The organism is Gemmiger sp. (genome assembly GCF_057431175.1).
The window spans coordinates 1-50,397 of the sequence record NZ_DBMDDV010000021.1 but is presented as its reverse complement, the minus strand read 5'-3'; the positions used below and the strand labels follow the sequence as shown (position 1 = coordinate 50,397).

The following is a 50,397-nucleotide window of genomic DNA, read 5'->3' as shown; positions in this document are numbered from 1 at the left end:
AATACACCGCCGCCCAGGCGTTGGAATACGAGGCTCTTGTCTACACCGGCCGCAGCAGTGCGGCGGAAACGCTCTACTTGCCCGGCTATGCTCACACCCGGCCCGCCGAAACGCTGCTGGCCGGCGAGGAACAGACCGAGTGGCTTCCGCTGCGGCTGGGCCGCCTGGCGCTGCCCGCCTGTATCTGCCGCGTGACGACCTGGGAGCAGCAGACCCAGCCGGTGCGCCTGACCGACACCGCAGCCGTCGCGCTGGCTGTCCGCACCTGCCGCGCCCAGCTTTTGCGGGACTTCCCAGATGCGGAAATCGAAGCCGAACAGCGTGAAACCACCACTGAAAACGGCACCGCTGCCGCCGCTGTGACCTATATTTTTACCGCCGACATTGCCCGGACGCGGTAATTCGACAATTTTTGCGGACAGTGACGAAATGAAACGCAAAATTTTGTGCAATATTCACAGTTTCTTTTGCGGAAAACTGTGATATAATCTAAATGTATAGCTGGGCCTATAACCAACTATCCCATGGAGGAACGTATATTGGCAGAACGATCTCTTGAACTGGACAGCATTGAACTGGCTGCCGCCATCTTTGGCAGCGGCGACCAGAATATCCACCTGCTGGAAAAAGAATTCCGCGTTACAGCGGTATGCCGTGGCTCGGTGCTGCGCTTTACCGGCGAGCAGAAGGATGTGGACGCCGCCGCCCGCGCGGTGGAGGGCATGGTCACGCTGATGGAAAACCACACCCCGCTGGAGGAACAGACCGTGCGCTACTGCATGAGCCTGGCCCATGGCGGTGAGGAAAAACGCCTGCGGGAGCTGACCGACGACTTTGTCGCCGTCACCGCCAAGGGCCGCCCCATCCACCCCAAGACCCTGGGGCAGAAGGAATACCTGGCGGCCATCCGCAAAAACGCCATCACCTTTGGCGTCGGCCCGGCTGGTACCGGCAAAACCTATCTGGCCGTGGCGATGGCTGTCAAGGCGTTCAAGTCAAAAGACGTCAGCCGCATCATCCTGACCCGCCCGGCGGTCGAAGCGGGCGAGAAGCTGGGGTTTCTGCCCGGCGATCTGCAAAATAAAGTTGACCCATACCTGCGCCCGCTCTATGACGGCCTGTTTGACCTGCTGGGCGCGGAGACGTTTCAGAAATTGTTTGAAAAGCAGGTCATCGAGGTCGCGCCCCTTGCCTATATGCGCGGCCGCACGCTGGACGACGCCTTTATCATTCTGGATGAAGCCCAGAACACCACGCCTGAGCAGATGAAGATGTTCTTAACGCGCATGGGCGTCGGCAGCAAGGTCGTTGTCACCGGCGACGTGACCCAGATCGATTTGCCGGATAAGGTTCGCAGCGGCCTGATCGACGCGCTGCATGTCCTGCAGGATGTCGAGGGCATCGCGCAGGTGCGTCTGACTGAAAAGGATGTGGTGCGCCACCGGCTGGTGCAGCAGATCGTAAAAGCCTATGAAAAAGCCGCCGAGGAGAAGACCCGCGGCGAAGCAAACCATAAATAAAAAACGGAGGTCGATTTCCATGTCCAATAAGGTATTGATCACGAACGACCAGAATGTGGTAAAGGTCCCTTCCGGCCTGCGCATCCTGATCCGCCGCAGCTGTAATGCGGTGCTGGATTTCGAGCATTTTGACGGCCCGGCCGAGATCAGCGTGACTTTTGTGGATAACAGCCGCATCCATGAGCTGAATCGGGAGTACCGCGGTAAGGACTCCGCCACCGATGTGCTCAGCTTCCCTCTGGGGGAAAACGGCGAGTATGACATTGACGAGGACAACGGCTGCAAGCTGCTGGGAGATATCGTCATCTCGATGGAGCGCGCGATGGAGCAGGCTGAACTGTACGGCCACTCCCTGCAGCGCGAGGTCGCCTATCTGACCGTACATTCCATGCTGCACCTGCTGGGCTACGACCATGAGGCCGGTGGTCTGGAGGCTGTGCGCATGCGCGAAAAAGAGGAGGCTGTGCTCATCCAGCTCGGCCTGCCGCGCACCGTTTCCTATACCAGCGATGAAATTTGAGCCGCTGACCCGCTTCGCCCGCGGCTTTGTCTACGCCTACAACGGCATACGCGCCGCCATACGGGAGGAGCGCAATTTCCGCTTTCATCTGTGTGCGGCGCTCTATGCCTTTGTGGCAGCCTACTGGGCGCAGCTGCCTGCGGTGGAAACAGCCCTGATCGCGCTCTGTGTGGCGGCGGTGCTGGCGCTGGAGCTTGTCAACTCCGCAATTGAGCGCGCGGTGGACAAGCCCGATACCACCCACTGGTGGACTGCGGGCGCGGCCAAGGATATGGCGGCAGGTGCGGTGCTTGTCATGGCCATCGGCACGGTCGTTGTGGCGGTATGCCTGTTCTGGCCGCGGCTGGACATTCTGTGGGCGGCCTTTACCGCGCGGCCGACACGCCCGCTGTGGCTTCTGCTCACGCTGATTGTATTTTACAAATTTATTTTCCGTTCTTCCAACTCAACAGAGAAAGGCAAACAACCGAATGGCAAAACCGATTCCTGAAATGCCGTCCAGCGTCTTTGTGGCGCTGGTCGGCCGCCCCAATGTGGGCAAATCCAGCCTGACCAACTACCTTGTGGGCGAAAAAGTCGCAATCGTGACCAAAAAGCCCCAGACGACCCGCAGCCGCATCACCGGCGTCATCACCAAAGGCCCGGTGCAGTATGTGCTGATGGATACCCCCGGCATCCACGCGGCCCGCAACAAGCTGGACGCCCGCATGACCCAGACCGCCGCCGCCAGCCTCAAGGATGTTGATGTGACGATGATGCTGTTTGAGCCGGCAGGGGAGTTTACCGATGCAGAGCTGACGATGGTCAAGGCGCTGCAGAAGGGCGGGCCTGCCATCGCCGTTATCAACAAGGTGGACCTGCTCGACAGCTTTGCTGCGCTGGAGGCCCGCAAAAAGGAAATTGAAGATTTCGGCTGCTTTGATCATATTGTCACGATCTCAGCCAAGGACGGTACCGGCTGTGACGATCTGTTTGCCATGCTCAAGCCCTACGGCAACGAAGGCCCGCACTATTTCGACGATGACGCCTTCACCGATATGCCGGAGAAGGAACTCGTCGCCGAACTCGTACGCGAGAAGGCCCTGCTCTTCCTGCGGGAGGAGGTCCCCCACGGCATTGCCGTTGTGGTCGAGCGCTTTAAGGAGCGCCCCGACAAGGACCTCATCGACATTGATGTGGACATCTACTGTGAGCGCAAGAGCCACAAGGGCATGATCATCGGCAAGGGCGGCCAGATGCTCAAAAAAATCGCCTCTGCCGCCCGGATGGATATTGAGGAGCTGCTCGGCGTCAAGGTCAACCTGCAGTGCTGGGTCAAAGTCCGCGAGGACTGGCGCGACAACGAATTGCAGCTGAACTCGCTGGGGTTCGCCAAGCCGTAACAAAATGCCACGGCTGCTGCGGCGGTCAGGGGACTGACCGCCCTACACCGGAGGCAGCCCCTGTAGGGCGGCCAGTCCTCTGGCCGCCGTTGGGGGCATCCCGTTATTTCTTCCGACACCGTATTCCGCCAACATCCCCGCCGCGCCTGTGCTATCCTGTTGCCATGGGGGTGACGGCATGGACAATGCGGCGGACGGCTGGCGGCGCTTTGCGCAGACCGGCAGCATTTATGACTACCTAACGTATAAAACACAGCAGAACGCAGCACGGGAGGACGTATATGCAAATTGCAACAACGGGTCTGGTGCTGCGCCAGGTCAAGGTGGGGGAGGCCGACCGAATCCTGACGATCCTGACGCCTGACCTGGGGGTCATATCGGCCTCGGCCCGGGGCAGTCTGCGGATGAAAAGCCCGCTGTTCAGTGCCACGGGCCTGTTCTGCTACTCTGAATTTTCCCTGTCCAGCGGCCGCAGCCACTTTTTTGTGGACGCGGCGCAAATCAAAAAAGTGTTTCATGGCGTATCTGCCACGGTCGAGGGTATGGCCCTGGCCAGCTATATGGCGGAGATCGCCATGGAGCTTTCCCCTACACCGGCGGAAGGTGAGGCCGACGCCCAACTGCGTCTGCTGCTGAACTGCCTGTACCTGATCGGTGAGCGCCGCTATCCATGGCGGCAGCTGAAAGCCGTCTACGAGCTGCGTGCTCTGTCTAAGGCGGGCTATATGCCGGATCTGCGTATGTGCGCGGGCTGCGGCAAATACGAAGGGGGAGAATTCTACCTGGACACAGTGGGCGGGCTGCTGCTCTGCGCTGACTGTGCCGAGCGGCAGCGCCATATCCCGAACCTGGACGCAGGGGCCTTGTATGCCATGCGCCATATCTTCTGGACGGTCGAGGATAAAAAAGTATTCGGCTTCAAGATTTCACCTGAGAGCCTGAAAGATCTTTCCCGTGTCAGCGAGCAGTACACGCTGGCGAACCTGGAACATGGGCTGAAAACGCTGGACTTTTTAAAAACTGTACTTGAGTAAGGAGACCAAAACCCTGTATGGATACCGCTTATAAAACAACACTGGAACTGGACAAGGTCCTTGCCCGGGCTGTGCAGCTGTGCGCCTGCCAGGAAACCAAGGAGATGATGCAGGCCCTGGAACCCGCCCCCACCATTGAGGACGAGCGCTACGACCTGGCTCAGACCAACGCCATCAACGCGCTGCTCATCAAAAACGGCAGCCCCCGCTTCGGCAGCGTGCGCGAGGTGCGCCGCATCGTCGCCCACGCCCGCAAGGGCGGCATCCTCTCGATGGGCGAACTGCTGGAAATTGCCGCGACGCTGCGCAACTTTTCGGGCCTGAGCCAGTGGTACGGCCTGAGCGAGCACGAAATGCTTCCCACCGACGATTTGTTTTTTTCGCTGGCCCCGCAGCCGGTGCTGGAAAAACAAATCAGCGAGAGCATTCTTTCCCCGGAGGAAATGGCCGATACCGCCAGCGTAACGCTGCACGATCTGCGCCGCAAAATCCGCCAGACCGAGGATTCCATCCGCACCAAACTCGATAACATCATCCGCAACTCCACCACCAACAAATTCCTGCAGGATGCCGTTGTTTCGCTGCGCAATGGCCGCTATGTCGTGCCGGTCCGCGCCGAGTACCGCGGTGAGGTGGGCGGCGTTATCCATGACGTTTCCTCTACCGGCGCGACGGTGTTCGTTGAGCCGACGGCGGTTGTCGAGGCCAATGCCCGCATTATGCAGCTGCGCGCCCAGGAGCAGGAGGAAATCACCCGTATCCTGACGTCCTTCTCCACACAGGTCGGCTCACTGGAGCCACAGTTCACGTATAGCTACGATGCTATGCTGAAAATCGACCTGCTGCTGGCAAAAGCGCGGCTGGCTGTCGAGCAGAACGCCTTTATGCCTGCTGTCAGCGACAAGGTCTATTTCAAGCTGAACAAGGCCCGCCACCCGCTCATCGACAAGAAAAAAGTCGTGCCGGTGGACATCGAGCTGGGCAGTGACTACGACACGCTTGTCATCACCGGCCCCAACACCGGCGGCAAGACGGTGTCCTTAAAAACCGCAGGCCTGCTCAACGCCATGGCCCAGTACGGTTTCCTGATTCCCGCCCATGAGAGCAGCATCGTCTGCCACTTTGAGGAATACCTCGTGGATATCGGCGACGAACAGAGCATCGAGCAAAGCCTGTCCACCTTCTCCGGCCACATGAAGCGCATCAGCGGCATTCTGGATCTGGCAGGCCACGCTACCCTGACCCTGCTGGACGAGCTGGGTGCGGGCACCGACCCCGCCGAGGGCGCAGCGCTGGCTGTCAGCATTCTGGAACGGCTGCGCCGCCAGGGCAGCTTGCTGATGGCGACGACCCACTACGCAGAACTGAAAGTCTACGCGCTGGAAACTCTCGGCGTCGTCAATGCCAGCTGCGAATTTAACGTGGAGACGCTGATGCCCACCTATAAACTCAGCGTCGGCGTGCCGGGCAAATCCAACGCGTTCCTCATCAGCTCCAAGCTTGGCATCCCGGAAGAAATCATTGATGCCGCGCGCAATCATATGTCCAACGATGACAAGCGGCTGGACAGCGTGCTTTCCCAGCTGGACGATCTGAAAGTCCAGCTGAAAGAGGCCCAGGCCGAGGCCGAACAGGCCAAGTACGACGCCGAGCACGCCCTCGAAAGCGCAGAAAAGAAGCGCGACGCCTTAATTAAAAAAGGTGAGGAAGAACTCGAAAACGCCCGCCGCCAGGCCCATGACCTGATGCAGCAGGTGCAGAACGAGGCGTACAGCCTGACCGATGAATTGCGCCGCATCCAGAAGGACGAAAAGACCAGCGCCGCCCAGCGTGCCGTGCGTGCCCGGGAAATTGCCCGCAAGGACACCGAGACATTGCTCAAAAAGACCGACGCCAAGCCGAAGCCGGTCAAAGAGTTCGTCCCACTCAAAGAAGTGCAGATCGGCCAGGAGGTCGTCATTGCGGATCTTGGCCAGACGGCCACCGTCACGGCCCGCCCCGACCGCAACAATATGGTCGAGGTTCGCGCAGGTATCATGAAAACGAAGGTGCCGCTTTCCAACCTGCGCGCACCGGACAAGATGGAGAAGCGCAAGCCCGCCGAACCCCACCGCTCCACCCGCGTGCAGCTGGATAAATCCCGTAAGGCCAGTATGGAAATCAACCTGCTTGGCTACACGGTGGACGAGGCCCTGAACGAGGTGGACAAGTTCCTGGACAGCGGTATGCTGCGCGGGCAGACGACGCTCTACATCATCCACGGCAACGGCACCGGCGCACTGCGCACGGCCATCCAAAAGCACCTGCGCACCCACAAGGCGGTCAAGAGTTTCCGCCCCGGCCGCTATGGCGAGGGCGAAAACGGCGTAACTGTGGTGGAATTAAAGTAAAAATTCAAAACAATCCTGCATTTTTGTCTATGGCAATCATTCGCCACATCTGCTATGCTAAAGGTATCATGATGAGTGTCTGAGCATTAAATCAACAAGAAAGCGAGTGAACGCTTTGGCAATGGATTATAACAGCACGCGCAGCTTTACGATGACGCTGGCGCACCGCGCGGTGGGGGATATCCGCCGCGGGGGCTTCCGGCAGCTGCGCAACTATGTGGATATGTGCGCCACACTGGCAAAAAAGCCGCAGCAGAAAGACTTCTTTGCCTACGCGCAAAAGGCTTTGCAGCGCACGGACAGCTGCTATTACAGCATGATCCACCGTCTGCTGGACTCGGTGGAGGAGGACCGCATCTGCACCGTCGGCGTTAATATGGGCTTCGGCGGGCTGATCTACGGTGCCAGCGAAATGAAAAAGCAGGCGGACGTGGACGGCAAGCCCATCGCCTGGATCACGGCGGCCCGCTGCGGCGACGAACGCCTGGCAGATATGGTACCCAAGGCGGTAAAAAAAGGCAGCTTCGTCTGGCTGCTGGACGCCACAGCCAACGACCCTGTGCAGGCCGTATCGCTTGCTAAGGCCAACCCGCAGAGTGCTTTCGGCCTGTTGGCCGACCCCGCCGCGCTGGATGATGCCTGCGTCAACGCATTGACGGCCTGCCGCAACCTCGTCGTCATGCCGCTATTGCAGACGCCGGAACTGACGGCGGAGGCCTGCCGCGCCGCCCGTCGCCTAAAAGCGCAAAAAATGTTCTATGCTCTGACGGTGCTTGTGGACGATGACACCGTTGATGAGGTCACACAGGACGATTGGCTCGAGAGCATTGCTCAGGAAACACTTTTCTGTATGTGCGCCCGCAAGCCCGGTATTTCGGCGGAAAGCTCCCACAAGCTGCGCCGCAGCATCGTGGATGGCCGCATGGAGACCGGCAAGCCGGTTCTGCTGCTGGACTGGGACGGCGATGTCAAATACCTGAACAACCGCATTTTCGAGCATATGACCTTCGGCTCCGTGCTGGCAGAAGGGGAGACCTTCCCGCTGCAGTTGGGCTGAAAAGTTCGCATACTTCAACAAAAAGCGACCCTGTACCGATGGTAAAATCGGGTACAGGGTCGCTTTGCTTATTGTGTTTCGCCGCGCAGCAGGCTTTGCATGATCTCGTGGTTAAACAGCGGAATGGACAAATCGGATACCGCCGCCAGGGTGTTGCTCTTCATCCCGCCGAACACCCAGGGAATCAGCACGCCCATCATCGCGCCGGAAAAGAACTGGCCGATTTTTGCTGCCTCCTCGGCAGGAATATCCGCTTTCAGCTCCCGCGCATTCTGCGCAAAGATGGAGCAGAGATAATCGAACATATATTGCTGCAAGCTGTTCTGTCCGTTGTAGGCCAAGGCGTTGCAGTAGAACACTTTGTTTTCCAGGAAATAGGCTTTCAGTGCTGTTAGCAGGGAATCCCAGCTGGAATAGGCGCTGCGCTCTACCAAAAACTGGGTGATGCCACTCTGGAAATACCAGTTCACTAAGTCGTATTTATCCTCAAAATGGTAGTAGAAGGTGTTGCGGCCCACCCCTGCGTGGTCAACGATATCATTGACCGAGATCTTTTCCAGCGGGGTCGTAGCCATCAATTCCTGCAGGCTCTGGGCCAGCAGATGTTTTGTCTGATTGGAACGCGGCATAGCAATTCTCCTGCTTTATCGGTGGTAAAATTACGTATAATCATTATAGCACATTTCCGACAAAAAGTCCAAATATTTCACTGCCACGCCGCAAAAACTGCGGCGGGTTTTGTATGACAATTCAGCCAGAATGTTTGGTTTTGCCCATAGCGGCGCGGTTTGCGGGCTTTAAATTGAACACTCCCCGGCTTTTGTCTATGTACACAACGCCGCGAAAAAGCATAAAATAAGGCCATAAAACGGAGAAAGAAAAGGAGAGCAATCTATCATGCCGATGAATAAAGTGGTTCATGCCGCCCAGCGTGCAGCGTTCAGCGCTGCCATTGATGCCGCCATCAACGCAGTGCGCGGCAAAGGCCCTGAAAATATGGCCGCGCAGGCTGTCAAGCTCGTCAACCTGGCGCAGCCCCTGCTTGCCCACCGCTACCCCGATGCCGACTGGGACAAGGTCCGCTCCTTCGTGTCCGACCCCAACAGCAAGTGGATGGAGTACGCCTACAAGGCCATCAATGAGATCGACCCCCATATCCTGAAGATGAACACCCTGAACCTCGTGTACGAGGGTATGTTCGCAGGCTACAACTACGTCATGGAGCTGCGCAAGAAGTACGACTGCAACATGCCGTGGATTTTGCTGTTCGACCCGACTTCCGCCTGCAACCTGCACTGCAAGGGCTGCTGGGCTGCTGAGTACGGCAACCGCCTGAACCTGAGTTTTGAGGATATGGATCGCATCGTTACCGAGGGTGAGGAACTGGGCATCCACTGGTATATGTGTACCGGCGGTGAGCCGACCTGCCGCAAGGAGGACCTGTTCAAGCTGGCCGCCAAGCACCAGAACTCGGTGTTCCACCTCTTCACCAACGGCACGCTGATTGACCAGGCCTTCTGTGACCGCGCCAAGGAAGTCGGCAACATGGCCTTCTTCATCTCCATCGAGGGCATCGGCGATGCCACCGACGATCGCCGCGGCGAGGGCGTCTATGACCGCGTCATGCACGCCATGGATCTGATGAAGGAGAATGGCCTGCTGTTCGGTACCTCCATCTGCTACACCAGCGCTAACTACAAGGCCGTCACCAGCGATGAGTTCATGGATATGCTCATCAGCCATGGCGTGCGCTTCAACTGGTACTTCCACTATATGCCCATCGGCGACGGTGCCAATGTTGACCTGATGCTGAACGCTGAGCAGCGCGAGTATATGATCCACCGTGTCCGTGAGATCCGCGGCTACACCGGCGGCAAGCCTATCTTCTGCATCGACTTCCAGAACGACGGCGAGTACATCGACGGCTGCATTGCCGGCGGCCGTCAGTATGCCCATATCAACCCGGCCGGTGATGTGGAGCCCTGCGTGTTCATCCACTACTCCAACGCCAACATCCACGACAAGAGCCTGCTCGAGTGCCTGCAGCAGCCGTTGTTCAAGGAATACCACAAGGGCCAGCCCTTCAACCACAACCACCTGCGCCCCTGCCCGATGCTCGAAAACCCCGAGCTGCTGGGTGAGATGGTCAAGCGCAGCGGTGCCCACAGCACCGATATGCAGCAGCCGGAATCTACGGATGATGTGTTCCGCCGCTGCCGCCCCTATGCCGACCAGTGGACTCCCTCCGCTGACCGCATCTGGGCCGAGGAGCACCCCGACTGTGCCTCCTGCGCCAGCTGCTCCGCCTGCGCATCCAAGTAAAATAGCATAAGCTCCTGCGCCCCGCTGTATTTTGCAGCGGGGCGTTTTTGCGTTGAAAGGCATCCTCCTTGGGGGAGGCACCGGGCTTGTCATGTTTTCGGACATTTCACCGTTCCCGGATTTTCTCACCCGGCCGCGCATATAGTGGTAACAGAGCCAATGCAGGGGAGGTGGGCCTATCAAAACGGTAGTGTATCTGGATGTGCTGCTGCTGACGAATTTCCTCATGGCCTATTTCCTGTTGCTGGCGGCAGGGGCGCTCAGCGGGCAGCGGGGAGGGTTCGTGCGGATGCTGGCGGGCAGTGGGCTGGCGGCGATGTCGTCGCTTATTTTGTTTGCGCCGCCCCAGCCCTACCTGGTGCAGGTCGTCTACAAAATCACCACGGCACTGGCCATCACGGCGGCGGCTTTCGGCTGGCGCAGCAAACGGCGGCTGGTCACGGCGGCCTGCTGGTATGCAGCGCTAAATATCGCCCTGGCGGGGGCGGTGCTGCTGGCCGTTCTGCGCACCGGCACGCGGGCAGCGGATACGGCCAACCTGACGGTGTATCTGCGCGTTTCGCCGCTGCTTTTATTGGCGCTGTCGGGCGTCTGCTGCGGCGCAGTGGATCTTGGCCTGCGGCTGCTGATGCGGCGGGACGCCCCGATAAAAACTGTCGGGCTGGAATTTGAGCTCTGCGGCCAGCCCATCCGGCTGCGGGCGGCACCGGACACCGGCTGCCACCTGCGCGACCCCATCACCTGTCTGCCGGTGCTCGTCGTCAGCTACCCGGATGCCAAGGCGCGGCTGCCCGGGCCAGCGGTGGATTTTTTGGAGCAATGGTTCGCCGGAGCCACCCAGGCAGATCCGCCGCCCGGCGCACGGCTGCGGCTGGTGCCCTGCGGCACGGCGGCAGACAGAACCCTGCTGCCCGGCTTTGCGGTGCCGGGTATTGGCCTTATCACCGAGAAAGGTGTGCTGGGCCTGGGCCGCAGCGCCGTGGTGTTTGCACCGCGCAGCTTTGGCAGCACCGCCTACGAAGCGCTGTACGGCAATGATTTTTTGTGACAAAGGGGGAGAACATCATGCTCAAAGAACTGTACCTGCTGTGGCTGCGGCTGGCCGCCCCGCAGGAGCTGCACTACATCAACGGAGCGGACACATTACCGCCGCCGCTGCCGCCCGATGAGGAACGCGCCGCCCTGGCCGCACTGGCAGCGGGCCGGCCCCAAGCGCGGGATCTGCTCATTACACATAATCTGCGGCTTGTCGTGTACATTGCCAAAAAGTTTGAGACACCGTCGGCTGGCATTGAGGATATGATCTCGATAGGCACGATTGGCCTTATCAAGGCGGTCAACACCTTTGAACCTACGAAAAACATCAAGCTGGCGACCTACGCCAGCCGATGTATCGAGAATGAAATTTTGATGTACCTGCGGAAAAGTTCCAACCGGCGGCAGGATGCCAGCATTGACGAGCCGCTGAACACCGACACCGACGGCAACGAACTTTTGCTGATGGATGTGCTGACCAGCGACGACCCCCAGGTGGGCGAGGAACTGGAACGCAATGCCGAACGTGCGGCCCTGCGCGGCGCAGTGCAGCGGCTTTCCCACCGGGAACGGCGTATCATGGAGCTGCGCTTCGGCTTGAACCACGAGGAAGAACACACCCAGAAAGAAGTCGCCGACACGTTGGGCATATCCCAGAGCTATATCTCGCGGCTGGAAAAGCGCATTATCCGCAGATTACGCCGGGAGTTGGAGGCAGTGGGCTAAAAAATCTGCAGCTTCGTAGGGGCCGGGCATGCCCGGCCCGCGGCCTGCCCGTCAGCAGGAGTCCCCGGAAAGCCGCGGGCCGCACATGTGCGGCCCCTACAGGGCAATGCCTTCTACACCACCGGCTCTGCCCGCGTATTCGTCACAAACTCCACGGCCAGCCCGACGACCATGTTCATTTCGGGCTGCATTGAATACAGCAGATACTCGTACCCATCCCGCGCCCAGCTGATGCCGGTGATACGCCCGGCGTTCTGCCGCTGTGTGACCGTGATGCCGTCGATCTCATACTGCTGCACATCCTCAAACGCCAGGTCAAAGAACCCGGCGGGGTATAACATCTGCCCCTGCTTCGCGGTGCGCAGGCTCATCCGCCGCCCAGGTACAATGTTGTAATCGATTTCCGAGACGCATCCCTCGATGAGCCAGTAGCGGTAGGGAATGATGATTTCGTTGTTGGGCGTGGACGCGACCCGGAACCCACCCGTCTGCCCATAGTTGGGCTGCAAATACTCGGTGCGGGTCTCGCGGCCGTCGCGCAGTTCCTCCCGCCGCAAAACCAGCACCAGGACCAGCGCCACCGACACGACGGCCAGCAGTACCAGCACAATGACAAACCACAGGGAATCCATCATAAAAACCCCCTCCTTTTTCGTATGCTATGCGCCGCCGCAGCCCAATGTGCAAAATTTACCGGTTTGCCGCGGCGCATACCGGCCCATACTCCCGGTAAATAAAAACTGGGGGTCAACAGGATGTATGCTGGAAAAGTAGAACTCTGCGGCGTGGATACCGCCCGCCTACCGGTGCTGAGCGAAGCCGAAAAAGCCCGCCTTATCAAGGCGGCCCGCGCGGGTGACCGCCAGGCCCGGCAGGAGATGGTGCAGGGCAACCTGCGGCTGGTGCTCAGCGTCGTGCAGAAATTCGCAAGCCGCGGCGAGAATATGGACGACCTGTTCCAGGTGGGCTGCATCGGGCTTATCAAAGCCATCGATAACTTTGACCCGGCGCAGAATGTGCGGTTTTCCACCTACGGTGTGCCGATGATCGTGGGCGAGGTCAAGCGCTACCTGCGGGACAACAACGCCGTGCGGGTCAGCCGCTCCATCCGTGATTTGGCCTACCACTCGATGCAGGCGCGGGAGGAACTGCAAAAGCAGAATGGCCGCGAGCCGAAAATATCCGAGATCGCCGCCAAGGTGGGCCAAAGCCCCGAAAACGTCGCCATGGCGCTGGAATCCGCCGTCACGCCCGCCAGTCTGTACGAGCCGGTCTACTCCGACGGTGAGGACAGCTTTGCCCTAGTGGATCAGCTGCGGGACAACGCAGGCGAGGAAAACTGGATCAGCGATATGATGTTCCGTGACACGGTCAAGGCCCTGACACCCCGGGAACGGCGCATCATCGCGCTGCGGTATCTCCGCGGCCAGACCCAGACCCAGGTGGCGCAGGAAATCGGCATCAGTCAGGCCCAGGTCAGCCGCCTGGAAAAGGCCGCCCTGAAGCATATTAAAGAGCAAATCTGCGCGGACTAAGCAAAACAAAACCCGCGGCATCCAAATCGGACGCCGCGGGTCATTTATGCTTTACTCAATCTCGATCCCGCACGCTCCCAGCGCACGGGTGAAGGACTTCGGGTTCTTATACAAAATACCGGTGATGCCCAGGTTGTACGCGGCCTGGGCATTTGCCTTGTTGTCGTCCACAAAAATCGACTCATCGTAGGCCAGGCGACAGGTCTGCATCAGCGTTGTAAAAATCTCCGGCTCGGGCTTGCACAGGTGTACGTCGCAGGACGCAATCCCGCCGTCGAACAGTGAGAACCACTCCCGCTGGCGCAGCTCGTCCATGATGTCGGTGGGAATGTTCGTCAGGTAGTACAGCCGGTAGCCTGCGGCTTTCAGCTTGCGCATGATCTGCACGGTCGTCTTTTTTGTGCGCAGCATCGTGGCCCACTCGTCAATGCAGGTCTGCACCTCAAATATGCGGCCTGCCTCGGCGGCGTGCTCTAACATCTGCTTGTTGGCGGCCTCGCGGGTGATGGTGCCCCGGTCCAGATCCTGCCACTCCTGGCTGCCGAAAACCAGCTCGTAGGTTTCCTCCTCAGCGCGGCGGTTCATGAAATGGTCCATCAAGAAATCCTTGGGGGCAAAATCCACCACAACGCCGCCAAAATCGAAAATAATATTTTTATACATAAAAACCTCCGCAAGGTGCATAGCATATTTTCTACTATTATACACGCAATTTGCATAGGATACAAGAGAAAGGGGGCTATCTCATGACATTGCGTGATTTGAGCAACAAGGATGTCATCCAGCTGAAAACCGGCGAAAACCTTGGCCGCATCGACGATATCGTCTTTGACGAGCGGGGGGCGCGGCTGCAATCGGTCATCCTGCGCGGGCGGGCGCACTGCTTTGGTCTGCTGGGCTGCGATGATGACCTGATCCTCCCGTGGGAGAGCATCAAGACCATCGGCACCGATGCTATTATGGTCGACGCCGAGCCGCTGCCCGGTACCCGCCGCCGCTAAGGCAAGAAAATCGTATATTTTGTGTAAAATTCCGCAAAAGCGGATGCTTTTTTTAGAGCAATGTGCTATAATTAAAATTCAACAGGAAATGGGGGACACGGCCATGCAGACAACCCGGAAACTCGCAGCGCTGACGGCTGCCGCAGCGGCGTTGATTATCCTGGGGTCGCTGTTCCTCATCGCGCCTGTGTGGCAGCCGCAAAGCCCCGCAGCTGTGTATATCCCGGCGGCTGTGGCAGCGCCGACGCCGACCCCCGCCCCGGCAATCATCAACATCAACACCGCTACTGCCGAGGAGCTGACCACCCTGCCGGGCCTTGGCCCCGAGAAAGCCGCCGCCCTTGTCGCATACCGCACCGCCCACGGCGCATTTGCGTCGCTGGCTGACGCAGCCAACGTCAAGGGGATATCCCTGCGCATGACAGAAAGCTGGGCGGGCCTTGCCGCCGTACAATAAATGGAGGAGATCAACTTGGAAAAAAAGCCGGAAAGTATCTTCATCAACCGTGAACTCAGCTGGCTCGACTTTGACAGCCGCGTGCTGGCCCTGGCAAAGGAAAAGACCGTGCCTTTGGGCGAGCGCATCAAGTTTGCCGCCATCTTTGGCAGCAACATGGACGAGTTCTTTATGGTGCGCGTCGGTTCGCTCTACGACCAAACGCTCTTGAAAAACAACAAGACCGACAACGTCACCCACATGACCGCCGCCGAGCAGATTGCCGCCATCACGCCCCGCGTGGCGGAATTGCAGGCCAAGTGCGATAAATATTTCCAGCACCTTGTCACGGCACTGGCCGCCGAGGGCTACAGGAAAGTCGATTTCGCCAAGCTGTCCAAGCCGCAGGAGCATTTCTGGAAAACCTACTTCCAGCGCGAACTGTTCCCGCTGCTCAGCCCCCAAATTGTCGACTCCCGCCATCCATTCCCGTTTTTGAACAACAAGGATATCTACTACATCGCCCAGCTGCACACGAAAAACGAGGGCGTCAGCTACGGCATCGTGCCGGTCAGCAGCCAGTTTGAGCGCGTACTCTTCGTCAAGGACGGCGAGACGGCCTGCTTCGCCTTTGTGGAAGAGCTCATCGCCCATTACGCCGCCACGATTTTCAGCGCCAGCACCGTGACCAAGCAGTGCCTTTTCCGCGTGACCCGCAATGCCGATATCACGGTCGACGAAGGCATGATGGACCACGACGTTGACTTCCGCGACGTCATGAGCGAACTGCTGAAAAAGCGCCGCAAGCTCGCCGCTGTGCGCCTGCAATTCTGGCCCGACGCCCCGCAGGAAATCGTCAAGTTTCTGCGGGACAAGCTCGTCGTCCCGGCGGACCGCTGCTATACCCAGACTTCGCCGCTCGACTCCGGCGCACTGTTCAAGCTGGCCGGGCGTATCTCCGGCGACGGCGGCCACACGGAGCTGTTCTATCCCACCGCCAGGCCGATGCAGGCCCCGGCAGGGTACGACCTCTACACCGAGGTGCGCAAGCATGATGTGCTGCTGGCTTACCCGTACCAGAGTATCCGCCCGTTTATTAAAATGCTGCTGCGCGCGGGCGCGGATCCGGACGTTGTATCGATAAAAATGACGCTCTACCGCATGGCAAGCGACTCCCAGATCGTCAACGCCCTGATTGCCGCCGCCGAGAACGGCAAGGAAGTCGTCGCCATGGTCGAGCTGCGCGCCCGCTTTGACGAGCAGAACAACATCGACTGGTCGAAGCAGCTCGAGGATGCCGGCTGCACGGTTTTCTACGGTTTCGATGACTATAAAGTACATTCCAAATTGACCCTTATCACCAGCCGCGTCAACGGCCAATATAAATACTTGACGCAGATCGGCACCGGCAACTATAATGAAAAGACGAGCGAGCTGTACACCGACCTGTCCTTCATCACGACCCGGCAGGAGATCGGCGAGGAAGCCAGCGCCGTGTTCAACAATATGGCCCTGCAGCGCCTGACCAGTGAGGCCGACACGATGCTCGTCGCGCCGCTGCGATTCAAGAGCGTATTGCTCGAGGAAATGGACCGCCAGATCGCCCTTGCCATGCAGGGAAAGCCCGCGTCGATTATCCTCAAAAACAACTCCATCAACGACCCGCAGATTATTGATAAGATCAGCGAGGCCAGCTGCGCGGGCGTGCGCGTGGATATGATCGTGCGCGGCATCTGCTGCGTGCGGGCAGGCGTGCCGGGCCGCACCGAGAACGTGCATATCCGCAGCCTGGTCGGGCGGTATTTGGAGCATTCCCGCATCTACTGCTTCGGCAGCGGCGAGAATATGCGCATTTATATCGCCTCCGGCGACTTCCTGACCCGCAACACCGAGCGCCGCGTCGAGGTCGGCGTCCGGGTGGACGACCCGGCTATCGCCAAAAAGCTGCGCGGTATTCTCGATTTGCAGCTGCGCGACACCGTGAACGCCCGCGAGATGCAGCCGGACGGCACCTACACCAAGGTGCGCCCCGCCGAGGGCCAGCCCCCGGTGGACAGCCAGATGGCAATGTTCGGCTATTTCCAGTACGGCTTTGAGATGGCCCCCGAGAAGCCCAAAGCCAAGCCAAAGCCCAAAACAGCGGCCGCCAAGGCCACTGCAAAACCTGTGGCCCGCCAGCACGCAGCGCTGCGCCCCAAACGCGCCAGCCTTTTGCAAAACCTGTTTGGCCGCGGGAAAAAATAAGGAGAACCCAAACCATGAAAAGCTGTGTAGTGACCGCAAATTACGCCTGTGACCCCAACAAGGTCTGGCTCTACCTGACCAAGCCCACCCTGAACAACTGGCGCAAGGACGTCAGCGGGTACGAGGAAAGCGACGATGGCATGAAAGCCACCGAGAAGAACACCGACGGCGGCGAGACCCAAATCGTCTTTACCCGCAAGGATAAGCCCCGCTGCCTGAGCTGCAGCTTCCAGAAGGGCAAGATCAGCGGTACCTTTACGGCGCTGCTGCTGGGCGGCGGCGACTCCACCAGTGTGGAGTGTACGCTGGATGTGAACGGCCTGGGCCTGTTCACCAAGCCCGCCAAGCTGATGAACGAGCGCCTGGAAATGCTGCGCCAGACGCTGGGCGCGTAAAGAGCCTTCCCCCGATGGGGGAAGGTGGCCGAGTGTGCGAGGCCGGATAAGAGGCGGGCTTGCCGAAGCCTGACCTGTAAGGAAAACGACCTCCTGCGGAAAAGCCGTGGCCGTGTGCCGTTATAACCAATCTTCCATCCGCCTTTCGGGGCGGATATTTTTTTCCCCTCCCGCATACTGTTGTAAAAAACAGGGGAGGTGTACGCCATGTGGGAAGATGCAGCCCCGATGCAGGAGCGCGAGCCGCCCAGACCGCCCGCACGTCCGCGCAGTGAGGAAGATTTGGTCCTGTGGGCGCAGATTTTGCTGTGCCTGGCCGCAGTCGGCTTTGTGCTGGCGGCCAAACTGCTGGGCTGGCCCGCGTATCCGGTGCTGCGCCGTGCCTTTGCCGCCGCCACACAGCCAGAACAATCGCTGCTGCTGGGGGAGGAACGCGGCCTTTTGAAATTCACTGAGCAGACTGCCGAGGAACTGGCAAACTCCGCCCGCAGTATGTGGGACGACTTCACCGCCGCGCCCGAGACAGCCCGCACGCCCCACGGCCAGCCGACACCGCCCGCCTACGCCAGCGAGGACAGCTACACCCCGGACTTTGCGCTCTGCTTCCCGCTGCCGGGGCACTTTGCCCGCAAAACCTCCGGCTATGGCTGGCGCACCGACCCCATGGGCGGCCTGGGCGACGATTTCCACATTGGCAATGACCTGGCAGCGGCCCGGGGCACGGCGGTACTGGCCGCCGCAGACGGCGTGGTGCGCACGGCGGGCAGCCATAAAAGCTATGGCAACTATGTCCGCATCCTGCACGCCGACGGCGACGAGACGCTGTACGCACATATGCAATACCTGTTTGTCCGCGCGGGGGAGCGCGTGACCGCCGGGCAGACGCTGGGCACGGTGGGGCAGACCGGCAACGCCACCGGCCCGCACCTGCATTTTGAGATACTGCACAAGGGCCTGCGGTACGACCCGGCCCAGGCTTTACAGGATGCAGCGTAGGCCCAAAATCACCTGGCGCAGGCCGCTGGCGGTGCTGTTTGGCCTGACCGTGCTGCTGGCGCTGGACGGCAGCGGCCTTGTACGGGTGGGGCTGGGCTGTGCGATTCTGCACGAGAGCGGCCACGCGCTGGCCTACCGCGCTTTGTGGGGGCACTGGCCGGAACTGGAAGTGTCGCCGTTTGGTATCTGCCTGCGACTGCGCGGCCTGCCCATGACCGCCTGGCAGGAGCTTCTGCTGGCTGCCGCCGGGCCGCTGGCCAACCTGCTGGCCTGCGCGGCGGTGCTGCTGTTCATGCGCGGGGCAGGGTACAGCTACGGCGGGTATTGGTTTGCCTGCTGTAACCTGCTGGTGGGCGGCAGTAACCTTCTGCCCCTGCCGGGGCTGGATGGCTGGCGCATTGCGGGGGCACTTCACGGCATAGGGAGAACGTAGGGGCGGGGCTTTGCTCCGCCCGCAGCCGTTGCCACAAAATGCAAAACCCCGGGGACGCACGGTCTCCGGGGGTTGTTTTAATTTGGATTATTTGGATTTACGGCGCTTTTGCAGCACGCAGAGGGCGGTGATACTGCCCAGCGTCAGAATGCTGAACAAGGCGGGGGAAGAGCTGTCGCCCGTCTGGGGGATAACACCGGATGCCTGCGCGGTGGGCGCGGGTGTGGCGGTCACAGTGGGCTGTGCCGTGGGCGCCGGGGTGGCGGGGGCAGCCGTTGCGGTGTTGTCGGCAGGTGCTGTTGTAGGCGCAGCCGTGGGGGCTACGGTAGGGGCTGTTGTGGGTGCGGCTGTGGGTGCGGCTGTCGGTTCCGCCGGCTTCGGCGAAGGAGTAGGTGCATTTATACCATGTGCCGCTTTCAGCGCCGCGCCCAGGGGAAGAACGGTGACGGTATTATTTCTAGCGTTTGTTTCCTTCCAACGGTTTTCTTCGCCTTTGTCATCGTGATACCAGTCGTCAATGATTTTTCCGTCGTCCAAAACACTCCACTTTGCGCCGGGTTCCAGTGCAATGATGTTGAAGCTGTTGCCTTCTGTATTGGCATTATAAAGGTCATCGCCGGCCACTTCAGCATGGTTATTATAAACTTTGGTAGTGTTATAAAGTGTTACATGGCCATTCTCGTTGTAGATGCCGCCACCCAAGTTTTGCAGTGGAGGAACATCACTATAGCCGGGGATACCAGCTGTTTTATTGTTTTCTGCAATAAGGCCGGATTTTAAAACAAGGATGGCAGGTTTGCCGATAAAATTCGTATGAGAGTTTCCGTTCTTGATACCACGACCGTGGTTCCCAGTAATAGTAAAGTCGGCTTTTTCCTCAACGGTTGTTGTAGCACCGGGATAGTTGTCAAGACCGGTTGTAAGGTTTTCGTTCAAATAAACATGAGCACTGGGGCTAACTGTAAACATATATCCGTTATCAAAGCCATGGTCATAATTGCCGCAGGAAGACAAGGTGGCACCATTTTCTACCGTAAGGCGTCCCCAATACGCTTCATCGTCTGGGGCGTATTTTTCGGTCATGACACCAGCACCACCGAAATCACAGTTGCCTTCAGCAATGAGTTTTGCACCACTGCTCAAAATGCCCTCGCCGCTGAGAACAACGCCGAACATTCCGTTATTGAGTGCTTTGATGTCGGATGTGCCATCTACTTTAAGATTGTGGGTATATACACCGTAATAAACGCCGTTATCCTCGGAAATGACGCTGGAATGCTCAGAAATCGTGAGTGTACTAAAATAACAGCCGATGCCGCCCTCATGCTGATAAGGCTTGTTGCTATCACCGTTATTCTTTACGGTCAATACGGAATGGCCGGTTACGTTAATATCGTAAGGGTTTGCAGTGATGCCGTTATGGAAACATTTGGTTACGGTTAGAGAAGAGTTGTTAACGACGTTGATCGAACCGCAAATTTCATCATAATTCTGATCATCGCGATCCATGTAAATGCCACTGCAACCCTCAGCCATATACCCCGAAATTGCAACGTTCGTTTTATTATCGAAATACAGGCTGCCCTCGTCATATACGCTGATGCCGCTGGCGCGCTGATCTTTTTCATCGTTCTCAATCGTAACATTGGTGCAGTTACTCAGCGTCAATGTTGCGTGCCCAAAGTAGCAGGCAGAGGCAAAAACACCTGGAACCGGGTGCCGGTGGGCTTTAATCGTCAACGTGGGGCAATTCTTGATGATAACATTGCAATCCGTAGCGCCAATACCGTAATCGTTCAAAGTTATGTTGTGGTTTTGCGCATCAATAATAAAGGTCTGGCGGCTGTCAGCAGAGGCAGTGGAATCCCCTGTAAACAATAAGCCTTGATCCGTCGTGAAATCGTCGTCTAAGGTAAAGGTGGCGCTCCCGGTGGAAGTAGCAGGATTAGTATCTATCCAAGCCTGCACGTTCTGCACGGCAATTGTCCCTGCCAGAGTCATTGCGCTGCCCGCGCTGCCACCTGCAACAGGGTCATGGCTTGTACCGGGGGTTGCATTACCGTTGTCTTTTTCCTGTTCACCTCCAACAGTGGAGCCGTCATCCGTCGGCCCATCATCACTCCCATTGGGCAAACCGTCATCACTGCCGCTGGGCGGCGCATCTTTCTTCGCATTCCCGTCAGAATTCCCGCCAGGATTCCCGTTAGAATTCCCGTCAGACTGCACGGGGGCCTCGCTGCCGATCGTTGGCCCATCCGTAAGGTTTGGTTCCCCTGCAAAGGCAGGGGTTGCAAAAGCAGAAAGCGCAAAGCAGGTTGCAGCCGCAAATATGAACAACCGTTTTCTCACAAGTACCACTCCTAAAACTGTATTATACCCTGTACGTATCCCTGACAAATTCCGCCGAAAAATGCACGTACAAATGTAACCATAAATATATAATAGTGATATTAGCATGTTTAAAACCACCTGTCAACACGCCCAAAAGTCCGGGGGGGGGTATCCTGTAAATCGCGCAACAAATGCGCAACGTAACGCCGGTAACACGCAGCGAAATCAACGCTTTGCGGTCACAGCCGTGGCAGTTCGCTCAATCAAGTCTGAAAAAAATTGTGCAAACTTCCGAAAATCAACCTTTTTTACCTTTTTGGCACATACAAGGGTAAATGGTTGCAATTTTGGCGGTGGCAGCGTATAATAAATTTACTATTGCCAAAAAGTGATTTACGGCACAATACAAACAAGGATGGTTCACCAATATGGCGGAATTTTCCCCGAAATTTAAAGAGGCCCTGAGTCTGGTACAAAAGCCGGGACGTTACACGGGCGGCGAGCCGGGCTGCATCTACAAAGACAAATCCAAAGTGGATGTGCGCATGGCGTTCTGCTTCCCGGACACTTACGAAATCGGTATGTCGTTCCTGGGCGAAAAAATCCTGTACGACATTCTGAACCGCCACGAAAACTGGTGGTGTGAGCGTGCCTTTATGCCCTGGACCGACATGAAAGAACAGATGGAGCGGCTGGACATTCCGCTCTATTGCCTCGAAAGCAAGGATCCGCTGTGCGATTTTGATATCGTCGGCTTCTCGCTGGAATATGAGCTGGCCTACACAAACGTCCTGGCTATGCTGCGCCTGTCGGGTATTCCGCTGCGGGCGGCTGACCGCGACGAGCGGTGGCCGCTCATTATTGCGGGCGGCCCCTGCGTCTGCAACGCCGAGCCGATGGCGGATTTCTTCGACATTATGCAGCTGGGCGAGGGCGAACAGATGCTGCAAGATATCTGCGCAACGGTTGAACAGGGCAAAAAGCAGGGCTGGAACAAAGAGCAGCTGCTGCTGGCGCTGGCGAAGATCCCCGGCGTCTACGTGCCGTCCTTCTACGATGTGACCTACAAGGAGGATGGCCGCATTGAGGCCGTGACCCCGAACCGCCCGGGCATCCCGGCCCGTGTGACCAAGGCCATCGTCAAGGATATGGACAGTTTCACCCCGCCGGAAAACTTCGTTGTGCCGCTTGTCGGCGCGGTGCAGGACCGCGCCTGTGTCGAGGTGCTGCGCGGCTGCGTGCGCGGCTGCCGCTTCTGCCAGGCGGGCCAGCTCTACCGGCCTTTCCGCGAGCGCAGCCCTAAGCTCATCAGCGACAGCGCCCGTGCGCTCTGCCGCAACACAGGCTATGACGAACTGAGCCTGTCGAGCCTGTCCACCTCCGACCATTCCCGGCTGGAAGAAATTTTGGATAATTTGAACTCCTGGGCCGAGGCTGACCATGTCAGCCTGTCGCTGCCGTCACTGCGCGTGGACAATTTCTCGGAATCTCTGGTCGAAAAAACGACGAAGGTACGAAAAAGCGGCCTGACCTTTGCCGCCGAAGCCGGCACCCAGCGCCTGCGCGACGTCATTAACAAAAACGTCACCTGGGAGCAGATCGAGCGCGGCTGCCGCATTGCCTTCTCGGAAGGGTACACCTCGGTCAAGCTCTACTTTATGATGGGCCTGCCCACCGAAACACTGGACGATATCAAGGGTATTGCCGATACCGCCCAGCAGGTCGTGGATCTCTTCTACAAAATCCCCAACCGCCCGAAGGGCAAGGGCGTACAGGTGACGATCAGCGTGGCCTGCTTTGTGCCCAAGCCCGACACGCCGTTCCAGTTCTGCGCCCAGGACCGCCGCGAAGCCCTGCGCGAGAAGCAGAAATATCTGCTCAGCTGCGTGCATTCCCGCAAAATCAAGGTCAACTACCACGACAGCACCACCAGCGTGCTGGAAGGCGTTTTCGCCAAGGGCGACCGCCGCATGGGCCGCGTTATCGAGACAGCGTTCGAGAACGGCGCGTTCTTCGATACGTGGGAAGAATACTTTGACTATGACCGCTGGCTGGATGCCTTTAAGACCTGCGGTATCGACCCGGACTTCTACAACTACCGCGCCATCGGCCTGGACGAGGTCACACCCTGGGATCATCTTGACGTCGGCGTGACAAAGGCCCATCTGGTGCGGGAGTACAAAAAAGCGCTGGAAGCCAGGACCACCCAGCCCTGCAACCGCCAGTGCAGCGCCTGCGGTGCCAATAAACTGATCGGAGGACCGTGCTTTGACTACAATCAGGATATTCTTTGAAAAGTGCGGTGAGGCTGCGTATATCTCACTGCTGGACTTGCAGCGGGTGTTCCACCGGATGCTGAAAATGAGCAGCCTGCCGGTGTACTATACCCAGGGCTTCAACCCCCATATCTACCTGTCCTTCACCTGCCCGCTGTCTCTGGGACAGGAGAGCTTATGTGAGAGCTGCGAGGTCAAGACCGAACAGGAGACGATCGAACCGCAAACTTGGATCGACGCATTGCAGCCCTTGATGCCGCGGGGCATTGTCATCACAAAAATTGCCCCGGCGGTGGAAAAAGTCGGCGAGATCGAGACAGCGGCCTATGAGGTCACGATGCCGGCAAGCAGTGCCATTGCGCTGGATGCCTACAACAACGCCGAGCACGCCGAGGTCACGAAAAAGACGAAGCGCGGACAAAAAACGCTGGAACTGAAGAACTACCTAGACCGCATTGCCTACACGGTGGAGGGGGACACATTGCGCTTTACAGCAATGCTGCCCTGCGGCAGCGGCGAGGCACTGAGCCTGAACCCCTCGCTGCTGACGGATTTCCTGCGCACCCAGGGGGCCGCCCCGGTCTGGCAGTGCCGCGTGCTGCGCACGCACCTTTATAATAAGGCGGGCAAAGACTTCGAGTAAGAAAAGCCTTCCCCCGCAGAGGAAGGCAAAAGTTGAAAAAATCTTCGATTTTCTGTCAAAACCCCCTTGCCAAACTTCCCGCACAATGATATAATACTAAAGCGTTAGTGCCGCCGAGCCATCGGCGGGATAATGACACATCATTATACAGGCGGTCCTCTGACGAAACATCGTGTATGAACGTCGCAATAAAATGGAGGAATTTAAACCATGGACGCAATGAAGCATTTTACCGAGGGTATGATCAAAGAGAACAAGCCCCAGTTCGAAGTCGGCGACACCGTTCGCGTCTCCGTCCGTATCAAGGAAGGCGACAAGGAGCGTATCCAGGCTTTCGAGGGCACCGTTATTGCTAAGAAGCATGGCGGCATCGCTGAGACCTTCACCGTTCGCCGCACCTCTTACGGTGTCGGTGTTGAGCGTGTGTTCCCGGTCAACAGCCCGTTCGTTGAGAAGGTCGACGTCGTTCGCCGCGGCAAGGTTCGCCGTGCGAAGCTGTTCTACCTGCGCGAGCGCACCGGCAAGGCTGCTAAGGTCAAGGCACGTATCTGAGCATACTGAGAAAAGGGGAGGACGGTTGGCGTTCTCCCTTTTTTCGTATTTTTTTAGGAATGGGTGGTGGAAAGCATGGGTGCAGCGTTTGATGAATCGTTCAAAAAACGCTACCGCCGCAATAAGGAAGCGCTGGAATGGTACGACGCCCTGGCCATGGCCGTGGCAGTCATTGCCATTGTGTTCACCTTTTTTGTGCGCATCGTCAAGGTGGACGGCCACTCGATGGATCCGACGCTCTTCAACGGCGAGCGCATCCTCATCAACCTGATGAAGCAGCCCGACTACGGCGATATCGTCGTGGTGGACGGCTACACCAGTTACGGAAAGCCGCTGGTCAAGCGGGTCATCGGCAAGGGCGGCGATACCATCGACATTGATTTCGCCGCGGGCATCGTCTATCGCAACGGCGTCGCCCTCGACGAGCCGTACACCGCAGAGCCTACCTATTTATATGAGAGCGTGGACTTTCCCATCACGGTGCCGGATGGCTGCCTTTTTGTGATGGGCGACAACCGCAACAATTCCACCGACAGCCGCGATTCCCGCGTGGGCTGCGTGGACGAACGTGACATTATGGGCGCAGCCATGCTGCGCGTACTGCCCTTTGGCAAGATAGGAGCGGCCGAATGAGCCAGAGCGACATTATCAACAGCCGCCAGATCCAGTGGTTCCCCGGGCACATGACCAAGACCTTGCGCCTGATGGAAAAGGAAATCCGTAACGTCGACTGCGTTTTGCAGATTCTCGACGCACGCATCCCGCTTTCCAGCCTGAACCCCGAGATCGAGCGCATCACCGCGGGCAAACCGCATTTATATGTACTGAACAAATCCGACCTGGCCGACCCCGAAATCACCAAGCAGTGGCTGGCCTACTTTAAGAGCGCGGGCGCGGGCTGCATTGCCATGGACTCCAAGCAGCGGGGCCGCGCCACGGCGACGAAAGGGTTAATTGAGAAAGAACTCTCCGCCCTGATGGAGCGCCGCCGCAGCCGCGGCATGGTGGGTGCGGCCATCCGTGTGATGATCGTGGGCATCCCGAACGTGGGCAAGTCCACCTTTATCAACTCCTTTGCGGGCACGACCCGCGCCAAGGCTGCCAACAAGCCCGGTGTCACCCGCGGCAAGCAGTGGATCAGCGTTGACAACTTTGACTTGATGGATATGCCCGGCGTGCTGTGGAAAAAGTTTGACTCGCTGGAAACGGCGTCGAACCTCGCGTTCATCGGCTCCATCCGCGACGATATCCTGGACATTGAGGAGCTGGCCTGCGGTCTGCTCTCGAGCGTTCGCGGCATCTACCCCCAGCAGCTGCTGGCCCGCTACAAGCTGGATGCGGCGGCGCTGGAACTGCCGCCCTACGACCTGCTGCAGGCCATAGGTGCCAAGCGCGGGATGCTGATTTCCGGCGGCGAGGTGGACACCGAACGCGCCGCAAAAATGCTGGTGGGTGAGTTCCGCGCCAGCAAGTGGGGGCGGCTCTCGCTGGAGCGCCCGCCCCAGCGTGCGATTCAAGAAGACGTGGAAGAGGTGATCGACGATGCCCCGGACGACTGGGACGACGACGAGCAGTAACGAGGCGCTCTACGCCTTTGACACCGCCAAACGCGCCGAGCACGGCGTACTCTGCGGCGTGGACGAGGCCGGGCGCGGTCCTCTGTGTGGCCCGGTCTGCTGCGCGGCGGTCATCCTGAACCCCGACGACCCCATTGCGGGGGTCAATGACTCCAAAAAGCTGACCGAAAAACGCCGCGAAGCGCTGTTTGAAGAAATCACAAACCGTGCCTTGGCGTACAAAATCGTATTTATCTCGCCGCAGGAGATCGACGAGCGCAACATCCTGTGGGCAACGATGGACGGCATGGCCCAGGCAGTGGCAGGGCTGGAAATAACGCCCGATTATGCGCTGATTGACGGCAACCGCTGCCCGCCGGGGCTGATACAGCCCGCCGAGGCCGTCGTCAAGGGCGACGCCAACAGCGCGTCCATTGCGGCGGCGTCGATTCTGGCAAAGGTCAGCCGTGACCGCTATATGCTGGAACTGGACAAGCAATGCCCCCAGTACCAGCTTGCCAAGCACAAGGGCTACCCGACGAAGCTGCACTATGAGTTGATTGCACAGTACGGCATCCAGCCGTTTTACCGCCGCAGCTTTTTGAAAAAACAGGGCTACTGGCATGACTGACACCGGCCATATCGGCGAAGCGATTGCCGCTAAGTATTACCAGCAGCGCGGCTGGCTGCTGCTCAACCACAATTACCGCACCCGGATGGGGGAAATTGACCTTATTTTATATAGGGATGACACCCTCGTCTTTGCCGAGGTCAAGACCCGTACCGGTGCGATGCTGGATCGCCCGGCCGCTGCGGTGGATGCCCGCAAGCAGCAGCGATTGATTTTAGCCGCCCAGCAGTATTTGCAGTGCAGCCCCTACAGGGACGCAGCCATCCGCTTTGATGTGGTGGAAGTCACCCCCGCCGCCAAGGGCTGGCAGGTACATTGCATTCCCAGCGCGTTTGAGTGCTGAGAAGATATAGAGGAACGAAAGTACAAGAGAATAAGAGAAAGGGTGTAAACATATGCAGTATTTAAGCACCAGAGATTCCGCACTCCGCGTTTCCGCACAGGAAGCAATCGTCCGTGGTCTGGCACCGCAGAGCGGTCTGTTTGTACCGGAAACTTTCCCGAAGGCTGATCTGGAAGGTTGGAAAGACCTTTCGTACCCCGTACTGGCTGAAAAAGTGCTGGCCGGTTTCCTGACCGAGTACAGCGCTGATTTCCTGCACACCGCCACCGCTGCTACCTACGGCGAAGCCTTCGGCGGCAAGGCAGGCGAGACGGTCAAGGTTCGCGACGGCCTGTATTCTCTTGAACTGTGGCACGGTCCGACCTGCGCGTTCAAGGACTACGCTTTGCAGCTGATGCCGAAGCTGCTGGTCGAAGCCAAGAAGATGCTGGGCCGCACCGAGACGACCCGCATCCTCGTTGCGACTTCCGGCGATACCGGCAAGGCCGCGCTGGCGGGTTATGCTGATCTCGACGGCATCGAAATTGAAGTGTTTTATCCGAACGACGGCACCAGCGAGATCCAGCACCTGCAGATGGCGACCCAGAAGGGCCAAAATGTGCAGGTCTACGCCGTGCAGGGCAACTTTGACGACGCCCAGACCGGCGTCAAGAAGGTCTTTGCCGACGCCGACGTTGCCGCCGAGCTGGAAAAGCGCGGCATCCGCCTGTCCAGCGCGAATTCCATCAACTGGGGCCGCCTGGTGCCGCAGATTGTCTACTACTTCTACGCCTACTTCCGTCTGGCCGAGCGGGGCGCGGTCGCATGGGGCAAGCCGGTTGACTTCTGCGTGCCGACCGGTAACTTTGGCGATATCCTGGCCGGCTACTACGCCAAGCAGATGGGCTTGCCGGTGGGCAAGCTGGTCTGCGCGTCCAACAAGAATAACGTGCTGACCGACTTCCTGCGCACCGGCACCTATGACGCCCGCCGCACCTTCTACAAGACGACGTCACCGTCCATGGATATCCTGATTTCCTCGAACCTCGAGCGCCTGCTCTACCACGTCAGCGGCAGCAGTGAGAAGGTCGCCGCCTGGATGCAGGAGCTCAGCCAGACCGGCAAGTACACCGTCGATGCCGAGACGCTGGCGAAGATCCAGGCGAGCTTCGCCGCGGGCTATGCGGATGACGCCGAGGGCGCAGCGGAAATCAAGGCCCGCTTTGACGAGGACAACTACCTCTGCGACACCCACACCGCCGTGGCGTTCCGCGTGGCCGAAGCCCTGCGCACCGAGGCTCCCATGGTCGTGTTGTCCACGGCAAGCCCCTTCAAGTTCCCGCGCGACGTGCTGACCGCCCTGGGCGAGACCGCCCCCGCCAGCGACTTTGCCGCTATGGCGGCCCTGACCGCCAAGACCGGCGCCGAGGCCCCGGCGTCCTTAAGTGAGTTGGACAAGCTGGAAGTGCGCTTCAAGACGGTCTTGCAGCCCGCGGATATCCGCACCGCATCCCTTCGTTAAAAACAACAACTAGAAAGTGAGGGCCGTATGGCCATCTTTGCAATCGGGGATATGCACCTCTCGCTGGGAACGGACAAGCCCATGGACGTTTTCCCGGGGTGGGAGGGGTACCTGCCCCGACTGGAAGCCAACTGGCGCAAGCTCATACGACCGGAGGACACCGTTGTCCTGGCGGGCGACACCAGCTGGGCCATGAACCTGAACGACACCAAGGCGGATTTTGCCTTTATCCAAAACCTGCCTGGCCAGAAATGGCTGCTGAAAGGCAACCACGACTACTGGTGGACGACGACCCGCAAGATGGAGACGTTTTTGGCCGCCAACGGCTTTGACACGCTGCACATTCTGCACAATAACGCCTGCATCGTGGGCGATGTGGCGCTGTGCGGCACCCGGGGCTGGCCCTTTGACGATGTGGCCGCCCAGGGGGAAAAGCTCATGGCGCGCGAGGCTGGCCGCCTGCGGATGAGTTTGCAGGCGGCGGGGGAGACGCGTGAAAAAATCGCCTTCCTGCACTACCCGCCCATCTACCCGGGCGCACAGGCGCAGGAGCTTGTGGATGTGCTGAACGAGTTCCATGTGACCGAATGCTGCTACGGCCACCTGCACGGCAAGTCCATCCGCTATGCCATGCAGGGCGAGCGGGACGGCATCACCTACCGTCTGATCTCCGCCGATGGCCTGTCGTTCTGCCCCTACAAAATACGGTGAAGCCTATGAAGCAGAAAACAAAAGATATCATCGGGGCGCTGCTGCTGGGGCTGCTCTGCACGTTGGCGCTCTCCGCCGTCATCACGGTGGCGGATACCGAGACCGCTCGCACCGACCTGATGATCGGTATGCAGTACGAGACGACCGGCCTTGACCTGGACGCCGCGCCGGGGCTGCTGGTGGGGCTTGTCAAGCTGCACCAGAACTTCCCGCTGGACGCCTGGGCCTGGGGGCCTGCGGCGGCGGGGCTGGCCGCGCTGCTCTACTGGGTGCGCCGCCAGCGCACGGCCAAGCCCAGATGCGCCGAACTGGTGCTGAGCATCGTCTTTGGTGTCGCCGAGGTGCTGGGCCTGAGCATCTGCAAGCTGGGCAGCTGGGCTTTCGTCTTTAAAAATCCCTACCAGGTCTTTGTGGGCGCTGTCTGCATGGCCGGGTATGGGATGTTGTTCTACCACGCTGTCTGGGGCTTGTACGCCCTGCTGGGGCGGCCTGGCGGGGCAGAAGCCGAACCGGAAAACCGCTTCGCCCGCCGGTTCGCCAGGGCCCCGGGCCGCACGTCGTCGCTGCTCATCGGCACGGCATGGCTGCCCTGGGTGGCCGTGTTCTTGCCCGGGTCGGTGGACTGGGACTCCTGGGGGCAGATCTCCCAGGTCATCGGCAAGCAGGAAATGACCGCCCACCATACGGTGCTGTCCACCTGGCTGCACGGCTGGCTGTTCCAGCTGGGCCGCATCCTGGGCAGTGATAACCTGGGTGTGTTCTTCTACATCGTCCTGCAGTTCATCGTCTGTGCCTGGGTGTTCGGGCAGGCGGCGGCCTTTGCGGGCAAGTTGGGCTGCTCCCGCAGGGTGCAGTACGCTGTCACGGCGTTCTTTGCGCTGAACCCGATTTGGGGCGTGTTCATCCAGACCCAGGTCAAGGATACGCTTTACACCGGTCTCTTTGTGCTGTTCGTGCTGAAAACCGCCGATCTGCTGCTGTTCCCGCAGGAATGGCAGGGGAGCCGCAAACGCCTGGCCGCCTACGCGGCGCTGGGCATCCTCTGCTGCCTTTTGCGCAAAAACGGCATCTACGCCGTTGTGCCGATGGTGCTTGCTTCGGCCTTTGTGCTGACTGGTAAACAGCTGCGCAAACCACTTCTGGCGGTCATGCTGGCGGTGGTCATTGGCTCCTTCGGGTTTGATGTATTCACCGAAAAGGTCCTCGACATCCCGGCGGGCAGCGTGGGGGAGGCCCTCTCGGTGCCGATGCAGCAGACGGCTCGCTATGTCCGGAACTTCGGCTATGACGTCACCGACGACGAGAAGGCTGTCATCAATGAAGTGCTTGACTATGACAGCCTGGCCCAGAGCTATATGCCGGAACTTTCCGATGGCGTAAAGCAGTACTACAAGAATCCCAGCAAGGGTGGCCTGGCCCGCTATATGCTGACCTGGGCCAAGATGTTCTTCAAGCACCCGGTCTGCTATTTTGAGGCCCTGCATGCCAACTCCCACGGCTATTACACCATCACGAAATGCCGGGCTATCAACGATTACTACACGTTTAATAATGACACTTGCATGCAAATGTTTGAAATGGACGTCCACTATCTTGATAAATCCGGCTATCTGCGGTATGCTTTTGTACAGGCGCTCTCGGCGTTTGAAAAGCTGCCGCTGGTGGGGCTGATCACGTCCATCGGGTTTATGGCCTGGCTCACGGCGGTGCTGGGGGTCTGGCTGGCGCGGCGCAAAGCAAAGCAGACGCTGCCGATTTTTATTGGCCTGGGCATTTTCTGGCTGACCTGCATCGCGTCCCCGGTCAATGATTGTATGCGCTATTTCCTGCCGATTGCGGGGTGTCTGCCGCTGATTTTCTGTCTGGCGCTGTATTTTTGCAAGAAAAATGCAGAAAAATCCGCTTAGTTTGTTAAAATTTTAAAAACAGGGCTGGTATTTTCTGCACAGGCATGGTATAATAACTTGTATTTTTATATACATCTATTTTTGGAGGAATTTATAAATGAAACTGATTTCCTGTGAAAAGCTCGAAAAGAGCATGGTCGAACTGCAGTTCTCCATTGACGCGGAGACCTTCAAATCTGCCGTCAATACCGCTTTCAAGCGCGAGGGCAAGAAGTACGCCATCCCCGGCTTCCGCAAGGGCAAGGCCCCCAAAGCCATGATCGAGAAGATGTATGGCAAGGATCTGTTCCAGTATGACGCCATCAACGACCTGTTCCCCGAGAACTACGAGGCCGCCGTCAAGGAGGCTGGCATCGAGGCCGTCGGCCGTCCTGATCCCGAGGTCGTCTCCATGTCCGAGGACGAGGGCGCTACCCTGAAGGTCAAGGTCGCCGTCAAGCCCGAGGTCGAGCTGGGCGAGTACACCGGTTTAACCGTCAACAAAGATGTCAAGACTGTGGATGAGGCCGATGTTGACGCTGAGATCAAGCGTATGCAGGACCGCAATGGCCGTCTGCTGACCCGTGAGGGCGAGGCCCAGAATGGTGACACCGTCGATATCGACTTCGAGGGCTTCGTTGATGGCGTTGCTTTCGAGGGCGGCAAGGCTGAGCACTACTCTCTGGTGCTGGGCTCTGGTTCCTTCATCCCCGGCTTCGAGGAGCAGGTCGTTGGCCATAAGGCTGGCGAGGCCTTCGACGTCAACGTCAAGTTCCCCGAGGAGTACCAGGCTGAGGAGCTGGCCGGCAAGGACGCTACCTTCAAGATCAAGCTGCACAATGTGCAGTACAAGGAACTGCCCGAGCTGGACGACGACTTTGCCAAGGACGTCAGCGAGTATGACACCCTCGATGAGCTGAAGGATTCTATCCGCAAGGGTATCCAGACCAACCATGAAAAGCAGGCTGACCAGAAGGTCGAGAACGACCTGATCGACCAGGTCGTGGGCGGCATGAAGGCCGAGATCCCCGACGCCATGATCGAGAGCCGCATCGAGGAGCTGGTTCAGGACTTCCAGTACCGTATCTCCCAGCAGGGCCTGAAACTGGAGCAGTACCTCCAGTACATGGGCATGACCATGGAGCAGTTCAAGGAGCAGTTCCGTGAGCAGGCCGACAAGCAGGTCAAGATGCGCCTGGCCATGGAGGCTATCGTCGCCAAGGAGTCCATCGAGGCTACCGAGGAGGAGTTCGAGGCTGAGATCAAGCGCATTGCCGATGCTTACCAGATGGAGGCCGACAAGGTCAAGAGCCTGGTCGATGCCGCTGCCGTCAAGAAGGATCTGGCTGTCAACAAGGCCATCGACTTCGTGAAGGAGAAGGCTAACATCGTCCTGGGCGCTGCCGAGGAAGAGAAGAAGCCCGCCAAGAAGACCACCCGCAAGACCACCAAGAAGGCTGCCGCCAAGAAGGACGAGGAGCCGAAGGAAGAGGAGACCCAGGGCGAGTAATCACCCCGCGGCATCCGTAAACATTGAGTAAAAGGGCCGGTACGGTGCGCAGCTTTGCCGCCGTATCGGTTCCTTTATCATCACCACATTTTTATGACACCAAGGAGGGAAAACCCAATGAGCCTTGTACCCTATGTTGTCGAGCAGACTGCGCGCGGTGAGCGCAGCTATGACATTTTCTCCCGCTTGCTCAATGACCGTATCATTGTGCTGAGCGAGGACGTCAACTCCGCCTCCGCCAGCGTTATCGTGGCACAGCTTTTGTACCTTGAAGGCCAAGATCCGGAGAAGGATATCTACTTTTATATCAACAGTCCCGGCGGCTCGATCTCCGACGGCATGGCCATCCATGACACGATGAACTACATCAAGTGCGATGTCTCCACCATCTGTGTCGGCATGGCGGCCTCCATGGGCTCTTTCCTGCTGGCCAGCGGCACAAAGGGCAAGCGCTTTGCACTGCCCAACTCGGAAATCCTCATCCACCAGCCGCTCATCGGCGGACAGGGCATTTCCGGCCAGGCCACGGATATCAAAATTCACGCTGACCACATCGTGCGCATCCGTGAAAAGATGAACACGCTGCTCAGCCAGTACACCGGCCAGCCGCTGGAGACCATCACCCGCGATACCGAGCGCGACAACTATATGACCGCGCAGCAGGCGAAGGAGTACGGCCTGATCGACGATATCCTCTATAAACACTGATTCGGGGGAACAACATGGCAAATCAAACGTCCGGTAAGGACGGAAAAGGACGCGAGCTCGTCTGCAGCTTCTGCGGACGCTCTCAAAATGAGGTGGAGCAGCTGGTCATCGGCCCCGGTGTCAACATCTGCAAGGACTGCCTGGATATGTGCTGCAACGCCCTATATAAGGATGGCGAGCGCCCGGCCCCGCCGCGCGCCGGTATGCCGCCCCGGGATCGCCGCCGCAGTGCGCCGCAGCCCGGTGCCGACTACGACTATGACCCGCTGGAAAGCATCAACATCCTGACGCCTGCTGAGATCAAGGCAGGCCTTGACCAGTATGTCATCGGCCAGGATGCCGCCAAAAAGGTGCTGGCAGTCTCGGTCTACAACCACTATAAGCGCATTCTCTCCGGCCAGAACAGCGACGTCGAGCTGCAAAAATCCAACGTCCTGATGCTCGGCCCCTCCGGCACCGGCAAAACGCTGTTGGCCCAGACGCTGGCAAAGATGCTAAACGTGCCTTTTGCCATCGCCGACGCCACGACCCTGACCGAGGCCGGTTACGTTGGTGAGGACGTCGAGAACATCCTGCTTAAACTGATTCAGGCGGCGGATTTTGATATTCCCCGCGCTGAGATCGGCATTATCTATGTGGATGAGATCGACAAGATCACCCGCAAGAGCGAGAACCCCTCCATCACCCGCGACGTGGGCGGTGAGGGTGTGCAGCAGGCATTGCTGAAAATCGTCGAGGGCACGGTCAGCAATGTGCCGCCCAACGGCGGCCGCAAGCACCCGCAGCAGGAGTTCATCCAAATCAACACGAAGAACATCCTGTTTATCTGCGGCGGTGCGTTTGACGGGCTGGAAAAGCTCATCCAGAAGCGCACTGACAATGCTAGCATGGGCTTTGGCAGCCAGCTTCGCACGACGCTCGATAAGGACGAAACGCGCCAGAAACTGCTGAAAAACGTTGAGCCGGACGATCTGGTCAAGTTTGGCCTTATCCCAGAGCTTATCGGTCGTCTGCCGGTCGTGACCGTGCTGGATCCGCTGGACGAGGAAGCCCTTGTCCGCGTGCTGACCGAGCCGAAAAACAGCATTGTGCGCCAGTACAAGGAGCTGCTGCACCTGGATAACGCCGAGCTGGTCTTTACCGACGCGGCACTGCACGCCATCGCCAAAAAGACGGTGGAGCGCAAGAGCGGCGCACGCGGCCTGCGCAGCGTCGTCGAGGAACTGCTGATTCCGATTATGTACGACATTCCTTCCGACGCGACCATCACCAAGGTGACGATCGACGCCGACACGGTGGAGGGCGGCCAGCCCCACATCGAGCACGGCGCTATGCGCCCGCGCTACAAAAGTTTGACGGAACAGCAATAAAAACTACCTGCACCGGAGCCGAAACGCCCCGGTGCATTTTTGTTCACAAAAATTTTATATAGAAAACACTTGATTTTTTGCAGCAAAGTGGCTATTATATATTTAGCACTCAAAGAGACTGAGTGCTAAACTAAAAATATAAAGAGAAATCTTTTATAGGGAGGAACTTCCACTATGAAAATCAAACCTCTTGCAGATCGTGTTGTTATCAAACTGGTCGAAGAAGAAGAAACCACCAAGGGCGGCCTGATCCTGTCCGGCTCCGCCAAGGAGAAGCCCCAGGTTGCTGAAGTCATCGCTGTCGGCCCCGGCGGCAATGTGGACGGTAAGGAAGTCGAGATGATCGTCAAGGTCGGCGACAAGGTCCTGACCAGCAAGTACTCCGGCACCGAGGTCAAGGTCGACGGTGAGGAATGCACCATCGTCCGCCAGAGCGACATCCTCGCGGTTGTGGAATAATTTGATTTTTCAGTAATTTCTTTCAGATAAAAGGAGAGATTCATTATGGCTAAACAGATCAAGCAGGGCGAGGACGCCCGCAAGGCCCTTTGCGCTGGCATCGACCAGCTGGCCAACACCGTCAAGGTTACCCTCGGCCCCAAGGGCCGTAACGTCGTGCTGAGCAAGAAGTTCGGCAGCCCGCTCATCACAAACGATGGTGTCACCATCGCCAAGGAAATTGAGCTGAAGGACGAGTTCGAGAATATGGGCGCACAGCTCGTTCGCGAAGTCGCCACCAAGACCAACGATGCTGCTGGTGACGGCACCACTACCGCTACCGTTCTGGCTCAGGCTTTCGTCAACGAAGGCATGAAGAACGTTACCGCCGGTGCCAACCCCATGGACATCAAGCGCGGTATGCAGAAGGCCGTCTCTGCTGCGGTTGAGGCCGTCAAGGAGCACAGCCAGAAGGTCAACGGCAGCAAGGATATTGCTCGTGTCGGCACTGTTTCTGCCGGTGATGCTGAGATCGGTCAGCTGATTGCTGACGCGATGGAGAAGGTCACCGCCGATGGTGTCATCACCATCGAGGAGAACAAGACCACCGCCGAGACCTACACCGAGGTCGTTGAGGGCATGCAGTTCGACCGCGGCTATGTGACCCCTTACATGGTCACCGACACCGAGAAGATGGAGACCGTCTATGACGACTGCTCCGTCCTGATCACAGACAAGAAGATCAGCGTCTTCCAGGATGTGGTTCCCCTGCTCGAGCAGGTCATCCAGTCCGGCCGCAAGCTGCTCATCATTGCCGAGGATGTCGAGGGCGATGCCCTGTCCAACCTCATCATCAACCGTCTGCGCGGCGGCCTGAACGTCGTTGCCGTCAAGGCACCTGGCTTTGGCGATCGCCGCAAGGAGATGCTGCAGGATATCGCCACCCTGACCGGCGGCACTGTCATCAGCAGCGACCTAGGCTATGAGCTGAAGGATGCCACCATGCAGCTGCTGGGCCAGGCCCGCCAGGTCAAGGTCACCAAGGAGAACACCACCATCGTCGGCGGTGCCGGAGACAAGCAGGCTATCGCAGACCGCGTTGCCCAGATCCGCAGCCAGATCGCTGTTGCAACCTCTGACTTCGACCGTGAGAAGCTGCAGGAGCGCCTGGCCAAGATGGCCGGCGGTGTTGCCGTCATTAAGGTCGGCGCTGCTACCGAGGTCGAGATGAAGGACAAGAAGCTGCGCATCGAGGATGCCCTGAACGCGACCAAGGCCGCTGTTGAGGAAGGCATCGTTGCTGGCGGCGGTACGGCCACCATCAACGCCATCCCCGCTGTCGACAAGCTGGTCGGCGAGTTGGAAGGCGACGAGCGCACCGGCGCCAAGATCGTCCGCAAGGCGCTGGAAGCTCCTCTGCGCCAGATCGTTGCCAATGCCGGTTTGGAAGGCAGCGTTGTTATCGACAACATCCTGAAGGCCAACAAGCCCAACTACGGCTTCGACGCCCAGAAGGAAGAGTACGTTGAGGATATGATCGAGGCCGGTATCGTTGACCCGACCAAGGTCACTCGTTCCGCTCTGGAGAACGCCGCCAGCGTCGCCGCGATGGTCCTGACCACCGAGAGCCTGGTCGCTGACCTGCCCGAGCCGCCGGCCCCGGCTGCCCCGGCCCCTGACATGGGCGGTATGTACTAATTCAGCCCAAAAGCAAGCACAAGGTCGAAGTCTTGGCGACAAGGCTTCGGCCTTTTTGTATAGACCCAAGGCGGTAAAACGTGGTATAATAACCAAAAACAGCGGGGGAGGCAGCCATGAAACAACGGATGAAATACGCGGCGCTGGCCTTCACGCTGGGGCTGATGGCGCTGATTTTCTACTTTTCGGGCCAACCGGCGGCGGACTCCTACAAACTCAGCGAGACCGTGACCGAGACTGTGCAGACGGATGGTATCTCGTTTTTGTTGCCGCTCTGGTTCGATGCCGAGAACTTCCACGCGAACCTGCGCAAGTGGGCGCATGTGGCAATTTTTGCCGCGCTTGGTGTAGGCATGGCCCTGACTGTGCACAGCTGGCTGTCCGGGCTGACGCTGCGCCGGCAGGGAATGCAGGCGGCGGTGCTGTGTGTGCTGTATGCGGCCAGTGACGAGCTGCACCAGTATTTTGTGCCCGGCCGCGCCGCCCTGGTGGGGGATGTGGTGATAGATGCCTTAGGCATCCTGCCCGGCGTGGCGGGGGTGTGCCTTTTGGTCTGGCTGCATCAAAAGCAACGCTGATGCCCATACTCCCACCGGGGGTGAGGGTATGTCTCTGCGGCGGTTTTATGGGCTTTGCGGGGCGTTGGTTTTTCTGGCGGGGGTCGTGCTCTGCCGCACCTACTGGGTGGGGCAGCAGGCCGCCTATGCCGCCAGCGCAGGCGGCCAGACCGTCCAGACACTGGACTTGCCCCGGGCCAGGGGCGATTTCTACGACCGCAACGGCCGCAAACTGACTGGCACGCAAACGCAGTATTACGCGCTCTGCATCCCCGGCGACGATGGCTACACGGCGCTGTTTCCCTATGTTTCCTACGAAAAGCAGGGCGTGCTTTACGACCGCCGTAACCTGGCCGCGCCGTTCCTGATTGAAGTCAGCCGCGACCTGACCGGGCGGGGCATCGCCACCTGCGCGGTGCCTGCGCATACGGTGGATATTGCGCCGCATCTGCTGGGCTACCTCGACGGCGAAGGCCGCGGCGTCGCCGGGCTGGAACGCGCCTACGACGCGCTGCTGACGGCCTCCGGCGATAAGCGCACCGTCAGCTGCGTGCTGGCGGCGCACAGCGGCCTGATGGCGGGGACAAGCCCTGTATGGGCTACGAGGAAAGAAGGCACTGGGCAGGGCGTGCAGCTGACACTGGACGCCGACTTGCAGCGCGCCTGTGAGGCGCTGGCGGCGCAGCTTATGCCGCGGGGGTGCATCCTCATTATGGACGCTGCTACAGGCGAGGTGCTTGCCAGCGTCAGTGCGCCGACGTTTGACGCACAGGATGTGGCCGCCAGCATCCGCGCCGACGATACTTCGCTCATCAACCGCCCATTTGCTGCGTTCAGCGCTGGATCGGTGTTTAAAGTGGTGCTGGCCGCAGCTGCCTATGAACAGGGCTTGGACTGGTTCACCCACGACTGCACCGGTGAAATCGTGGTGGCGGGGCAGACCTACCGCTGCGCCCAAGGCCGCGCCCACGGCGAAGTCAACCTGCGCGGTGCGCTGGAAGAAAGCTGCAACACCTATTTTATCAAACTGGGCCAGCTGTTGGGGGCAGAAGCCGTCCGGGAAGAGGCAGAACACTTCGGCTTTGGCACAGCGGTACAAATTGCCCCGGGCCTGGCCGCAGCTGCCGGTACGCTGCCGGACGCGGAGACGCTGGAAAACCCCGGCCAGTTGGCAACGTTCAGCTTTGGGCAGGGGTCGCTGACCGTGACGCCGCTGCAAATCACCGCCATGATGAACACTGTTGCCAACGGCGGGGTGTATAGGACACCTGGCTTTGTGCAGGGCATCACCGGGGCCGATGGTATGTTGACCGACCCGGCGGCAGCGGAGAGCGCCCCGCGTACCGTCTGTGACGCCGCCACGGCCCGGGTGCTGCGCAGTATGCTGGCCTCGGTGGTGACGGATGGCATTGGCCATGACGCCCAGCCACGCCATGGTACAGCGGGCGGCAAGACTGGCACGGCCCAGACCGGCCAGTACAACGCCGACGGTGAGGAGCTGCTGAACTATTGGTTCACCGGCTTTTACCCGGCTGATGCGCCCCAATATACCATCACGGTCATGCAGGACGGCATCTTGAAGCCCGAAACCTCCAGCGCCGCCCTGTTTGAGCGAATAACGGAAATTCTGGATGTGTGGGCGGGGTACTAAGCCTTCTCCCCTCGGGAAAAGCCATTTATTGCATCCAATTTCCCCCAGGGTATTGCACTTTTGCGGTAAAAAAGCTACAATAATTATTATCTGTAAACCACAATGGACTGGTGCTGAAAGGGACAAACCGATGCAGCCTGTATTCATTATAAATCCAACGGCGGGCAAGCTGGATGCCAGCGTGGCGCTGATTCCGCAGATCCACGCCGCCGCCAGCCGCGCCGGGGTAAAACCCATCGTGGAGATCACCCGCCGCCCGGGCCATGCCTGCGACTTGGCCGCCAAATATGCCGCCAGCGGGGAAGAAGTAGCCCTATACGCCTGCGGCGGAGACGGCACGCTGAACGAAGTTTTACAGGGCGTCATAGGCTGCCCCAATGCCGCTGTGGGCTGTGTGCCCTGCGGCAGCGGCAACGACTACGTGCGCAACTTCGGAACCCAGGCGCAGTTTTTGGATATCGATGCCCAGCTGGCGGCAAAGCCGTTCGCGGTGGATCTGATTCAGACGCCCCAGGGGTACGGCATTGATATCTACGCTGCTGGCATTGACGCGCAGGTGGCAAACGGTATCCCCAAGTGGCGGCGCGTACCGCTGTGCGGCGGCACGACCGCTTACACGCTGTCGATCCTTGAAGCCATCTGCAGCACCTTCAAGCACCGTCTGTGCATCACGGCGGACGACCGCCGGCTGGAAGATACCTTCATGATGCTGGCGGTCTGCAACGGCCAGATGTACGGCGGTGGCTATTGTGCCGCGCCCCACGCCAGCATGGCGGACGGCCTGCTGGACGTGGTGCTGCTGAAACCCATCCCGCGCTTAAAGCTGCCCGGCCTGCTGGGCGGCTACAAAAAGGGTGAGCACCTGGCGGCAGGCGATGCCGTGACAGAAAAATTCAAACCCTACTTAACGTTTTTCCGTACAAGCAAAATTGACATAGAGGTGCTGGACGGCAACCCGCTCATCACGACGCTGGACGGCGAGTGCTCGCCCCAGCTGACGATGCACGCGGAAGCTGTGCGCAGTGCGGCGCATATTTTGCTGCCGCCCGCTTTGGCCGAAACCGCAAACAAGACGCCTGTTCTGGCAGGTTATGGGAGAGTAACGAATGTCTGAAAAAGTAAAAATCAAGATTGCCCGCAATGTGGTACATCTGCCGGCCATCGCGCTGCGCGGGCTGGTGGTGTTCCCGAACAACGTTGTCCACTTTGAGGTGGGCCGCACCAAGTCCATCGCCGCCATCGAGGCCGCCATGCACGCCAACAGCAGCGTGTTCCTGATCGCCCAGCGGGAAATGGACATCGAAGAACCGACCATTCGCGACCTGTACACCTACGGTGTCATCGCCGAGATCAAGCAGGTGCTGCGCGTCTCCGACGATCTCGTCAAAGTCCTGGTCGAGGGCAAGACCCGCGCCCGCCTGCTGGAACTGGATGCAGGGGAGAAGTATTTGCAGGCCACCGTGCGCCCGGTCGCGGTGCGCGGCATTGCCGCCGACAAGCGCAACCAGGTCGAAGCCCTTGTCCGCAGCCTGAAAGACTGCTTCGAGGAATACCTCTCGTACAGCCCGCAAATCTCCAAGGATGTTGTCTATAACATCATTTCTTCCGACTCGCCGCTGTTTTTGAGCGAGTATATGCCCGCCAACCTGCTGTTCAAGTATGAGGACAAGCAGACGATTCTGAACGAATCGACCTTGTTAGGCCGCCTTGAAAAGCTCTTGACCCTGCTGCGGCAGGAGTGCCAGATCATGGATATCGAGCGCGACCTTGACGATAAGGTCAACGCCCGCATGGACAAGGGCCAGCGCGAATACTACCTGCGCGAGCAGATGAACGTCATCAGTGAGGAACTGGGCGACGCCGAGGACACCCGCGCCGAGGCCGATACATACCGCGAGAAAGTCAAGGCACTGAACCTCGATGAGGAATCCACGGAAAAGCTGCTGAAAGAATGTGATCGCCTGGCCCGGATGCAGGGCAGCAGCGCCGAGAGCGGCGTCATCCGCAGCTATCTGGACGCCTGCCTGGCCTTGCCGTGGCATACCGCCACCGAGGATGACCTCGACCAGGCCCACGCCCGCAAGGTGCTGGACCGTGAGCACTACGGCCTGCAAAAGGTCAAGGAGCGCATCCTGGAGCTGCTGGCCGTGCGCAAGCTAAACCAGGACGTCAAGGGCCAGATTATCTGCTTGGTCGGCCCTCCGGGTGTCGGCAAGACGAGCATTGCCCATTCCATTGCCGAGTGCATGAACCGAAAGTTCGCCCGCATGAGCCTGGGCGGCGTACACGATGAAGCGGAAATTCGCGGCCACCGCCGCACCTACATCGGTGCCATGCCCGGCCGCATCATCAGTGCCATCACGACGGCAAAGTCCACGAACCCGGTTATTCTGCTGGACGAGATCGACAAACTGGCAGGCGACTACAAGGGCGACCCTTCCAGCGCCCTGCTGGAAGTGCTGGATCCCGAGCAGAACCGTACGTTCAAAGACAATTACCTGGATATTCCGTTCGATTTGAGCGAGGTGCTGTTCATCACGACGGCCAACGATGCCTCCACGATTCCCGGCCCGCTCTATGACCGTATGGACGTTATCGAGCTGCCCAGCTACACCCGCACCGAGAAGTTCAACATTGCCAAGCGCCACCTGCTGCCCAAGCAGCTGAAAAATAACGGCCTGGAAGGCCGTGTGACCCTGACGAACAGCGCACTGTACGCCATTATCGACGGCTACACCCGCGAGGCCGGCGTGCGCAACCTGGAACGCACCGTGACTTCTGTGCTGCGCAAGTGCGCCCAGAAGATCGCAGCAGGGGAGGCTGAAAAAATCAGTGTCTCCGCCGCCACGGTTCGGGAACTGCTCGGCCCCGAAAAAGTCAAGCCGACCTTTATCTCCCGCAAGGACGCCGTGGGCATTGCCAACGGCCTGGCCTGGACCAGCGTCGGCGGCGAGATGCTCCCCGTTGAGGTCGCCGTCATACCGAACGGCAGCGGCAAAATTGAAATTACCGGCAGCCTGGGCGACGTCATGAAGGAGAGCGCCCAGCTGGCCGTGACCTACGCCAAGGTCCACGCCGAGGAATACGGCATCCCCGCTGATAAGTTCAAGAACACCGACCTGCACATCCACGCCCCCGAGGGTGCCGTGCCCAAGGATGGTCCCAGTGCGGGCGTCACCTTGACCACGGCCCTGGTGTCGGCGCTGTCCGGTATCCCGGTGCGCCACAACCTGGCCATGACCGGCGAGATCACGCTGCACGGCAATGTGCTGCCCATCGGCGGCTTGAAGGAAAAGAGTATGGCCGCCTTCCGCGAGGGTATCTCCACCGTGCTCATCCCCAAGGACAACGCGAGCGACCTGTATGAGGTCGACGCCGAGGTCAAGGAGAAGGTGCAGTTCATCCCGGTCGCCAATCTGTCCGAGGTGCTGAAACACGCCCTTGTGCGGTCGGGCCGCACACCTGCCCGGGCTGCCCGCGGTGTACCGCAGGCAACCTCCCTCATCGCCAACGAAAAGCCCGCCGACGCCCACAAGGAACCCACGGCGGTGATGTAAATGATGTGCTGCAGGGGACGGCACCCTCGACGCCCCGCAATGCACCACACACCTGAACAAAAGGAACACCCATGAATTACAACAACAGCGAATTTCTCGCGTCCTACGGCCTGTCCCGCCAGCTGCCGGACAGCGACCGCCCTGAGATCGTTTTCTCCGGCCGCTCCAACGTCGGCAAGTCGAGCCTCATCAACAAGCTCTGCAACCGCAAAAAGCTGGCCCGTGTCAGTGCCACGCCGGGCAAAACGGCCACCATCAACTTTTACCACGTCGATACGGCCTACTTCGTTGACTTGCCCGGCTACGGCTATGCCAAGGTTTCCAACGCTGAGCGCGAGCGGTGGGACGACTTGATCAACAGCTACTTTGAGGCGGACAGAGCCGTCTGCCTGCTGGTGCAGCTGCTGGACAGCCGCCATGCCCCCAGCGCCGACGATGTGCAGATGCTTGAGTACCTGCACTACCACCGCATTCCCTTTGTGGCGGCGCTGACCAAGGGCGATAAGCTGAAAAAGAGCGAGATGGCCACCCGCAAGGAAGAATTTGAAAGAATCTGCGCCCCTTACGGCTGCCAGGCCGTTGTGCTGACCAGCGCCGAGAACGGCCTGGGTATGGACGAACTGCGCGCTCTGCTGGAAGCCAGCATGGCAGCAGAGGACGAGGATTGACCGATGGCCTACAACGAGTTTGCCTATTTTTACGATGAGTTCAACGGCGAGGCCGACTACGACGCGCTGTACGGCTACGTGACCGATGAGCTGAAAGCCCATGGTGTTGCCGACGGCATCCTGGCAGACCTGGGCTGCGGTACCGGTGATTTGACGCTGATGCTGACCCAGGCCGGGTACGATGTCATCGGCATCGACCGCTCGGAGGAAATGCTCAGCGTCCTGCGGGAGAAAGCCGACGAGCTGGGCCTGACTGGCCGTCTGCTGCTGTTAAAACAGGACCTGCTAGACCTGGACCTGTACGGCACTATCTGCGCGGCGGTGTCCACCTTTGACACGTACAGCCACATCGGCCCGCTGGACAATTTTGAAAAGGCCATCCGCAAGGCGGCCTATTTTATGGAGAAGGGCGGCGTGTTCATCTTCGATTTGAACACCCCCTACAAGCACCAAAAAATCCTGGCCGGGCAGACTTTTGACATTGAGGCTGAGGACGCCGACTGCCATTGGTCCAACCGCTATGACGAGGCCGCACAGCGGGTGGATATCACCATCGATATCGACTACCACGAGACAGGGGAGCACTTCCGTGAGCAGTTCAGCGAGTACAGCTATGCGCTGGACACCGTGACCGCCCTGCTGGAAAAGTACGGCTTTGCAGTGGCTAAAGTGGCCGACGGCGAGAGCTTCGGCCCTGTGCGCGCCGATAGCCCGCGCTGGATCTTCACGGCTGTCAAGCAATATACACAAGAGGTACAATAAATGGAACAGAATCATAATATGCTGCGCGGTATCTCCGAGAACGGCGGCATCGTATTTTACGGCGTAGATTCTACGGAAATAGTCCGCGAAATGGAGCGTCTGCACAAGACCAGCGCTGTTACCACCGCCGCGCTGGGCCGCCTGCTGACCGCCGCGTCAATGATGGGCATTATGCTCAAAAGCACCCAGGACTCGGTGACTTTGCAGATCAAGGGCGGCGGCCCCACAGGCCGTTTGCTGGCTGTCTCCGACGGTACCGGCAATGTCAAGGGCTATGTGGAGCATCCGGTCGTGGAGCTGCCCCCGCGGGCGGACGGCCACTTGAACGTGGGCGCAGCCGTCGGCAAAGACGGCACGCTGGATGTTATCCGCGATTTGGGCATGCGGGAGCCATACATCGGCCAGGTGCCGCTGACCTCCGGCGAGATTGCCGAGGACGTCACGACCTACTTTGCCATCAGTGAGCAGGTCCCCACTGTCTGCGCCCTGGGCGTGCTGGTGGATAAAGACCTGAGTGTGCGCTGCGCAGGCGGTTTCATCGTGCAGCTGCTGCCCGGTGCGACCGAGGAAGAAATCGAACATCTGGAAAAGAACATCAAGGCCATGCCCAGTGTGACTACGATGCTGGAAGAGGGCAAGAGCGTCCGCGATATGCTGGAGCTGGCCCTGGCCGGTTTCCAGCCCGATATCCTGGACAGCTACCACGTGACCTACAAGTGCGACTGCAGCTTGGAGCGTGTGGAAAAAATGATCCGCTCCCTTGGCAAAAAAGAGGTCGAGCGTATGCGCGACGAGGACCCCATTGCCGAGGTAAACTGCCAGTTCTGCAACAAAAATTATAAGGTGGACCTGAACGAACTACTCAAAAACTGGCCTGCCATCGATGAAAAACCTGCGGACGAAAACGCATAAAAAACTTTGAAAAAAGTTCGCAAAAAACGCTTGACTTTTCTGCTCACATAGTATATAATAACATGCGTCGCCCGGAGAGAGCGACTGAGCAAAAACTCTCCAATATGCGGCCGTAGCTCATCTGGTAGAGCGCCACCTTGCCAAGGTGGAGGTAGCGAGTTCGAGCCTCGTCGGCCGCTCCATTATGGGGAAGTTTAGCTCAGCTGGGAGAGCATCTGCCTTACAAGCAGAGGGTCAGCGGTTCGAGCCCGTTAACTTCCACCAAATGTGGCCCGGTAGTTCAGTTGGTTAGAACGCTAGCCTGTCACGCTAGAGGTCGTCAGTTCGAGCCTGATTCGGGTCGCCATTTGCCTCTGTAGCTCAGTCGGTAGAGCAGGGGACTGAAAATCCCCGTGTCATTGGTTCGATTCCGATCGGAGGCACCATTTTCTTGTATGTTCTTCGCAAAGAACATACACTATGCGGCCGTAGCTCATCTGGTAGAGCGCCACCTTGCCAAGGTGGAGGTAGCGAGTTCGAGCCTCGTCGGCCGCTCCAAAAAAAACAGCAGAAAGTGATTTCTGCTCATATGGTGACGTGGCCAAGTGGTAAGGCAAAGGTCTGCAAAACCTTCATTCACCAGTTCAAATCTGGTCGTCACCTCCATAAGACTTGCAAATTCTGCGATAATTCGTGGAAATGTAGGTCTTTTTCTTTTTTGAAAATAGCCTGTGTTGCGATGCGATGCTTGTATCGGCACGGAAATTGGCAAGAAGCCCGCATGGAGCATATTTACCCCAACGCCAAAAAAGTGACCAAGGCAGAATAAATTCCATATTTTCCCTTGCGCTTTTGCTGGAAAACAGGTATAATATTCTCTGGATAAGAGGGAGTAAGGGGCGTACTTTAGTTGAAAAACGGGTGCGCTGTGCTGCAGCGACACCCCCGGCAGAAATGCCCGATGCAGTACCGGATGCTTGAGACTTTTATCACATTTTCCCGTTTTGGGCTGGATGTGATAAAGGTCTTTTTTTGTGCCTCTGCCGCTATTATTAAAAAGGAGAGATATTATGCTGATCCCTGTTCTGTTATTTATCGTGGGTCTGCTGTGCCTGATCAAGGGCGGCGACTGGTTTGTGGACGGTGCCACCGGCATCGCCCGCCGCTTCCATGTGCCGGAGCTGCTCATCGGTGCCACGGTGGTGTCCATCGGTACCACCCTGCCGGAGGTCATGGTGTCCACCACCTCTGCCCTCACCGGTCACGGCGAGATCGCCTACGGCAACGCCATCGGCTCGGTCATCTGCAACGCTGCACTGATCGCCGCCATCACCATTGCGGTGCGCCCGGGCAAGGTTGACCCCAAGAGCCTGCGCACCCCGGTGGCCTTCTTCTTTGTGGCTGCCGCTTTCTATGCCGGTGTGGCCTACACCACCGGCTCCTTCACTCGCCCGGTGGGCCTGATCCTGTTGGCCATGTTCGTGGCTTACATCGTGTGCAACGTGCTGGCTATGAAAAATACCCCCGCCCCGGAAGAGGAAGAGCAGGCTGAGGAAGGCTCCTTTGCCAAGGAGTTGGGGCTGCTGGCCATCGGCGCAGTGCTCATTGCTGTGGGCGCTGACCTGCTGGTGGACAACGGCACCCTCATCGCACAGGCGCTGGGCGTGCCGGAGTCGGTCATTGCGCTGACCTTTGTGGCACTGGGCACCTCGCTGCCGGAGCTGGTCACCGCCATCACCTCGCTGGCCAAGGGTCACGGCGCGCTGTCGCTGGGCAACGTCATCGGTGCAAACGTGTTCAATCTAGTGCTGGTCAGCGGCGTGTCTGTCACGCTGGCACCCTTCAGCATCCCGCAGAACTCCACCATCGCAGGCATGAACGCCTCGCTGGTGATGGATATCCCGGTCATGTTTGCCGTGATGCTGCTGCTCACCCTGCCCGCTCTGATCAAGGGCAAGCTGAGCCGCCCGCAGGGCATTGCACTGCTGTGCATCTATGCCGCCTTCTGCGCCGTGCAGTTCAGCATCTGATCTGTTGTAAACGTAAAATATTTAAGGCAACACCGCATAATTCCCGCCTTACGGCTTAAGCACCGCTCCGGCGGCTGCGGCACGGCATCTGCGTTGCCAAAATGCTCGATAATACACAAAGTATTATCTGCGCTTTTGGCTTAGCAGCTGCCGCACCTCGCTCGCCGTATCGGCACTTAGAATTATGCGGTATTGCCTTAAGGCTGCTGCACAGGGGTTTGTGCAGCAGCCTTTTTATGTGGGATGATTTTGAATGCGCTCCGCGATATCTTCCCCCGGTGGGTGAAGGCTTAAGCGGTGGCGGTGCAGTTCCCGGCTGACCCGTAAAGTTTCCGGGCGTGTCCGCTCTCCCCTTGGGAGAGCTGGCGCGGGAGCGCCTGAGAGGGCGAGGCAAAACCCTGACGGCTTTGCCTGAGAGGGTAAAAAAAGTGGGTCAGAAGCGCCCACAGGCGTTTCTGACCCACAAATAGAACGATATTTTTGTTTTACAGCTGGCAGGCGGTATCGTAGCCGGTGCGGATGGCGTTGGAGATATCCGCAGCCTTGCCGGCGGCATCGCCAATGGAATACACCGGGATGCTGGCAGCTTCCAGCGCAGCAGCGTCAAATTCGTTGGAGCGTGCACCCATAGCCAGCACGATGTAATCGCAGGGAATGGTCACCTCTGCGCCGTCCTTGTTCTCGCAGACGACGGCGTCCATGCGGAATTCCTTGACCTTGTGGCTGGGGTACTGCTCCACGCCGTAGGTCTTATAGTTTTCCAGCAGGGTGGGCAGAATGGTGGTGCTCTCGCCTGCGGCGATCTTGTCCATCATCTCGATAACGGACACCTTGCAGCCGCGGGCAGCCAGATACTCTGCGGTCTCGCAGCCCACCATGCCGCCGCCGATGACGGCAACCGTGCCGTACACCTGCTGCTCACCGGCCAGAACCTTCCATGCATCGGCCACGTTCACGCTGTCGATGCCGGGGATGCGGGGTGCGGCGCTGTGTGCGCCCACAGCGTTGATGACGGCCTCGAAACCGGCATCCTTCAGCTGCTCTGCGGTGCGGGTCTGACCCATGCACAGGTGCACACCGGCGCTGCAGACCGCGTGGATCAGGTCCTGTGCGGCGCGGCGCATCTCCTCCTTGCGGGGAGGTACGCAGGCAATGTTCAGCTGGCCGCCCAGAGTGGTGGTCTTTTCAAACAGGGTCACGTCATGGCCGCGCAGCGCTGCCACACGGGCGGCTTCCAGACCAGCAGGGCCGCCGCCGAGGACGGCGATCTTCTTTTTCTGCGCTGCGGGCTGGATGCTGCGGGTGTTCTCGTAGCCGTTCTCCGCGTTCAGCACGCAGGAGAGGAACTGACGGTTCTGGATGGCATCGGTGCAGCCCTTGTTGCAGCTGATGCAGCGGCGGATATCGCAGGCCTTCCCGGCAGCGATCTTGGTGCCCCAGTCGGGGTCTGCCAGCAGCGGGCGACCCATGGCAACCATGTCGGCCATGCCGCTCTCGATGACACGCGCAGCCATTTCGGCATCCACGATACGACCCACGGCGCTGACCGGCACATTGACGGCCTTTTTGATGTCCCCGGCGATTTTGACGAAGAAGCCGTAGGGCTGTACGCCCATGGGAGGAATGGTGTCGGCCATGTTGCCGGTGTGGTTGGCCTGCGCAACGTGGAACATATCCACGCCGTCCTCTACCAGCCACTGGGCAAACTGCACGGCGTCGGCTTCGTCAATGCCGCCCTTGCCGCGCTGCGGGGTGACGATGGACAGCTTGTAGTCGATGACCATATCCGGCACAGCCTTGCGGATGGCGCGGGTCAGCATGCGGGCAAAGCGGACGCGGTTCTCCAGACTGCCGCCGAACTTATCGGTGCGGTGGTTCATGCGGGTGGAGCACAGGCAGCCGTTCAGGCGGTCGCCGTGGATCTGGATGACGTCCACACCGGCCTTCTGTGCACGCACTGCGCAGGCGCACATCTTATCGATGATGGCCATCAGCATCTCCTCGCTGACCTCATCGGTGAAGAACATCATGTCGTGATGCAGGCGCTGACGCATCTCATCAAACTTTTTCTGCATAAACAGACTGTTGATGGCGTCTACGTCGTACTCCGGGTGGAAGAGCTGGACGCCCAGCTTGGTGCCGTAGGCGTGTACGCTGTCGGCCAGTGCCTTGAAGGCAGGGATCTGGCTGTCGTCAAACAGCTTGGGGGTGGGAGAAAAGCTGTTGATGGGCGCCACATCGCCCATAACGATGTAGCCCACGCCGCCCTTTGCCAGACGGGTGTAGAAGCCCATGTCCTGCTCACTGATCATGCCGTTTTTCTCGTAGCCGGTGGTCAGCGGGGGGAACATGATGCGGTTTTTAAAGGTCTGTCCGCCCACCTCAATGGGCTGCAGAATTACGTTTTGCATATAAAAGCCTCCTTGCAGATATGCTTTGCTTTACAGATTTGCTTTGATGAATGCTGCGGTCTTTTCCTCCACGGCGGCACGGGCTGCCAGCGTGGCAAAGTTGTGGCCGCCGCCTGCAATGGTGTCCACCTCGGGTGCGGTGTACACCTGTGCGTAACGGCTGCAGGTGCCCTCGTCCACCAGACGGTCATCGTCGGCGCGCAGCAGCAGCACCGGGCCGTTGTAGCCCTTGGCCTCGGTAAAGGGGTCGGGGTGCTTGGCCATCTCGTAGTTAAAGGCCATCTTGTAGCACAGACCCTCCAGGTCGGTGTAGTCCTTGCCGGTCTGCACAACGCCGTCGGCGCGCTGTGCGCAGCCAAACCACATCCCGGCACCCGGGCACAGCAAAATCAGGCCGTGGGGCTGGATGACCGGTGCGCAGGAGGCGGCAATGTAGCCGCCCATGCTCTGGCCGGAGAGGAACAGCTTTTCGCTGTCCACATAGGGCTGCTCAGCGGCCCATGCAAAGATATCCTGTGCATCGGTGTGCAGGCCGTCAAAGCTCATATCCTCAAACTCGCCGTCGCTCTCGCCGTTGCCGTAGAAATCGAACCGGGCGCTGCCGATGCCCTGCGCTGCCAGAGCGCGGGACAGGTGGGTGTACATGGACTTGTAGCCGCTGCAGCTGCCGGCAAAGCCGTGCAGATGCAC

General features: G+C 59.0%; 47 protein-coding genes and 6 tRNA genes. 47 read left to right on the top strand and 6 right to left on the bottom strand.

Features of this window, described 5'->3' with window-relative positions; translation table 11 throughout:
• The 8 genes from ACZO0A_RS08785 to ACZO0A_RS08750 form a co-directional block, all read left to right on the top strand.
• On the top strand, positions 1 to 401 hold a 401-nt coding region (locus ACZO0A_RS08785), incomplete at its 5' end, for a hypothetical protein (RefSeq protein WP_486846218.1).
• Between the two features lie 138 nt (positions 402 to 539).
• On the top strand, positions 540 to 1,520 hold the full coding sequence (locus tag ACZO0A_RS08780) for a PhoH family protein (protein WP_302375477.1): 981 nt from the start codon (positions 540 to 542) through the stop codon (positions 1,518 to 1,520).
• A 19-nt stretch (positions 1,521 to 1,539) separates the two neighbouring features.
• Positions 1,540 to 2,040, top strand: coding sequence for an rRNA maturation RNase YbeY (gene ybeY / locus ACZO0A_RS08775; protein WP_294715098.1), 501 nt, complete (start codon positions 1,540 to 1,542; stop codon positions 2,038 to 2,040).
• Positions 2,030 to 2,530 (top strand): diacylglycerol kinase, encoded by a 501-nt coding sequence (locus ACZO0A_RS08770; protein ID WP_302375480.1) that lies wholly within the window; start codon positions 2,030 to 2,032, stop codon positions 2,528 to 2,530. Before ybeY ends, ACZO0A_RS08770 begins: the two co-directional genes overlap by 11 nt.
• Entirely contained in the window at positions 2,511 to 3,422 is a 912-nt protein-coding gene (gene era, locus ACZO0A_RS08765) for a GTPase Era (protein WP_302375482.1), read from the top strand. Before ACZO0A_RS08770 ends, era begins: the two co-directional genes overlap by 20 nt.
• Positions 3,423 to 3,703: 281 nt before the next feature.
• Positions 3,704 to 4,456 carry a DNA repair protein RecO gene (recO, locus tag ACZO0A_RS08760; RefSeq protein WP_302375484.1) on the top strand — a complete coding sequence of 251 codons (753 nt, stop codon included), beginning with the start codon at positions 3,704 to 3,706 and terminating at the stop codon, positions 4,454 to 4,456.
• Positions 4,457 to 4,473: 17 nt separating this feature from the next.
• Entirely contained in the window at positions 4,474 to 6,846 is a 2,373-nt protein-coding gene (locus ACZO0A_RS08755) for an endonuclease MutS2 (protein WP_302375487.1), read from the top strand.
• A gap of 115 nt (positions 6,847 to 6,961) precedes the next feature.
• Entirely contained in the window at positions 6,962 to 7,903 is a 942-nt protein-coding gene (locus ACZO0A_RS08750) for a hypothetical protein (RefSeq protein ID WP_486846217.1), read from the top strand.
• Positions 7,904 to 7,971: 68 nt separating this feature from the next.
• On the opposite strand, the gene ACZO0A_RS08745 is transcribed toward ACZO0A_RS08750, so the two are convergent.
• On the bottom strand, positions 7,972 to 8,532 hold the full coding sequence (locus ACZO0A_RS08745) for a TetR/AcrR family transcriptional regulator C-terminal domain-containing protein (protein ID WP_302149490.1): 561 nt from the start codon (positions 8,530 to 8,532) through the stop codon (positions 7,972 to 7,974).
• Between the two features lie 268 nt (positions 8,533 to 8,800).
• Between ACZO0A_RS08745 and ACZO0A_RS08740 the strand changes: the two genes are divergently transcribed.
• From ACZO0A_RS08740 to sigK, 3 genes are all read left to right on the top strand, one after another.
• A complete protein-coding gene (locus ACZO0A_RS08740) occupies positions 8,801 to 10,225 on the top strand; it encodes a radical SAM/SPASM domain-containing protein (protein WP_486846216.1) in 1,425 nt (474 codons plus the stop codon).
• Between the two features lie 190 nt (positions 10,226 to 10,415).
• Positions 10,416 to 11,273: a sigma-E processing peptidase SpoIIGA gene (locus ACZO0A_RS08735; RefSeq protein ID WP_302370375.1), complete on the top strand. Its 858-nt coding sequence runs from the start codon at positions 10,416 to 10,418 to the stop codon at positions 11,271 to 11,273.
• Between the two features lie 17 nt (positions 11,274 to 11,290).
• Positions 11,291 to 11,986, top strand: a complete 696-nt coding sequence (gene sigK / locus ACZO0A_RS08730; RefSeq protein WP_302375490.1) for an RNA polymerase sporulation sigma factor SigK — start codon at positions 11,291 to 11,293, stop codon at positions 11,984 to 11,986.
• A gap of 113 nt (positions 11,987 to 12,099) precedes the next feature.
• On the opposite strand, the gene ACZO0A_RS08725 is transcribed toward sigK, so the two are convergent.
• Positions 12,100 to 12,621, bottom strand: a complete 522-nt coding sequence (locus ACZO0A_RS08725) for a hypothetical protein (protein WP_302375492.1) — start codon at positions 12,619 to 12,621, stop codon at positions 12,100 to 12,102.
• Between the two features lie 120 nt (positions 12,622 to 12,741).
• Here ACZO0A_RS08725 and ACZO0A_RS08720 point away from each other — a divergent pair, with 120 nt between their 5' ends.
• The gene (locus ACZO0A_RS08720) at positions 12,742 to 13,521 is read left to right on the top strand and encodes a SigB/SigF/SigG family RNA polymerase sigma factor (RefSeq protein WP_215691866.1); all 780 of its coding nucleotides are present in this window, start codon (positions 12,742 to 12,744) and stop codon (positions 13,519 to 13,521) included.
• Between the two features lie 51 nt (positions 13,522 to 13,572).
• Here ACZO0A_RS08720 and ACZO0A_RS08715 read toward each other — a convergent pair whose 3' ends face one another.
• Positions 13,573 to 14,184: an HAD family hydrolase gene (locus ACZO0A_RS08715; RefSeq protein ID WP_215691867.1), complete on the bottom strand. Its 612-nt coding sequence runs from the start codon at positions 14,182 to 14,184 to the stop codon at positions 13,573 to 13,575.
• 83 nt (positions 14,185 to 14,267) lie between these two features.
• Here ACZO0A_RS08715 and ACZO0A_RS08710 point away from each other — a divergent pair, with 83 nt between their 5' ends.
• From ACZO0A_RS08710 to ACZO0A_RS08685, 6 genes are all read left to right on the top strand, one after another.
• Positions 14,268 to 14,522, top strand: coding sequence for a PRC-barrel domain-containing protein (locus ACZO0A_RS08710; protein ID WP_215691868.1), 255 nt, complete (start codon positions 14,268 to 14,270; stop codon positions 14,520 to 14,522).
• Positions 14,523 to 14,625: 103 nt separating this feature from the next.
• Positions 14,626 to 14,979: a ComEA family DNA-binding protein gene (locus tag ACZO0A_RS08705; RefSeq protein WP_215691869.1), complete on the top strand. Its 354-nt coding sequence runs from the start codon at positions 14,626 to 14,628 to the stop codon at positions 14,977 to 14,979.
• Positions 14,980 to 14,994: 15 nt separating this feature from the next.
• Positions 14,995 to 17,202, top strand: coding sequence for a polyphosphate kinase 1 (gene ppk1 / locus ACZO0A_RS08700; RefSeq protein ID WP_302149491.1), 2,208 nt, complete (start codon positions 14,995 to 14,997; stop codon positions 17,200 to 17,202).
• Between the two features lie 14 nt (positions 17,203 to 17,216).
• Positions 17,217 to 17,597 (top strand): hypothetical protein, encoded by a 381-nt coding sequence (locus ACZO0A_RS08695; RefSeq protein ID WP_302375494.1) that lies wholly within the window; start codon positions 17,217 to 17,219, stop codon positions 17,595 to 17,597.
• 207 nt (positions 17,598 to 17,804) lie between these two features.
• Positions 17,805 to 18,593, top strand: coding sequence for a M23 family metallopeptidase (locus ACZO0A_RS08690; protein ID WP_291210862.1), 789 nt, complete (start codon positions 17,805 to 17,807; stop codon positions 18,591 to 18,593).
• Positions 18,583 to 19,026 (top strand): peptidase, encoded by a 444-nt coding sequence (locus ACZO0A_RS08685; protein ID WP_302375496.1) that lies wholly within the window; start codon positions 18,583 to 18,585, stop codon positions 19,024 to 19,026. The genes ACZO0A_RS08690 and ACZO0A_RS08685 overlap by 11 nt, the downstream gene beginning before the upstream one ends.
• 87 nt (positions 19,027 to 19,113) lie before the next feature.
• Here ACZO0A_RS08685 and ACZO0A_RS08680 read toward each other — a convergent pair whose 3' ends face one another.
• A complete protein-coding gene (locus ACZO0A_RS08680) occupies positions 19,114 to 21,375 on the bottom strand; it encodes a hypothetical protein (protein WP_302375498.1) in 2,262 nt (753 codons plus the stop codon).
• A gap of 410 nt (positions 21,376 to 21,785) precedes the next feature.
• On the opposite strand from ACZO0A_RS08680, the gene ACZO0A_RS08675 reads away from it, so the two are divergent.
• From ACZO0A_RS08675 to ACZO0A_RS08535, 29 genes are all read left to right on the top strand, one after another.
• The gene (locus ACZO0A_RS08675; protein ID WP_215691874.1) at positions 21,786 to 23,651 is read left to right on the top strand and encodes a TIGR03960 family B12-binding radical SAM protein; all 1,866 of its coding nucleotides are present in this window, start codon (positions 21,786 to 21,788) and stop codon (positions 23,649 to 23,651) included.
• Complete coding sequence (locus ACZO0A_RS08670; RefSeq protein WP_291231436.1) at positions 23,626 to 24,276, top strand: TIGR03936 family radical SAM-associated protein; 651 nt, start codon at positions 23,626 to 23,628, stop codon at positions 24,274 to 24,276. Before ACZO0A_RS08675 ends, ACZO0A_RS08670 begins: the two co-directional genes overlap by 26 nt.
• Positions 24,277 to 24,486: 210 nt before the next feature.
• The gene (gene rplS / locus ACZO0A_RS08665; protein WP_078784112.1) at positions 24,487 to 24,828 is read left to right on the top strand and encodes a 50S ribosomal protein L19; all 342 of its coding nucleotides are present in this window, start codon (positions 24,487 to 24,489) and stop codon (positions 24,826 to 24,828) included.
• Positions 24,829 to 24,903: 75 nt separating this feature from the next.
• Positions 24,904 to 25,461 (top strand): signal peptidase I, encoded by a 558-nt coding sequence (gene lepB, locus ACZO0A_RS08660; RefSeq protein WP_291231435.1) that lies wholly within the window; start codon positions 24,904 to 24,906, stop codon positions 25,459 to 25,461.
• Positions 25,458 to 26,405 carry a ribosome biogenesis GTPase YlqF gene (ylqF, locus tag ACZO0A_RS08655; protein WP_291231434.1) on the top strand — a complete coding sequence of 316 codons (948 nt, stop codon included), beginning with the start codon at positions 25,458 to 25,460 and terminating at the stop codon, positions 26,403 to 26,405. The genes lepB and ylqF overlap by 4 nt, the downstream gene beginning before the upstream one ends.
• The gene (rnhB, locus tag ACZO0A_RS08650; RefSeq protein ID WP_291231433.1) at positions 26,371 to 27,015 is read left to right on the top strand and encodes a ribonuclease HII; all 645 of its coding nucleotides are present in this window, start codon (positions 26,371 to 26,373) and stop codon (positions 27,013 to 27,015) included. The genes ylqF and rnhB overlap by 35 nt, the downstream gene beginning before the upstream one ends.
• A complete protein-coding gene (locus ACZO0A_RS08645; protein WP_291231432.1) occupies positions 27,008 to 27,358 on the top strand; it encodes a YraN family protein in 351 nt (116 codons plus the stop codon). The genes rnhB and ACZO0A_RS08645 overlap by 8 nt, the downstream gene beginning before the upstream one ends.
• Positions 27,359 to 27,410: 52 nt before the next feature.
• A complete protein-coding gene (gene thrC / locus ACZO0A_RS08640; protein WP_302370368.1) occupies positions 27,411 to 28,859 on the top strand; it encodes a threonine synthase in 1,449 nt (482 codons plus the stop codon).
• A 27-nt stretch (positions 28,860 to 28,886) separates the two neighbouring features.
• Positions 28,887 to 29,570: a metallophosphoesterase gene (locus ACZO0A_RS08635; protein ID WP_417345678.1), complete on the top strand. Its 684-nt coding sequence runs from the start codon at positions 28,887 to 28,889 to the stop codon at positions 29,568 to 29,570.
• 5 nt (positions 29,571 to 29,575) lie between these two features.
• Entirely contained in the window at positions 29,576 to 31,477 is a 1,902-nt protein-coding gene (locus tag ACZO0A_RS08630; protein WP_486846215.1) for a DUF6020 family protein, read from the top strand.
• A 97-nt stretch (positions 31,478 to 31,574) separates the two neighbouring features.
• Positions 31,575 to 32,966, top strand: a complete 1,392-nt coding sequence (gene tig, locus ACZO0A_RS08625; RefSeq protein ID WP_291211676.1) for a trigger factor — start codon at positions 31,575 to 31,577, stop codon at positions 32,964 to 32,966.
• A gap of 117 nt (positions 32,967 to 33,083) precedes the next feature.
• Positions 33,084 to 33,674 carry an ATP-dependent Clp protease proteolytic subunit gene (locus ACZO0A_RS08620; RefSeq protein ID WP_215691882.1) on the top strand — a complete coding sequence of 197 codons (591 nt, stop codon included), beginning with the start codon at positions 33,084 to 33,086 and terminating at the stop codon, positions 33,672 to 33,674.
• A gap of 14 nt (positions 33,675 to 33,688) precedes the next feature.
• Complete coding sequence (gene clpX, locus ACZO0A_RS08615) at positions 33,689 to 35,044, top strand: ATP-dependent Clp protease ATP-binding subunit ClpX (protein ID WP_215691883.1); 1,356 nt, start codon at positions 33,689 to 33,691, stop codon at positions 35,042 to 35,044.
• Between the two features lie 174 nt (positions 35,045 to 35,218).
• Positions 35,219 to 35,503 carry a co-chaperone GroES gene (locus tag ACZO0A_RS08610; RefSeq protein ID WP_215691884.1) on the top strand — a complete coding sequence of 95 codons (285 nt, stop codon included), beginning with the start codon at positions 35,219 to 35,221 and terminating at the stop codon, positions 35,501 to 35,503.
• Positions 35,504 to 35,548: 45 nt separating this feature from the next.
• On the top strand, positions 35,549 to 37,180 hold the full coding sequence (gene groL / locus ACZO0A_RS08605) for a chaperonin GroEL (protein WP_302492569.1): 1,632 nt from the start codon (positions 35,549 to 35,551) through the stop codon (positions 37,178 to 37,180).
• A 116-nt stretch (positions 37,181 to 37,296) separates the two neighbouring features.
• Positions 37,297 to 37,758, top strand: a complete 462-nt coding sequence (locus ACZO0A_RS08600) for a VanZ family protein (protein ID WP_215691886.1) — start codon at positions 37,297 to 37,299, stop codon at positions 37,756 to 37,758.
• 28 nt (positions 37,759 to 37,786) lie between these two features.
• Positions 37,787 to 39,388: a peptidoglycan D,D-transpeptidase FtsI family protein gene (locus ACZO0A_RS08595; protein WP_302377708.1), complete on the top strand. Its 1,602-nt coding sequence runs from the start codon at positions 37,787 to 37,789 to the stop codon at positions 39,386 to 39,388.
• 130 nt (positions 39,389 to 39,518) lie between these two features.
• Complete coding sequence (locus ACZO0A_RS08590) at positions 39,519 to 40,502, top strand: diacylglycerol/lipid kinase family protein (RefSeq protein ID WP_302377706.1); 984 nt, start codon at positions 39,519 to 39,521, stop codon at positions 40,500 to 40,502.
• Entirely contained in the window at positions 40,495 to 42,945 is a 2,451-nt protein-coding gene (gene lon, locus ACZO0A_RS08585) for an endopeptidase La (RefSeq protein ID WP_215691889.1), read from the top strand. The genes ACZO0A_RS08590 and lon overlap by 8 nt, the downstream gene beginning before the upstream one ends.
• A gap of 71 nt (positions 42,946 to 43,016) precedes the next feature.
• A complete protein-coding gene (gene yihA, locus ACZO0A_RS08580) occupies positions 43,017 to 43,613 on the top strand; it encodes a ribosome biogenesis GTP-binding protein YihA/YsxC (protein ID WP_215691890.1) in 597 nt (198 codons plus the stop codon).
• Between the two features lie 3 nt (positions 43,614 to 43,616).
• On the top strand, positions 43,617 to 44,375 hold the full coding sequence (locus tag ACZO0A_RS08575) for a class I SAM-dependent DNA methyltransferase (RefSeq protein WP_444272064.1): 759 nt from the start codon (positions 43,617 to 43,619) through the stop codon (positions 44,373 to 44,375).
• Entirely contained in the window at positions 44,376 to 45,287 is a 912-nt protein-coding gene (gene hslO, locus ACZO0A_RS08570; RefSeq protein WP_486846214.1) for an Hsp33 family molecular chaperone HslO, read from the top strand.
• 106 nt (positions 45,288 to 45,393) lie between these two features.
• A tRNA-Gly gene (locus ACZO0A_RS08565) sits at positions 45,394 to 45,469 on the top strand.
• Positions 45,470 to 45,475: 6 nt separating this feature from the next.
• A tRNA-Val gene (locus ACZO0A_RS08560) sits at positions 45,476 to 45,551 on the top strand.
• Positions 45,552 to 45,556: 5 nt separating this feature from the next.
• A tRNA-Asp gene (locus ACZO0A_RS08555) sits at positions 45,557 to 45,633 on the top strand.
• 3 nt (positions 45,634 to 45,636) lie between these two features.
• A tRNA-Phe gene (locus ACZO0A_RS08550) sits at positions 45,637 to 45,712 on the top strand.
• Positions 45,713 to 45,748: 36 nt separating this feature from the next.
• Positions 45,749 to 45,824 (top strand) — tRNA-Gly (locus tag ACZO0A_RS08545).
• Between the two features lie 33 nt (positions 45,825 to 45,857).
• A tRNA-Cys gene (locus ACZO0A_RS08540) sits at positions 45,858 to 45,932 on the top strand.
• 404 nt (positions 45,933 to 46,336) lie between these two features.
• Positions 46,337 to 47,296, top strand: a complete 960-nt coding sequence (locus tag ACZO0A_RS08535) for a calcium/sodium antiporter (protein WP_207686394.1) — start codon at positions 46,337 to 46,339, stop codon at positions 47,294 to 47,296.
• A gap of 485 nt (positions 47,297 to 47,781) precedes the next feature.
• On the opposite strand, the gene bilR is transcribed toward ACZO0A_RS08535, so the two are convergent.
• Both bilR and ACZO0A_RS08525 read right to left on the bottom strand, forming a co-directional pair.
• The gene (gene bilR / locus ACZO0A_RS08530; protein WP_486846213.1) at positions 47,782 to 49,707 is read right to left on the bottom strand and encodes a bilirubin reductase, long form; all 1,926 of its coding nucleotides are present in this window, start codon (positions 49,705 to 49,707) and stop codon (positions 47,782 to 47,784) included.
• 30 nt (positions 49,708 to 49,737) lie between these two features.
• Positions 49,738 to 50,397 (bottom strand): alpha/beta hydrolase (locus ACZO0A_RS08525; protein ID WP_486846212.1); only part of this gene is annotated, 660 nt, incomplete at its 5' end.

What these genes read in the sequence shown, in the direction of transcription:
- ybeY (WP_294715098.1), top strand. Translation starts at nt 1,540, where the DNA reads ATGTCCAATAAGGTATTGATCACGAACGACCAGAATGTGGTAAAGGTC.
- ACZO0A_RS08675 (WP_215691874.1), top strand. Translation starts at nt 21,786, where the DNA reads ATGGCGGAATTTTCCCCGAAATTTAAAGAGGCCCTGAGTCTGGTACAA.
- ACZO0A_RS08740 (WP_486846216.1), top strand. Translation starts at nt 8,801, where the DNA reads ATGCCGATGAATAAAGTGGTTCATGCCGCCCAGCGTGCAGCGTTCAGC.
- ACZO0A_RS08695 (WP_302375494.1), top strand. Translation starts at nt 17,217, where the DNA reads ATGAAAAGCTGTGTAGTGACCGCAAATTACGCCTGTGACCCCAACAAG.
- ACZO0A_RS08635 (WP_417345678.1), top strand. Translation starts at nt 28,887, where the DNA reads ATGGCCATCTTTGCAATCGGGGATATGCACCTCTCGCTGGGAACGGAC.
- era (WP_302375482.1), top strand. Translation starts at nt 2,511, where the DNA reads ATGGCAAAACCGATTCCTGAAATGCCGTCCAGCGTCTTTGTGGCGCTG.
- yihA (WP_215691890.1), top strand. Translation starts at nt 43,017, where the DNA reads ATGAATTACAACAACAGCGAATTTCTCGCGTCCTACGGCCTGTCCCGC.
- ACZO0A_RS08610 (WP_215691884.1), top strand. Translation starts at nt 35,219, where the DNA reads ATGAAAATCAAACCTCTTGCAGATCGTGTTGTTATCAAACTGGTCGAA.
- recO (WP_302375484.1), top strand. Translation starts at nt 3,704, where the DNA reads ATGCAAATTGCAACAACGGGTCTGGTGCTGCGCCAGGTCAAGGTGGGG.
- tig (WP_291211676.1), top strand. Translation starts at nt 31,575, where the DNA reads ATGAAACTGATTTCCTGTGAAAAGCTCGAAAAGAGCATGGTCGAACTG.
- ACZO0A_RS08620 (WP_215691882.1), top strand. Translation starts at nt 33,084, where the DNA reads ATGAGCCTTGTACCCTATGTTGTCGAGCAGACTGCGCGCGGTGAGCGC.
- ACZO0A_RS08685 (WP_302375496.1), top strand. Translation starts at nt 18,583, where the DNA reads ATGCAGCGTAGGCCCAAAATCACCTGGCGCAGGCCGCTGGCGGTGCTG.
- ACZO0A_RS08630 (WP_486846215.1), top strand. Translation starts at nt 29,576, where the DNA reads ATGAAGCAGAAAACAAAAGATATCATCGGGGCGCTGCTGCTGGGGCTG.
- ylqF (WP_291231434.1), top strand. Translation starts at nt 25,458, where the DNA reads ATGAGCCAGAGCGACATTATCAACAGCCGCCAGATCCAGTGGTTCCCC.
- thrC (WP_302370368.1), top strand. Translation starts at nt 27,411, where the DNA reads ATGCAGTATTTAAGCACCAGAGATTCCGCACTCCGCGTTTCCGCACAG.
- ACZO0A_RS08590 (WP_302377706.1), top strand. Translation starts at nt 39,519, where the DNA reads ATGCAGCCTGTATTCATTATAAATCCAACGGCGGGCAAGCTGGATGCC.
- rplS (WP_078784112.1), top strand. Translation starts at nt 24,487, where the DNA reads ATGGACGCAATGAAGCATTTTACCGAGGGTATGATCAAAGAGAACAAG.
- ACZO0A_RS08755 (WP_302375487.1), top strand. Translation starts at nt 4,474, where the DNA reads ATGGATACCGCTTATAAAACAACACTGGAACTGGACAAGGTCCTTGCC.
- ACZO0A_RS08715 (WP_215691867.1), bottom strand. Translation starts at nt 14,184, where the DNA reads ATGTATAAAAATATTATTTTCGATTTTGGCGGCGTTGTGGTGGATTTT.
- lon (WP_215691889.1), top strand. Translation starts at nt 40,495, where the DNA reads ATGTCTGAAAAAGTAAAAATCAAGATTGCCCGCAATGTGGTACATCTG.
- sigK (WP_302375490.1), top strand. Translation starts at nt 11,291, where the DNA reads ATGCTCAAAGAACTGTACCTGCTGTGGCTGCGGCTGGCCGCCCCGCAG.
- ACZO0A_RS08725 (WP_302375492.1), bottom strand. Translation starts at nt 12,621, where the DNA reads ATGATGGATTCCCTGTGGTTTGTCATTGTGCTGGTACTGCTGGCCGTC.
- ACZO0A_RS08535 (WP_207686394.1), top strand. Translation starts at nt 46,337, where the DNA reads ATGCTGATCCCTGTTCTGTTATTTATCGTGGGTCTGCTGTGCCTGATC.
- ACZO0A_RS08705 (WP_215691869.1), top strand. Translation starts at nt 14,626, where the DNA reads ATGCAGACAACCCGGAAACTCGCAGCGCTGACGGCTGCCGCAGCGGCG.
- clpX (WP_215691883.1), top strand. Translation starts at nt 33,689, where the DNA reads ATGGCAAATCAAACGTCCGGTAAGGACGGAAAAGGACGCGAGCTCGTC.
- ACZO0A_RS08770 (WP_302375480.1), top strand. Translation starts at nt 2,030, where the DNA reads ATGAAATTTGAGCCGCTGACCCGCTTCGCCCGCGGCTTTGTCTACGCC.
- ACZO0A_RS08645 (WP_291231432.1), top strand. Translation starts at nt 27,008, where the DNA reads ATGACTGACACCGGCCATATCGGCGAAGCGATTGCCGCTAAGTATTAC.
- hslO (WP_486846214.1), top strand. Translation starts at nt 44,376, where the DNA reads ATGGAACAGAATCATAATATGCTGCGCGGTATCTCCGAGAACGGCGGC.
- ACZO0A_RS08745 (WP_302149490.1), bottom strand. Translation starts at nt 8,532, where the DNA reads ATGCCGCGTTCCAATCAGACAAAACATCTGCTGGCCCAGAGCCTGCAG.
- ACZO0A_RS08690 (WP_291210862.1), top strand. Translation starts at nt 17,805, where the DNA reads ATGTGGGAAGATGCAGCCCCGATGCAGGAGCGCGAGCCGCCCAGACCG.
- groL (WP_302492569.1), top strand. Translation starts at nt 35,549, where the DNA reads ATGGCTAAACAGATCAAGCAGGGCGAGGACGCCCGCAAGGCCCTTTGC.
- ACZO0A_RS08600 (WP_215691886.1), top strand. Translation starts at nt 37,297, where the DNA reads ATGAAACAACGGATGAAATACGCGGCGCTGGCCTTCACGCTGGGGCTG.
- ACZO0A_RS08575 (WP_444272064.1), top strand. Translation starts at nt 43,617, where the DNA reads ATGGCCTACAACGAGTTTGCCTATTTTTACGATGAGTTCAACGGCGAG.
- ACZO0A_RS08720 (WP_215691866.1), top strand. Translation starts at nt 12,742, where the DNA reads ATGTATGCTGGAAAAGTAGAACTCTGCGGCGTGGATACCGCCCGCCTA.
- rnhB (WP_291231433.1), top strand. Translation starts at nt 26,371, where the DNA reads ATGCCCCGGACGACTGGGACGACGACGAGCAGTAACGAGGCGCTCTAC.
- ACZO0A_RS08710 (WP_215691868.1), top strand. Translation starts at nt 14,268, where the DNA reads ATGACATTGCGTGATTTGAGCAACAAGGATGTCATCCAGCTGAAAACC.
- ACZO0A_RS08595 (WP_302377708.1), top strand. Translation starts at nt 37,787, where the DNA reads ATGTCTCTGCGGCGGTTTTATGGGCTTTGCGGGGCGTTGGTTTTTCTG.
- lepB (WP_291231435.1), top strand. Translation starts at nt 24,904, where the DNA reads ATGGGTGCAGCGTTTGATGAATCGTTCAAAAAACGCTACCGCCGCAAT.
- bilR (WP_486846213.1), bottom strand. Translation starts at nt 49,707, where the DNA reads ATGCAAAACGTAATTCTGCAGCCCATTGAGGTGGGCGGACAGACCTTT.